Below are 47524 nucleotides of genomic sequence, written 5' to 3'. Positions count from 1 at the left end.
TTCAACTCTTATATCTTTTTCTTCTAATACTTTCTTAATTTCAAATGCATATTCGTTAAACTTATCAGAAATAGGTAATATACTTACTTGTACAGGTGCTAACCAAACAGGAAATTTACCTGCATAATGCTCTATTAAAATCCCAATAAATCTTTCAATACTTCCAAAGATAACTCTATGAAGCATTATTGGTCTATGCTTATTTCCATCACTTCCTACATATGTTAAATCAAACCTTTGTGGCATTTGGAAATCTAACTGTATTGTTCCACACTGCCATGTCCTACCGATAGCATCCTCTAAATGAATATCTATTTTCGGACCATAAAAAGCTCCATCACCTTCATTAATCTTATACTCAAGTCCCTTCTCTTCTAATGCTTCTTTAAGTGCATTTGTTGCCAATTCCCATTCTTCATCAGTTCCCATAGAATTTTCTGGTCTTGTTGAAAGTTCTACATGATACTTGAACCCAAATATACTATAAACATAGTCAACAAAATCAATTACACCTTTTATCTCATCTTTTACCTGTTCTGGTAACATGAAAATATGTGCATCATCTTGAGTAAATGATCTAACTCTCATAAGCCCGTGTAATACTCCAGATAATTCATGTCTGTGCACTAAACCTAATTCACACATTCTAATAGGGAAATCTCTATAACTATACATCTTTCTCTTATAAAGCAGCATTGCTCCTGGGCAGTTCATAGGTTTTATAGCATATTGGACAGAATCAATATTTGTAAAATACATATTTTCTTTATAGTGATCCCAGTGTCCAGACCTATGCCATAATTCCTCATTTAATATAATAGGTGTTTTTACCTCTCCATATCCTCTCTTAACATGCTCTTTTCTCCAAAAATCTTCTAAAATATTTCTGATAACCATTCCTTTAGGATGGAAGAACGGGAATCCTGGCCCTTCTTCTTGTATACTAAATAAATCTAATTCTTTACCTAACTTTCTATGGTCTCTTTTCTTAGCTTCTTCAAGTCTATGCAGATACTCATCTAAATCCTTTTTCTTTTCAAAAGAAGTTCCATATATTCTCTGAAGCATCTTATTGTTTTCATCCCCACGCCAATATGCTCCAGCTATACTTAACAATTTTATTGCTTTAACCTTTTTCGTATTTGGTAAGTGTGGTCCGGCACATAAATCAACAAATTCGCCTTGTTTGTAAAAAGATATTACTGCATCTTCAGGTAAATCCATTACCAATTCAACTTTATAATCTTCACCTCTATCTTTTAAGAATTTTATCGCTTCTTCTCTTGGCAGTTCGAACCTTTCTATATCAAGCTGTTCCTTAACAATCTTTTTCATTTCTGCTTCAATCTTTTCTAAATCTTCTGGTGTAAATTTATGCTCTGAATCAAAATCATAATAAAAACCATTTTCGATAGCAGGCCCTATTGCTAGTTTAGTATTTGGATATAATCTTTTAACAGCTTGTGCAAGAATATGGGCACTTGTATGTCTGAAAATGTCTGCTCCTTCATCATCACTAAACTTCAATATACTTATCGAAGCATCTTCTTCAATTATATGATTTAATTCCACTACCTTTCCATTTAATTTAGCTCCTACAGCCACTCTAGCTAATCCACTACTTATATCATTAGCTACATCAAATACAGTAACACCCTTTTCATACTCTCTTACAGAACCATCTGGTAGAGTAATTTTTATTTTCGCCATCTGCATCCCTCCTAAATTATTTTTGATACTAGATGATTGATATTAGATACTAGGTACTTGGTACTAGATGCTAGGTATTTAGTGTTATTTTATTATGCCTTAAAAAATAAAAACTCCCGGCCCCAACATATAGCTAGGGACGGGAGATATCCCCGCGGTTCCACCCTAATTGGTATAAACCCTCTTAATGACTTTAACGCAGTCAACGGAAATCCTTACCCTAAAATTAGGTTTCGGATACAACTCAGGGGCAGTTTTCAACTAGTCATATCTTAGGGAGACTCTCAGCCTACGGTACTCCCCTCTCTTTAAGACTGTTTCTAGTCTACTCTTCCCTTCACAGCTTTAGCATATGAATTTTTAATAAATTATAAATATATTTTATATTTTTGTCAAGAAAAATATGTACTTTATGTGATTATTTTATGATAATGCCGCATCAATAAAAATCTTTTATCTAATTATTTTTTGCTTAAAAAATGCAACCACTCTAATATTTCACTTAAGGCCAATAATATAAACGAAACAGCGATAAAAAAAGTAACTATTAATATTAATATTAAATAACTCCCAAATATTGATGTTTCCACAAGACCGTAGAGCAGAATAAAAACAGCTAAAAAGATACATATATAAGCTAATTTCTTTAATATGTTTTTAATTTCCATTAATATTGCCTCCTCGTATATTATAACTTATCTCCTAGCCTGAATAATCTAAATATCCATTTAAAAATAAACAACTTTTAAATGTGAACATCTGGCTATATACATATAGAATTTACAGGTATTTCTCAATAATAGTAATAATCATTATTTTCTTCTATAAAAATAAATTTTTAATTTTATTAATCACATTTTCCAATTCAATAAAAACTGTTCAAATATTCTAATAGATTTATTTCTAATAACAACATAATTAATCAGCAAAATACCCACTAAAACTAAAGGAGCAACAAATGATTTATTAAAAGTTAAAAAAATCGTCGATAAAATAATTCCCAAAATAACATAAAAAACTTTTAAACGTCTGAAACTTAAACTAAAATTGACAATAACTCCTTCTGATGTCTTTTCAATTTTTAATTTACATGAATCGGCATAACTTAAGATTGGATGTAATAATATGTTTTTCGATAATCTTAACTTGCTTACAGTCATTATCTCACATTTATTACCATCTTGCTTTAGCCTCAAACTTTCATGCTTATTAATTACCTCTTCTAACTTTGTGTAAAAGTCTTGTCCCTTTAAAAAAACTCTATGCATATTAACCACTCCCAAAATTTTCATTATTACTTTTTTATATCTCCTATTTATATTTCTTCTTCATTCGACTTAAATCTTATTTCAATACATGGATATTTGGAATTATATAGATTAAATGTTTTTACATTAAAAAATTTAGATGGTTCTTTTAAATTAATTCTAATGTAACTATTATCATATTCTTCATAAAATTCTACAGAGTTAAAGTAGCAATTCTCTTTAATATTTTCTAATTTCTGTTTATATAAATTACTATCTATTTTTGTATCTTCAAAACAAATAATTAGTTGATTTTTTTCTTCATTATAATTTATTTCTGTATTTGGTATATCTATAAAATCTGCATAAAACATAGCTTCAAAACCTTTTTGTGGTTTAAACATAATTTGTATTCCATTCAAAGTAGTTTCTATTTCAGCGATAATTTCATTTACTTTACTTCCGAGAAAAACTTTTTTATCAATTGGAAAATTTATATCTTTATGTCTTGCAATAAAATCATAATTACAATTAACATTTTCAGTACTTCTGATACAATGTATTTCAAATGGTGCTGTTCTTAAAGCACTTTCTGAATGTTCCCCATTTGCTAGCAACACTATGTAATTTTCATTTATTACTTCGTATGATTCAATAAAGCAATCTTCACTAGGTAAAATATCTCTATCTCCTGTTTTTAAATTAATCAATTCAAATCTATTTGATAAAGTAGGTTCTTGACTTTCAATTAAAACATAATCTGTATCATTTCTTTTGAATTTAGTTATATTGACTATTTCCGAGTCTGAAGCATCATATTCTTTTTTTATCTCTTCTATTGTTAATAAATTCTTACCGCTTTCTTGAACATTATTAACTTTTTTATCGTTATTCATTGTACACCCTGAAACTATAAATAAAGACATAATAATTACAAACAGTTTAATTTTCATAATTATTCTCTCCTATCTTTTTGCATAGTGTCAAAAGTTTAGAGCAAATTTAACACCCAAACATTGAAATTTAAATAATATAAAGGTACCGCCAATATAGCAAAATCACAAACTGCTTTTATAATACTCTTAGTTAATCTGTTGTAACTATATCTTCGATAAGGACCATATAGTAATATGGAGCCATTTCCTGGATTAGGTACATAAAGAGGTGATATAAAATTTGAGTTGGTAGAGTTTTTATATTCCATAATTTTATTTAATATATATTGTTTTATTGACTCATCAGTAAGTTCTCTTATATAGAAAGTTCCCATATCTGTATTTATTGTTATTTCCTCTGTTTTATCTTTATTGTTTTTTGAACTTATGTTTCTGTTATCATCAAATACAAACGCCTGTATACTTGAAAAACACATTGTTAATACAATAATCATGGTTATTATACGTTTAAATTTATTGTTCATTATTCTTCCGCCCATCTTGTTTATTAAATAAGTTAAGAACAAAGAACGTTGGTATTGCCATAAATAACCAATATAAATACTCGTTCTTTATTTCAAAAAAATCTATTAATAGGGTAGAACAAATAAAAAGTAGTAATGAAAGTGATTTGCCTATTTTGGTAAATGCAGTATTTTTTAGAATTCTTTCATATATGTAATAGAATGAAAATAATAAAAAAGTAGTCAACAAACTTTTTGGATTTAAAATATTCAGAATATTCATACAATCACCTCACCAAGAACCATTGTATAAGCTGAAACTATATAAACTAATTCTACTATTCAACTCTTGAATTTCACATATATTCACTATATACTTTATATTAAGCAGCCTATTAACTCTACCTAACATGCTTGCCGACATTTATTTGAGTTAGTAGGTTTTTTTATTTGGCGTTCTTGGGTATACCATATTCTCGCATCCTGTATCTAAATAAATATAATTATTATTACTAAACTTTTTATCCTCTCAATCTGCCATGATTTTCATCAGCTAATTCATATACAGTACCTCGTGTTGTTATGTTATTGTTAGTTACTTTCTAATTCTCTTAATGACATATTTTTTTCTTTTCTTAACTTTCGTATCTTTTCTCCTATAGTTAGTATTTCCATATTCCTCTCTCCGTTCACTTTTTGTTTATATTATTTGTTTTCTGTTTAACTTTATTATAAATTACTTTCTATTATTTGTAAATAATGTTTTTTTAGTACTTTTAAGTTGCCATTTACTATTTTAACCTTTGAAAATTAAACTTGAAATATTTTTCTAAATACGCTATAAATTAAGCCACTAAATTAATCCTTTTTAATTCAAGGACTTTCTTTTTTTATTAAGGCTGTATAGGGATTATTACTTTATTAGTTGTATAAAAAATAGGATTTGTAAATGTTACATTAATCTCTTGTTGTCCTTCTTTTATATTAGAAAGGATTAATTCTTTATAATCGTCATTAGTAATTTTTGAATTATTTTCTTCGCTAGGATCCACAAATATACACTTAACACCTTCCACTATATACTTATTTAATTCATTTTCATCTACATTGGCTAAAATATTATATAATTTCAATTCTTTTGTTCCAACTAGATTTTTATTAATAATCAACTTTACTTTTTGTGCTGCTTTTTCTATTAGCTTACAATCATTTTCTGGTGTCTTGTAATTAAAGCGTTCAATATAATCGACCCATTCAACACTATTAATTATTAAATTATTATCTCCAAGCTTTATATTAATTGGAAGTTCGTTATCTTTACTTATAGTTACTTTAGCTTGTAAATCTGTATCTTCAATTAGAATATAAGGAATAACTAATTTTATACATGGCTCCAGTTTTCTATCAAAATAAAGTACATTTTCCGAATTATTATTTATACAATAATATTTTTCTCCATTATCGTCTAATAGATAAATATCTTTTAATGGAAAAGAAATGGATTTCGCAGAATCATTGGCTTGTGCTAATAAATTAACTTCTAACTTATTTTCAACATAGTTAGTTACTACAGCAATATCAATACCAATGTCTTCTATAGAAATATAATTACGTTCCTTGGATGATACCTCTGGTAATTCAGTCATAACTATAGGCATTGTATATTTATCATAAACTATATTAAATTTCTTTACCACATCATTGAATGTATAAGTAATTCTACCGCTCCATTGATAATCGTCATAGTCCCATATCATATCCCATGATGTTAATTCTGCTACGTTTTTATATTCATCTATTGCAATTATCTGATGTTCTAAGACTTTTTTTCCTTCCATTTTCAAAGGTACATTACCTTCGATTATTAATGTTACAGTATTCCCTTCAGTATAAGCTGAATTAACTTTTATATATTTCTCACCAATAAGCATTTCTACTGAACCTAAAAGACCATATGCTTGTTTTTTAACATCTGTATATATCAGTTTATTTATACCTGGAACATACCTCAATACTCTCTGTGCAGCATAACTTATTGGATCGCTAAAAGCTAAACATAATATTAGCAATATAGGTAACGCTATAATAGCCACATATTTCAAGTTATGATATGTATTTATTTTACTTTTTCTTATTATATCATTCCTAATATCATCAGTAATTTTTATACTTTCTAAATTTTCCTCTATATAATCTCTTAAATTTTCAAGATTGTTCATAAGCCATCTCTCCTATCCCTCTATTTTTTAATTCTTTTCTTGCTTTTGATAATCTAGCATATGCATTTGATTCAGAAATACATAAGATTTCTGCTATTTCTTTAACAGTAAACTGTTGATAATAATACATTAAAATAATCTCTCTATATTTTGGTTTTAGTTTCATTATTGACTTGAATAAATCGTTATCTTCAAGTCTATCAAATAATTCTCTATCTGAAACTTTCTTATTCTTTAACTTTTTATCATTTAGTACAATTCTTTTTAACCATGAACTTCGTAAATAATTCTTACATACATTAATACATATTCTTGTAATCCAAGTTTTTTCTGATGAATTACCTTTAAAAGTATGAAATTTCTTATATACTCGTAAAAATGTATCTTGACATGCATCTTCAGCTAGTTGATAGTCTTTTAAATATAGATAACATAATCTTAAAATTTCTGTACCATATTCATTTATTAAACGGTTGAAATCTTGTTCATTCATTGTTTCCTTACTCACCCATAATCCCCCTTTCAACCATTAGACACATTATAATTTTAAAACCTTACATTTTTTTACCTAATAGATACAAAGAGACAGTTTTTTGGTTTCTTTTTACATACACTAGAACCGTTCCTTTGTGTCTTTGTATTTCATCCTCTTTAAAATATTTTAGTAAAATTTCTGTTTTTTTGTTTTAAACTTATCATCTTCCACTAGCCCCCTATACTTTTATAAAACATCATTGTCCTATCGAACATAAAAGCACGATTAAAACTAATAAAATTTGGTGATTAAATTTTTAACCAACTTTTACTTGACAGTAACCATGACACAAAATAGTATTGACAAAAAAAATTGGGTATGTTATTCTATATATAGAATATATTTGAAAATCAAGAAATAATTTATCATTTGTGAAAAGGTTACTAGAATTATTAAAATATATATAACAAATAACAAAAGAAAATCAAATAGATAACATTTATGTAGACTTATTTTGAAAAGGAGGGTTATACCTTGAAAAAGAAAAAACTTTGGGTATTTGTATGTATTGTATCTCTGATTGGATTAGCAACAGGTGTACTGGCTAGCTCTGAGTTGTTTGGAACGATAAAACAAGTACAAGAAAATGAATATGCTCTAAACAATATGTGTTTATTTGAAACTGTGAAAGATTTTGAAATAGTATACCCTAATGTAATAATTCCCAATAATTTACTAGGATATGAATTAGAATATCTACTTGTAACAGAAGATCCTTTTATTGATCAAAAATTTTACGAAGAAGTAATTAAAAACAAGAAATTAGAATGGCAACATGATTTATCTTTGATTGATTATCTAGAAGTTAGCTACAAAAATCAACATTCCGAAGTGATTAAACTCCATTATAAAGATGCATCAAAACAATTCATACCACAATTAGATAATTATATTTCAGATAAAATCCAAATAGGAGATGTAACCTATAATATATATCACGATGGCGCTAACCTTAAATTTATTACGTTTGAGAAAGAACTATGGGGCAAAAATTATAACGTACACGTGGAATTGCTCAAGACTGAATCAGATGGCTCTGTGGTTAATCAGTTCGAATGGGATAAAGATAAAAATGAGATAACTGAATTTTTACAATCCCTTTCGTTAAATAATTTGATTGAAGAGAAATAATTTGATTAATATCACAAAAAGTCTTTTACACACATTAAAAAGACCATTTATGGTCTTTTTAATGTGATATTCCTCATATTCAGTTTCAAGCGAAATCTTTTCAGGAAGCTCCTTTATCAGCATAAGGTATCCATCTTACATTACCTAGAGACATTTTGTTCAACCACTTCATGATTGTTACTTCCTCTTTCTTCTAAAATTTCATTTCCTATCTCATAGATTTGTTTTAACCTTAACATCTCTTGCTTTACTCGTTTTAGCCCTTCTTCAGTTATTATAAAATCCTTTTTTCGTTCTTCTGGATCTACTGGGCAAAGTTCAGTCCGCGCTTTTTTATGTAGATTATTTATTGCGACATAAAGTGTACCTGGTCCAAATACAACTCTATCTTTGCCATTGTCTACACCTTTTTCTTGTTGTCCACATTGTTTATGAAAATTAAATCGCCCAACGCACTAGTTTCAAGTAGTAATTATGTTTTTAATAATCTTTTTATGTTTCCTAAATAATTATCTAACATCTTATCCCTCCTAATTCGTTTTTAAACATAAAAATAGCGATTCAAGATTTCTCAAATCGCCCTACAATGGTTTAGTTTTTAATATTACGCTTTCAAAAATCACCTCTAACTATGATCATAAAATATAATATCTTTGGCTAATTAAATTATGATTTCTCTTATCATCTTTTATTAAATAACTATGATAATTTTCAAAATTTTATCTTTATCAACTTTATTATTTGAATTACAAATGATTATTCAATAGGTAGTTCAGTACCGGCTCTTATTCTTCCATCCGTATCTTGTCCGATTTTTATTTTCATTTTCCATAATCCTTCATTCTTATTAACAGGAATCTTTTCAATTATATTGTTCTCACTATCTGCACTCATTTTTTTCACCATCTCACCATCAGGATTATATATCCAAATGTCAATTTTACCTTGATTTAAATTTGTTTCAATATAAATATTTTCAAACCCCCTATTAACTTGAATTTCTTTTTCTATCTCACTATATTCTTCCTCATATTCTTCTGGTATAAAATTAAATTCTACACTATGACTTTCTTTTGAGTTTGAACATGCTGTCAAAGAAAGACTAAATATTACAAGTACACAAAGTAAAAAAAATACTCCTCTTCTATTACAATAAAACTTTATCATCTTTCATTATCCTCCCATCTATTATTTGAATAATTCTTTTAGAAAACTTAGCAACGTTTAAATCATGGGTAACTAGTATTATCGTCTTACCAAGTTTATTGAGCTTCAGAAATATATTCATTAATTCTTCTCCATTTTTTTGATCCAAAGCTCCAGTAGGTTCATCTGCTAATATAATATCAGCTCCGCTGATTAAAGCTCTTGCTAAAGCAACCCTTTGTTGCTGCCCTCTCGATAACTGATATGGCATTTTTTTTAATTGGCTTTCAATACCAAGTTGACTTGCAGCTTTAAAAATTAGTTCCTTTCTTTTCCTTCTATTAAGATTACGTGGCAACAACGGAAGCTCTATGTTTTCTAAAACAGTATATTTTTCCATTAAAGCGAAGTTCTGAAAAACAAATGTGATTTGTTTATTTCTTATTCTACTAAGATCTTTATCGTTTAATTTAGTCATATCTTTCCCATCCAAATAGTATTCACCCGATGTTGGACGATCCATACAACCTATAATATTTAGCAATGTAGATTTACCTGAACCAGATGGCCCCATTATAGATAAAAATTCAGACTTCTTTATAGTCAAATTAACTCCATCTAACGCTTTGATAATTTCAGAGCCTTCTCCATAGTATTTACATATATCTTTTAAAACTATCATTTCTATTCTCCTCCATCTATTAAATCAACGGGTTGGTATTCCGAAATCAACTTTATAGGAAGTATTGATATTATAATTAAAACTAATAATGCAAAAATAGTAATAATCCAAAGCGAATAGGACTTTAAAGTAACTAATAAAACATTTACTGTTGTGAACTTCATAGCTTGTACTTTTAAAAAATAATACATATAGACGACAATAGTAGAAATTCCAACCAATATCAAATTTTCAAAAATTACTGAACAAATGATATCTTTCTTTGAATAACCATAAGCAATCCTTATACCAAATTCCTTTTTTCGTAAAAAGACAGAAACACATAACGATGCAATAACGGAGACTAAAGAACAAAATGTAATAGTGAAAGCTAAAATATACCCAAATTTAGCAATGTTCTTTTGACTTTTCTCCCAAAGCTCCATAAATTCAGCTAAATTACTTATCCTCATTTTTACATTTTCATTTAATGCAAATTCTTCTATCTCTTCAAGAATTTTTAGATAATTTTTGTTTTCCCCTAAATTAATAAATATTTTACCTACAGTTGATAATTGAGTCATATTGTCAGTCTTATCACTTGCAGAAAACGGAGCAAAAAATTTTGTGCTAAGTTTTATTGGCGTATCTGTAATAGGATCAGAATCATTAAACCAAATATCATTATCACCTAAATATCCTTTAACAATATACTTAGCATTGTTATGTTCTATAGTTAATATGGTATTCACTTTTATTATATCGGAATATTTAGAACCTACAAATAATGGTAAATACTCTTCTCCATCTATTAAAATTGGTTTAAAATCATTCTCTTCTAAAGAAAAGTTAATATAATTTAGCATATTCGGTTCTATCATAACTACATCAGAAATACCGGGATAATCTTCTAATATTGTTCCTTTTAATATAGTAGCATTTCTTTCTCTGTATTCTTTGTTATTTTTTAATTCTTTAAAATATAAAGTTGTCTCATCATATGCTGATACACTTACATTTTCATATCTCATAGCAAATTCTTTAATATTATTAATCTTTTCTCCTTCTTCTCCTGGAGGTATTGAACTAAAATCCAAACGGTATATACGATTCATATTTGTTTTAAACATACTCTTAATCATCTTTTGCTGTATTTTAAATGCAAATGATGTAGTTACAACCCTTAAGATAAGAAATACTGAAATAGAAATCAATAATATCATCAATAACGATCTACCTTTTTCTTTCCATATAGATTTAAAAGCAAAATTCATAATTATTTCACTCCATCTGCAGGATGAATTTTAGTAACATAATATGACGGTATTATCATTGATAGAAACATTGTTATTGACAAAACCATTAAAATAGATAGTATAGCAATTACATAACTGGATAAAGATATGGTAAATATATTTCTTTTATATATTACTAATTGAAGTAAGCCGCTAATTACCGCTGCCAATAATAAAAGCTGTAATATCTCAAAAGACATATTTTTTATAATCATAAAGTCAGAACAACCAAAAGCTTTCCTTATACTAATTTCTCTTTTTCTTACAACTATCCAGTATTGTGAAACAATCACAGTATTAATCAATGCAAAAGCTAATAATGCTAAAAAAATTGAGTATTTTGATGACATTAAAATATCGAATGGATGAACTTCATTTTTTATCTCTCGATAAGATACATTTATTTTCTTAGAAACTTTTTTTAAATTTTCTTTGAATTTTTTATATTCTTTTACTAAATCATTATTGTTAGAAGCAAATTCAAGCAAAATTCCGTCTTGGTTTTCAAGGGTTTCTGGGAAAATATCAAAATAGTCTATGCCATTCATAATTATTCGTCCTTTAGAATAAGGTGCTTTTTCCGTGGATATGATATCAAAAATTTTTAATGTTCTACCTTTTACTTCTATCTTTTTGCTTTTATCTGTTATATTATCGGCAATAATAATTTCTCCTCTAGGAAGTTTTGTAATACTTCCAATAGAAGGAACAGGTATTTCTTCTGTTTGTTTCAATATAACTTCAGAGACAAATGTGCCATCAATATTAGGGAAAAAAATCCTTGCATTCTTAAAATAAATGTTGCCTTTAACATTTTTCAAAGATTTAATAATATCTTCATAATCTAAACTATTATTATTTAATAAAATTCCTACTTCTATTCTTCTGGAATAATCATATTGCTTCTGTATATTTAAAGCATCTCTAATCTCGGTATATGATTGTAAGCTGTTAAATAATGCAAAAAATACACAAATAAAATTAAGAATAATAAGCGTACTAACAATCTTATATCTTTTGTATACTCTAAACATAACCCATCTCCTTAACATATATTAATATAAAGTTTCCGCCCACAAAACGAACGGAAACTTTATATTAGCTATTTATCATCCCATCTTTCAATTCTAACAGCAACTCTATAACCATTATTTCCAGTTGTAAACTTTGTTTTTGCCTTTCCATAATCTTTACCAAAGGCAGACCAGTTAAAATCCGTCTCTAATGTTGCTATCGCTTTTGTACCTTTATATTCCAATATTCTTTCAGAAGTCTTGGCTAGTACAGGAACAGCCATAATCAACATTAAAGCCAAAGCTAATACCATTATCGTTCTTTTCTTTTTCATTCTAAATCCCCCTTATTTACTCATACTTAATTATCGATTCATCAATTTAATACCAAAATTGATTTTTAAGTATTTATTTTATCCCAAAAGGTATTCATTAAGATTTTCGTTGTCATTAAAAACCTTTACTTATTTCTATCCCCTTACATATACATTATTCCTCCTTTAAAACTATTGAAAAAATTTTTGATTTTTGATATATTCAAATAAATAGTTGCATTTCCAATAATATAGGATAATAATTTGCATTGCTTATTTATGTTTAAAAACAGAAGTAAAAGTTTAAAGTAAACTTGATATTCGAATATCGGAATTCACATATATCTATTATATCAAGTAGCCTATTAACTCTATCAAACATGCTTGCCAGCATTTATTTGAGTTAGTAGGCTTTTTTTATTTGGTACTCTTGGATATACCATACTCTCACCTCCTGTATCTAAATAAATATATTACTAAACTTTTTACCCTCTCAATCCTCCATCATCTTCATCAGCTAATTCATATACAGTACCTCGTATTATTACATTATTGCCAGTTATTTTTTGGTTTCCAAATACAGTTACTAAATTAAACATCAATATTCCTACTGTAATAAATGCAAGTACCTTTTTCATTCCACTACCCCCTTTCTAAATATAATTTATTTCTTTTATCGTATATGCTCTTCTAAATACTTCTAATGCCTTTTCTTTTTTCCCTAATAAGCTGTAAGTGTTACCGAGTTTTAGATATGCAGTTACGAGCATATCTTTCATTTCCATTTTTTCTAGTATTGATATTTGTTCTTTTATCTTTGTTATCGCTTCTTCATATAATTTTTTATCTATTAAGTATTTAGTGTAATAATCTAATCCTTTGACTATATAATCTTTAAGTTCTCTCTTTTTACTAAATTCCATAGCATTTTCTAACTGCTTAATAGCTTTTTCTTCTTGTCCAATTTTTAAATAATATTTATATAGCTCAAATAGTGTTGTTGGTAATTCATCTAAATCCATTTCTTCTTTTATCTGTTTTGCCTTTATTAAATGCTTATATGCTTTTTCGTATTCCCCTGACTCTAAATATATACATCCAAAGTTATTTTCTATAAATGCTTCTGTTTTTTTGTCTGCTTCTTTTTGGAGTAATCTATTTGCTCTTTTTAAAATATTCTCTGCTTCGACATATTCTTTATTGAGAATAAGTGTTGATGCATATTTAAGTAAGCTTTGAGCATATCTTTTTGCATCTTTTAGCTGCTTATCTATTCTTAAGGCTTCCTTTGCATATTTTTTAGCATTTTTCTTATCCTTTAATCGGTGATAACATGTTGAAATGTTATATAGTATGTTACTTTCTAATTCTAAATTTTTAATAGGCAACTGGTTGTAAAATGAACAGGCCTGTCTGTATTTGTTTAATGCTATTTCATATAAACCTTTTAGCGTATATATATTACCTTCTTTGATTATTATTTCTATTACTTTCTCTATATTGCTCATATTAGAGTAGTAATAAAGGCTTTTTTGTATGTTACTCAAAGCAGCATCATATAACTTTTTATTTATATATGCTTCAGCCATTAGCAAATTATTTTCTCCTAAAATCTCTGCTAAATTATACTTTTGTGCATACTTATCAATTTTTTTATATATTTTTTCTACATCGGATATATTGTTTAAATTTACATGTATTTTCATTTCTTCTAACCACAATTTGCAATATCTTTTCACTTGATCTTTTTCTGTTTCTAAAAGATACTCCAAATCTACATCTAATTTTTGAGCTAGATATTTTAATAATTTAATATTTGGACTTGCCTTACCGTTTTCAATATAACTTAATTGTGCTTTTGAAACAAAATCTCCTCCTAATTCTCTTAATGACATATTTTTTTCTTTTCTTAACTTTCGTATCTTTTCTCCTATAGTTAGTATTTCCATATTCCTCTCTCCGTTCGCTTTTTGTTTATATTACTTGTTTTCTGTTTAACTTTATTATAAATTACTTTCTATTATTTGTAAATAATGTTTTTTTAGCACTTTTAAGTTGCCATTTACTATTTTAACCTTTGAAAATCAAACTTGAAATATTTTTCTATTTAATAAAAACTGTTCAAATGTTCTTAATAACAACATAATTAATTAACGAAATACCAACTAAAACTAAAGGAGCTATAAATAAATTTAACTTAAATTAAAAATCTCATCTTATCTAAAATTAAAAATCTCATCTTATCTAAGTGTCAAAAAAATCTATGTTGAATATTATATATTAGACGAAAGAAAGGAGAGGATAATATATGCCTAATAAAATCATTCAAGTACCTGTAGTTATAGGTGAAGGTTATAAACAGTTCCTATTAGTTACAATTTTAACTATTCACCCACCTAGTCCGCCTGTATTTAGAATTAAGGATATAGAAAAGGAAGTTATAATCACAAATTGTAAAGTTATAAAAGACAAAGTAATAATAAACGGTATAGTAGATAAAAATATAAACTATAAGACTGTAGAACATGTACACGAAGATGAAGGTAGACCAGTTGTAAATGGACCTATATTCCATTATACTACTCAAATTCCTTTCTCAACTTTTATTGAAGTACCAGGTGCTATGGAAGGTGACAATTGTGAAATTGAAGCTGCAGTAGTAGAAGGTGAGAAAGACGAATTAATAGATCCAAACGTGCCTACAAACAATAATGACCCAGTAACTTATAACAAATTAAAAGAAAAATTGGTTATTAGAATAGACGTTAAAGTTACAAGGACTGAAAAAATAAATATTGATCCTTGCTGTAATTCAATGAAAAGCTAAGAAATTTAGTAAGCAGTTTATAATTTCCTATGGATTATAAAAAAGCTAAGGTCACCTTTAATGGTGCCCTTAGCTCTTTTCTTCATATTTAGTTATATGCGAATTTAAACTATAATTCTTTTTATTATCGTCCTTTATAATATTATATGGCATCTTAAGTTCGATTTGACGAGCTGAATTTTTGAGAATTTCTAAATCCATTTCTAGCATATCATGCACTGTAAGATTATCTTCTGGCTCAAACTGCCAATATTGAATATCTGAGTTTTGCTTTTTGTCCTTTCTAATATCTCCTTCTTCATTTCTACATAACTTTTTCTCTTTAACTATCTCATTCTTTGAATTATTTTCTTCTTGCCTTACTAATTGCGTATTATGGTCAGAATTTATTTTATCCGAAACAAATAAGTCAACTCTTATTTCCCCAGAAATCCTTATATCAATATAGGTATTTATAAGCCCTGAATTGGTAATATTTAAAAAACAAGTTGGTTGTGTAAGAAAAACAGCTACAGCTTCTATGTCTTTCATATTAACTATTTTATTAGTGTCAGTTAATTCATAATTAACAATTTCGCAAAAAGTTTTTCTCAAAGATTTAGCTGAATATTTTTGTTTTCCTGAAGAATTATTTGTAAAGCAAAGCAAAATGTCATAGTCCCCATAAACTATAATCTTTTCCTTAGACAAAATTTCAGCAAATAAGTTTGAAGGCTTAATTTTATATGTTATTATTTTTGAATCATGTAAACCAGCTATTTTATAATAATGAGTGAAAATTTTTGTAACTTTACCAATATTAATTGTTGTCATTATAATATCCCCCCCTGACTAAAATTAATTTTATTTTCGTTCATCGCTATTATTTCCCATACTTACATATTATGCATAAAACAGTAACTAAGTTACTCAAATAGAATAAAATCTTCATTTAAAGAACAAAATCTTCAATTTAAATAAATTAATGAAGATTTTATTGAAATCCATAAACGGAAATTATATTTGAATTTATCCACAATTTAAGGTAGTTTATAACGCCTCTGGCATGTAAACATGCCAGACAAAGTTTCAATAAAATCAACATTAATTTTTTTAATATGGGATTTTATTATAATTTCCTATGGATTATAAAAAAAGGGTCCCGCTTTGCGGGACCCGCTTTTTCTGCTATCTGCAACTGATTTACTCTATCCTATATGTTATATCACATACACCTGTATATCCTGTATATTTAATCAATATTATATCCCAATGTTTTAAAATATTTGTATTTTTCTATTCTTTCTACTCTTTCTCCATCTATATAGTATGATAATATAACTCAATTTTTGATACTTTCATTAATTATCCTCATTATGTCTATAATAGTTTGGTCAATTGTATTTCAATTCCTTATAGGTACTCTAGTAACAAAAGGAGTGGTTTATAAATGTTAAATTTCAGATTCTGTTTCAATTCCTTATAGGTACTCTAGTAACTCTTTTTCAGCTTACTTAAGTTAGATATCCTTTCTAGAGTTTCAATTCCTTATAGGTACTCTAGTAACATTACAGTTTGGCAGGGTAAAGGCAAAAGTTTATATTTGTTTCAATTCCTTATAGGTACTCTAGTAACCCATTGCACATATTGATAATACCACATTTTTGCATATCAGTCAATTAACTGATTTTTTGTGTTAATTCCTACTAATATACTAGAGTTTCACCCTTCTATGTATTGAATTTTACACGTTTTTTACAAAAAACAAAAAGTCGTCGATCTCTAGGGATTTTTGCACTACTGGAGGTCGACGACACAATAATGTTTAATTCTTCATTTAACCCTCACTCTCTGCTATACAATTTTCTTCTAAAACTTCTCCTTTATTTATTCTTATAATCTTATCAATCTTTAACTTTTTAGGCAGTCTATGAGATATTATTAAAACTGTTTTATTATCAAAAACTTTACTAACCATTTCCCAGAACTTATCTTCAGTATTTACATCTAAATTCGAAGTAGGTTCGTCCATAATTAATATTTTTGAATTTTTAAGTAATGCTCTAGCTATTAAAATTCTTTGTCTTTCTCCTCCTGAAAGCTTACTACCTCTCTCTCCTACAACTGTATCATAACCTTTTTCTAACCCAGTTATAAAATCATGGATTTGTGCTTTTTTACAACTTTCAATAATTTCTTCCATAGTAGCATTTGGCTTAGATAATAATAAATTCTCCTTGATAGTTGTATTAAATAAAAATGCATCTTGAGAAATAAAACTAATATTTGTCCTTAAAGATTTTAAATCTATGTCTCTTATATCAACATTATCTATCTCAATTTTCCCATCTGAAGCTTCATATATCCTCAATAAAAGTTTTATAAGACTTGTCTTGCCAGCTCCTGTTTTACCAACAATAAGATTTACTGTCCCAGGTTCAATATTCAGATTTACATTCTTAAGGATTTCTTTATTGTCTATACGTAAACTTACATTCTTGTAAGATACCTTTCCATCAATATCATCAAGCTTTATATCTCCACTAGTCTCTTTTTCTAAAGACAAATATTCAGAAATCCTTTCGAAACTTGCATTCGATTGAAAATACTGGGCTATCGAATTCATTAACCTTATAGAAGGTTCAACCAAAATATTCAAAAAGTTTATATAAGCAAACAAAGTTCCTATCGAAGGACTTCCTTTAGTTATGTACCAATATCCTCCTACACCAATAATAACTGCTTGATAAGGAAATAATACTCCCCTCCATATAACATTTGTCACATGAATACATAAAATCTTTTTTATAGTCAATTTAGCTAATTTTTTAACTTTTTCTGAAAATCTATTAATTACTCCTTCTTCCATAGTAAACGATTTTATCTCAATTATACCTGCAATATTCTCATTAATAGTTCTAGTTGTATCTTCTAACTGATATTGTACATTCCTACTAGCTACACTAACCTTTTTTCTTACTGATGAAAATATTAACATAAATATTGGTATAATAGGAATCATAACTAATGTAAGCTGCCAATTTATCATAAAAAGATAAGTCAACGCACAAGCTATAAGTATAAATGAATTTATAATTTCAACAAAAGCTCTAGAAGCAGTTGTTTGAATATTTTCTACATCATAAATAAGTCTAGAAATAATTTCTCCTCCATTTGTTTTTAAATAAAAATTATAAGGCAAATCGATTATATGCTTGAAAAGAACTTGTCTAATATCAGCAACAATACCTTGTCCCATTTTCGCTAAAACATATTCTATTAGTAAACTGATAAGTACATATAAAATTGATAATAAAACAAAAAATATACAAAGTTTTAATAATTTCGAAAAATCTTTAGGAATAAGAGCACTATCTATTAAATCTTTTAGCAACCAATTGTTTTTAATCGAAATAATAGTCAATATTAAAGTAAAGACTATTGAAATAACTTGCAAATATCTATAAGGTTTTGTATATTCCAATATCCTTTTTAAATTACCTTTCTGATTATATTTCACCGTTATATTCCTCCTCGCTATCAACATATTTTTATCTAATCCTTTCATAATTCCAACTGTAATAGATTTTCATCTTTTTCAAAGGGCTTGGCTGACTTCTCAGCCAAGCCCTTCTATTTTCTAAGATTCTATTGTTCCCTCTATTTTTTTAGAGTTTTTAATAGCCTTAAATGCCTCTATAATCATCCAAATCTCAAGTATCATTATTATAATTCCTATCACAAACAACAACCAATCTGAATTACCTGCATATTTTATAATATTGTATACCATGCCCCAACCTGTCATAAGTATCATGAAAATCATTGGAATTAGAGTATATACAATCGGTTTCTTTTTCTTAGCTAGATATACTGTTATAACCAATAGCGCCAATCCTGCCAATAATTGATTTGTAGCACCAAACAATGGCCATAATATCATCGCACCTGCTCCGCCAGGTTTTGCCAATGCCAATAACAAAGCTGTAATTACCGCAAATAGTGTAGCTCCTGTTTTGTTTGCGATTGGCTTGATGTTCCAACCTTCTGCTAACTCGCTAACAACATATCTCTGTATTCTCGTAGCTGTATCTAATGTAGTTGCAGCAAAACTTACAATAAATACAGCTAATATAGTTTTAGCAAATTCGCCACCAATACCTATGTGTGAAATAAAGCTAGCACCACCATCAACAAAAGCTCCCAACTTAGCTCCTAAACCACTTGCACTAGCCCAATCAGCATATCTCTGTGTCCATGCTGCTGCATCTCCTAATCCTGCTGTACAAGCTACAATAACTAACATTGCAAGTGCTCCTTCTAATAGCATACCGCCATATCCTATTGTCAAAGAATCTTCTTCTTCGTTTAACTGTTTTGAAGAAGTACCAGAAGATACTAAACTATGGAATCCTGAAATGGCACCACATGCTATAGTAATAAACAAGAATGGTAATATAGGAGGTGCACCTTTAACAGCAGTATTTATAGCTGGAGCCGATATTGTAGGATGTGCAAATACTAATCCTATTATTAGTAGTGCCATAGCTACTAATAACTCATGGGAGTTGATATAATCTCTTGGTTGTAGTAAAGTTTGTACTGGTAATATTGATGCAATAAACGCATAGATAAGTAGTATGAAAACCCAAACTAAAATTTCTTGTAATCCAAAAATCTCAGGAATATGAAAATCATTTATATAAACTGCTCCTACCCAGATTGTAAAGTACATTAAAATTATTGCAATAATTGATAGCCACTTTACATTCATATTTTTCTTATAAACTAAATAGCCCATAAGCAATGCAATCGGTATTTCCATCCAAACTGGAAATACAGAAGCTGGATACATTATAAATAACTTACCTATAATCATAGCAAAAATAGCTATTACAATTAGTAGTAAAAAGAATATTACTAACAAGAATAGAACTCTTGAAGTCGGACTAACAATATCCTTAGTTACATCCCCCAAAGATTTACCTTTCTTTCTTGATGATATAACTAGTGCTCCAAAATCATGTACTGCCCCCATAAAGATTGAACCTATAAATACCCACAATACTGCAGGTACCCAACCCCAAATTACACCAATCGCTGGACCTACTATCGGACCAGTACCCGCTATAGATGTAAAGTGATGCCCAAATAGAATGCTTTTTCTGGTTGGTACATAGTCTACACCATCATTAATAATATGTGCTGGTGTTCTATTTTTATTACTTAACTCAAATAATTTTCTGCCTAAAAACTTACCATAAGTCTTATAGGCAATAATGAAACCAAAATAAGTCAATACTACTAGTAATAATGAATTCACTTTTTCCCCTCCCCTTTTAATTTTTTAGCAATGATTTAAAACCACTTAGATTTTTACTTGCTCATATCTATTTCACCTCCTTTCAAACCTTTCAAAACTGTATACAATATTCATCATTTAATGTAAAATATTGCTTTATTTCAATTTTATTTTTATTTTGTATTTATTATACTCCTTTTAACTTTATAAATAAAGAAAAAAAACATGTCATTTTCCTACAAAAAATGACATGTTTTTAAAATAATATAATCAATATACCTTGTATAATTCCTATTAAAAATCCCAAAATACCTCCCAAAATTTCTATATGCTTAAGCTCTCGTTTAGCAATAGAAATGATTATGCTCTCTATCTTTTCTAATTCAAAAGAGTTAATTTTTTCCTCTATCATTTCTGAAAGCTTAACTTCATTTGTTGCCTTATGAACCATTTTTTCAATTAAATCTTTTAATATTCTTTCTCCTTCAGAATCAACCATTTCATTCACATAATTAAAAATCATATTTTTAAAAGTGCTCGGTATTATTGAAGGCAATTTCTCATCAATAACTCCATTAATTTTTCTCTTAATAATAAATATAATATTTGAAAGATTTTCCTGTTCAACCACTCTATCAATAATTTCATTAATTGAAACAAGTTCATCTTCTACCACTTGACCAATACTTTTAGCCATCTCTTGCCTTCTTTTCGGAATCAATCCCTGTATTTTTACATTTATAATAGGTATTGTAACAGGTTTTAGTGGTCTAAATATTAATTTAATAGCTATTATATTAGTTATCCAACCTATCATAGCTCCAATTGCTGCTAAAGTCAGTACCTTAATAATTACCATATTATCACCCCGTATGTTGAGTAATTAGTAGTTAATAGCAATATAATATCAACTAATATTTGATTATAACATAATTTTTGTTTTCTTAAAATAGTATTGACCTAAAATCCAGATATTTCGCATCAAAATTATAGTATAATTTTCCTCTCCCGTTTTATTGTAAGATGTTTAGATGCTAAAAATATATTTGATACTTTAGTTAATTCTAAATCTGGATTCTTAAAATGCAGTAAAAATTTAGATGTATCTTCTATTAATTTGCATTACATACAACTTAAAAATAACAAAATTTATTACAAGATATACAATAAAGAAAATATAATTATATTGCTTAAAGGTAAATACTTAAACGCTATAAAAAAATTACAAAAAGATATAATTCAGAATTAAGCCAGAATAAAATAGCCTTCTAACTCCTCTATTCAGAGTTAAAAGGCTATTTTATTTTGCTAATAATTATTCAATTTCTCTATATCTTCTAACAGTAATATCAATAAGAGAAATAAATAGGAAAAAAGAAATAACTAAAAACATTACACTAAAAACAAAATATACTATTAAAGAATTCAACTCAACTCTATAGAAAACAAATACTAACCCTGCATAAAGTAATAAATATACCATCCCAAGTAACATAGAAAATAGTACGTTCAAATTCTGTTTCATTGCTTTTTGTGGATTATCCCAGTCTAATAAAGGTCTAGTTATATCAATAAAAAGTCCAATTTCAAATACTGGAATACTTCCTAATAAGCCCAGGATTAATACTATTATTACGGTAGACAATTTTAATCTAATAAATATTGAAACTGCAACTAATATTACAACTATTGTCAATAACTGCAATAAAATTGATAAAAGTATCTTACCGATAAGTTGATATCCTACTCTTATTGGCACTATCCTCGATATCCAGAATTGTTTTCCTTCTCTAGAAAACGAAGTAGATGCTATTGAATTCGTTGCTGCAATAAAAATAACAAATCCAATCAGAATTAAATTGAACAAAGAAATATTTTCTTCTACACAAAACCCTTGAATAGCATCTATAAATCCATTATTGGCTATAGCAGGAAATATAATTATCACAGGTATAATGAATATCGGTACTATTGAATTTACAAAAAAAACTGGAGTCCTTAATAATATTTTTATTTCTCTATAAAATATAGCAATAATTGGATGCCTTGATTTAAAAATATCTTTTTCTAATTCTTTTTTTGATAACTTTCTTTTAGTAAGTACTTCTTCTCCTCCTATAACTCCTTTATAAAATATATTTTCTCCGAATATTATCATCATATAAAACACTAGTATCGATGATATTACAAACAATACAAAAGAAGTAAATCCTTGCAGCTTTTGAGAATTGGCAAGAGCTATTGCTGCCCAACGACTTGGTGGAAAAACATTTTTGAAACTTTTAATAAATGAATTATTCTCCTTTACCATTTCAGCAATATACTGTTCTTCACTGCCATATGGAACATCTTTCATTGTAAATTGAATACCTAATTGTATTATCAAAATTACTATAATTAACAATGTCATTCCTATTACTCTTAATAAATCTCTTTTTCCTTTAATATTAGTATATTTCATAAATATCATTACAATTATTGATGCTAATCCTAATGGAATAATTGGTAACAATAAAAGAATTCCTATGCTATATATCCAATATAATAAATCGGTTTGACTTCGTATGCCAAATATAATAATTATCGGCAGCATTATAGGAAGTATAATTAAATATTCATTAACTACTAATGTTATAAATTTCGCTGTAATAATATTGCTAGGTTTAATAGGTAGTGGAATTAATATATTTAAATCATCTGAAAAATAAAATTTTGACATTACATACACTATTCCAAATAAGAATATCACTATCTGCGATGTTAAAAAGCCTAGCAGCAATAACAAACCTTGTTGATTAATCATACTAAGACCTAAATACACTCCATTTATCAGACCAATATAAAGAAGATATACAGGTATTAATGAAAGAATGGCTACAACAAATAAAACTAATTTCCATATATCTTTTTTCTGCTTTAAATATTTATATTTCATAGAAGAAATCCCAAAGTTGATATTTAAATTTACCTTTATTAATGACATTAATTCTCTCATTTTTCTGTCAACTCCAAGAAAATATTTTCTAAAGATTCTTCGATTGCAAACTGTTCTCTTAATTCATCCATGGTTCCTTGTGCAATTATTTTGCCTTTATTTATTATTGCAATTCTATCACACAATTTCTCTGCAACTTCTAATACATGGGTTGAAAAAACACAGATTTACCTTCACTACACCTTTTTCGCATTATTTCCTTTAAATTAAAGGATGATTTAGGGTCAAGTCCTACCATAGGTTCATCTAAAATAAATAATTCAGGATCATTTAGTAATGCTCCTATTAGAACAATTTTTTGTTTCATACCATGAGAATAACTTTTAATAAGGTCATTAACAACATTCTCCAGTTCAAATATTTCTAAATATTTTTTTATTCTTTTACTTCTTATTTCTTTTGGAACTCCATACATATCTGCCATAAAGTTTAAGTATTCTATTCCTGTTAATCTGTCATAAACTTTAGGATTGTCAGGTACATAGCTAATTAATTTTTTTGCCTTTAAAGGCTCTTTTTGATTATCAATATCTTTAATATAAACTTTACCTTCATCTGGTTTTAATAATCCTACTATCATTTTTATTGTAGTAGTCTTACCAGCTCCATTAGGACCTAAAAATCCAAATATTTCCCCGGGCTTTACATGAAGATTTACTTTGTCTACAGCTTTAATTTCACCTTTATTATATGATTTAGATACATTATCTAATTTTAACAAATTGATTCACCTCTGTATTTATTTCCTTTTTTTACATAACATTATACTGTAAATTTTTAAACTTTTCAATAAATCAAAAAACAAAAAACTCCCAAGCAAGTTTCCTTGGAAGTATTATTTTTCCTTCTCGATTTTTATTTTATTATCTTTTTCTTTCAAACATAATCTACACCCTGGGCAAACCGATACCTTATTCTGAAAAACATTCTTTATTACTTTTATTATTTCTCTATCTTGAATACTTTTTTCTATATGAATTATTATCTTCTTTGGCGCAATAGTTATTAATGAACTAATAAGTAAATCATCATAATTCATTTCACTTTCTGAAATTTCTTCTGCAAGCTCCTGAAAAATATCATTATCAATTAAATTCATTTTTTTATCAAATAATTGATAAGTTCCATCACTCTTAAATATTATATTAACTAGGTCAACTTTAGACTCTTGTAGTTCAACGAAATATTGTAACACTCGAATAAACTCTCTATATTCCTTTTCAACAAAGAAATCCTCTACATTTTTCTCTAATGCTTCATCAACTAATTCTGTAAAAAATTTAAGTCTAAAATTTATCAAGCCATCTATTATTAACTTATCATTTTCATCTAAAAAATCCATTACAATTTTCAATATTTTTGCCTTTTTACTTATTTGAGGCATTATACCTTCTTGAAGCACATACTCATTTCTGTTAAGGTAATCGCCAACTCTAGATTTTATTATTTTTTTATCTTCTAAACTTAAATAGTAATATTTCTCATATATCAACCTATCTATTATCTTTTCTTGATAAATATTAATTACTATGTCTGTTATTGCCTCCGCAATATAATAGTTGAAAATATTTTTTATATTTTTATATTTGATATCTTTACCATTTTTAATAAAATATGTTATAAAATTTATATCACCTATTTTTTCTATTTTTTTATCTATATGAATTTTTTCCCTTTCAAAAAAATATAATTGCTTATTTAATATTTCAATTATTTTCTCTAAATTCTCTTTAAATCCTATAATTAGCAAATTCAAAAATGTCACTCCTTTCTGATGTACTAGTAGTATATGTTTTTAATATTGCTATATGCATTTTTCATAATTACATTAATTGTATACTAAAGGAATAATTGAACCTATATCTATTATTTTTTTGTTACTGAGTATAACTGGTTTCTTTCCGTATTTTTTTAAAAAAGCATTAATGTCTAAAAAATTTGGATGATGCTGATATTCTCCTGTAAAAGCTAACTGTATATCACTGATAAATCCTGTTGCACCACCTATAAATCCATAATCTAAACCAGGCAAATCGATATATCCACTATTTATAAACAATGTATCAATAAAGTATTTCTTACACTCTTTATAGATTGAAGGATCAGAAGTTATTATTGCATTATCTGATACTATACAAATTGAACACTTAGAATATCCCTGTTTTACATTTATAAATTCTATACCCATTTTTTCTAAATAATATTTAAGTTTTTCATCTGTATATTTGAAATTGTGTATAGCATAATGAGAAACTCTTGCTACATTATATGCAATGTTTTCAGGATAGTTTCTCTTAAGTTTTCTCTCACCTTTAATCAATTTAAGAGGCGTGTTTTTAAACATATCTTTGTAATAATCGTAAACATTTGGAGCTACAATAAAAGTTTGATAATCTATTGGATGTATTACAATATCAGGATGATATGATACAGCATCATATAGTTCTTCACATTTAATAGTTTTAATTACACGAATATTAAGTTTTGTCAACGCATTTATTATATCTTCATGCACTCTTCCATCTACAATAACTGCTTTCGCTTTTCTGACGGGTATAAATGGATTTTTTGTCATCATATACCTCCAGTTATTTTTATTTAATAGTTGTTAATCAAATAACTACTGACTATTATCTATTAACTATTAATTTTAACCATTTTATTTAGAATATCATTTTATCTAAAATATTTATAGATTTCTGAAAAACTATTTTTCTATTGACTAAAAAAATAGACTCCCAAAAACGGGAGTCTTCTTCTGGAGGCGGCACCCAGATTCGAACTGGGGAATAAAGGATTTGCAGTCCTCTGCCTTACCACTTGGCTATGCCGCCACATATGGAGCGGAAGACGGGACTCGAACCCGCGACCCTCGCCTTGGCAAGGCGATGCTCTACCACTGAGCCACTTCCGCTTATTTAATTTTTGGTGCCCAGAGGCGGAATCGAACCACCGACACGGGGATTTTCAGTCCCCTGCTCTACCGACTGAGCTATCTGGGCATCCTGAGAATACCAAGCTACAAACCATGCTAGTGGGTATTACCTTAGCGACATGAGTTAGTATACAACATTTCTTTTCTAAAGTCAATAGTTTTTTATAATTTTTATTATTAAATTAAATTTCACTTTTTTGTGCTTCCTTTAATAATCTCTCTAAATCTTGCTTGTCAAAATGGTACTTCGTATTGCAGAAATGACAAACTAACTCTGCTTTACCATCTTCTTCAATTATCTTTTCTAATTCCTCTTTTCCAACACTAACAAGAGCTTCTTCTAATCTTTCTCTTGAACAGTCGCAAACAAAGTCAATATCTTTTTTTTCTAAAATTTCCATTTCAAATTCACCAAAAATATGATCTAAAATATCTTCCGGTGTATAACCTCTATCTATTAATGCTGATATCGGTTCAATATTGTTTAATTTATGTTCTAACTTTGTAATAATTTCATCAGATGCATCAGGTAATACTTGTAAAATAAACCCTCCAGAAGATTTTACACTTAAATCTCTATCAACAAGTACACCTAATGCTACTGCAGAAGGCTGCTGCTCTGAATATGCAAAATAATGTGTTAAATCTTCTGCAATTTCACCAGTTACAAGGCTAGACTGACCTATATAAGGTTCTCTTAATCCTAAGTCTTTAATCACTATAATCTTTCCTTCTCTACCAACAGCCATACCCACATTAAGTTTGCCATCCTCTCTTAACGGCATATCCACATTAGGATTGCTGATATATCCTTTAACTTCTCCTTTACTATTTGCTACTGCTAAAATAGATTTTATAGGTCCATTTCCTTTTATATGAAGTGATACTTTATCTTTATCTCCTTTAAGCATAATACCCATTATTGAAGCGGCAGTCAAAACCCTACCTAAAGCTGCTGTAGCTGTAGGTGTGGTTTTATGTATTTGCCTTGCTTTTTCAACCATATTAGTAGTTGTTGCAATGAAAACTCTTATGCTCCTTTTTTTATCAATCGCTCTTACAATATAATCTTTCATAAAACTTCATCCCTTTCTAACACCATTTAAAATATATTATTAAATACCAATTCATTCTATATATTAATTTTAATAATTAGCAAATGTCAACCAAAAAATACATCTTCGTTATTTGAAATATCAAAAATCAAAAAAGCCCCTAATCAGGGGCTTACTTGCTACAATGTTAAGAAACTATTTATTATAGTTTAGTAACATTAGTAGCTTGAGGTCCTTTTTCTCCTTGCACTACCTCAAATTCAACTTTTTGTCCTTCTTCAAGAGTTTTGAACCCATCAGTATTGATAGCTGAGTAATGTACGAATACATCTCCCCCATTATCTCTTGTGATGAATCCATAACCCTTAGTTGAATTGAACCATTTAACTGTACCTTTTTCCATTAAAAACATTCCTCCAATACAAAATAAATTACAGATGTTATATGTATAATAACATCATATTAATTCTAACACAAAAATATCATATTGTCAAATAAAATAGGTTTTATTTTGATAAATTTCACCAAAAAATCATTTTCTTACAATAAAATGTATCCTCTCGCTCTTATCACTAGGCTTATTAAATGTAAAACTCTCATAATAATCGACATTTTTAAACCCAGCTTCTCTTAATGCATTTACTATTTCATCCACCGAATATGCTTTCTGTATATGACTTTCATCAAATCTAATGTACTTACTACCTTGCTTCACAAAAAAAGTAAGATATAACTCACATATATTATTATGTTCATCAAAATAATTTTCCCATACATAAAAAATATCATCTTTTTCTTCAACAAAGGTATTATTACCTATTATTTCATGAAGCTTATAATAAGAACTTATATCAAAAATAAAAACACCTTTCTCTTCAAGATGTAAATTAACTCTTTTAAAAACATTTACTAAATCTTCATATACAGTAATATAATTAATCCCATCACAAACACTAATAACCATATTAAATTTCTTATTGAAATCAAACAAACGCATATCTTGTTTTAAAATTGTTACATTTCCATACATATTAAGCTTGTCATATGCTACAGAAAGCATATCTTCTGATAAGTCAAAACAAGTAACATCATAACCATTATCACATAAATATCTAGTAAAGTTCCCTGTCCCACAAGCAAGTTCAAGAACCTTTTTAGGAACAATTTCTAGTCTTTTTAATATTTTCAATATATACTCAAACCATTCCTTGTAATCAACATCTTCCATCAACTTATCATATAAATATGCAAAATCTTTATAACTATGCATATATATCCCCCTTTCAACCATAGATATATTGTATTACAATTCTTTCTGCTTTTCTAGCTTACATTTCATTAATTTCTTTTTTACTGTAATCATCCCTCCTATTCTACCTGTTTCCTTTGCTGTTAAACCAGCCCAACCAACTTTCTTTATTTTCTCTAATAATCCCAATTCTTTAGCTATTTCATATTTTAATTTATCCTCTAAAGTTTCTACTTCTTTCTTCTTTTTCGTTTTACTCATCACAAACCCTCCTCAATATCTATTATGTAGATATCTTTGAATAATATTCTAAATGTATTCCAAATAATTTTTTGAAAATTAAAACTTTAATATTTCCTCTTGATTTATATTTATAAAAATGTTAAACTTGTCGTTGTCGGAAAAAGTACTACTTTCCCACTCCCCCTTTTATATAAATTTTTATTAAATAAGGACCTACTCCCCCCAAGTAGGTCCTTAAATCTTTTTTGTATTCATTTTTAGTAGCCCTTGAATTTCAAAATGTTAATTACAATATATACTATCAAAAACACAACTAAAGGTACACTTTCACTCAAAGTTAACACATCTTTATTTTTTTCTTTTATAGAAAGACTCGTATATTTATCTGATCCTGGCAGTTCTTTAAGAAGCATAACAGCTATAATTCCAGTAACTAACGAAATAGCTCCAAGAAAAATTGCCCCGTAAATTAAAATTTTAGTATATGATATGTTTAAGGATACATTGTTCTGTATATTACTACTTGTATCAAATCTATTTACAATAAAAGCTAGAAATAAAGCAAAAGCATTATTTGTAAAATGAGCCAACATAGATGCAAAAAGTGAATCCGTTTTATAAACTATATATCCGAATAATAAACCTAAAAAAATCGGCCCTAATAAATTCTGTATATTAAAATGAAAAAATCCAAATAAAACAGCAGAAAAAATAATAGCTTTCCACTTTCCTAAATTTTCATATCCTTTCATTATTAATCCTCTAAACATTACTTCTTCGCAAATACCAGCTGATAATGCTACAACAAAAAAACCTTTTAATAGTTCTATTTCATTATTTGGAATTGGTATAGGTATAGGTTTAACTTCTCCAAAAAAACTTAAAAAAATCATAACAATCGAATTCAAAAATGCACCAATCGGATATGACAAAATTACTATTATAGGTATTAACAATATCTGTTTTAAAGAAAGTTTATTAAGTCTAAGTATTTCCTTTAACGATTGTCTTTTAACCTTTAAATATATCAATACAGGCAGTAAAATAATAATATATTCTGTAATTATCAATCCTTTATAAATATCCCAACTCTGTACTAATGAACCTATTACAAGTAAAATTATACCTATTGACAAATAGAATAAATTAATTCCTAAAATAGTCAGTTTTGATTCAACATTCAATTCATTATCCATTAATTAACCCCCTTAATATTAATAATCACTTATAACACCAAAATATTTACATATTTTTAAATAAGTATCTAATCCTATTTTTAAAATCTCCTCATCAAAATTAAAATAACAACTGTGTAAAGGATGTATGTATCCTTTTTTTTCATTTCTTGAACCCAACATAAAGAAAAGCCCTGGTATTTCCCTTTGATAATATGAAAAATCCTCAGAAATCATCATAGGTTTAATTATTTCAATAGTATCTTTAAACATATCCTTAAAAATCTCGAACAGTTTATAGTCATTTACGACTGGTGGATACATATCCTTTATTTCCATATTAATATTGACATCAAACATTTTTTCTAATCCAAAATTGATTTCTACCATTCTCTGTTTGATTTTATTATATACTTCTGTACTAAATGCTCTTATTGTACCTTCTAATCTAACATTATCAGCAATAATATTTCTCGCTCTTCCACCTTCAATTTTACCTATCGTTAACACACATCCCTCAATAGGTTCAATATTCCTACTAATTATACTTTGATAACTATTTATCAATTGAGATGCAATATATATGCTGTCTATAGCCGTATGTGGCATTGCTCCATGCCCACCCTTAGATGTAATTTTAATATCAAACTCTCCAGTTTGTGCCATCATTGGCCCTGGTGTTATCCCTATTTTACCTTGCTCTAAATCAGGTAATATATGAAGTCCAAAAATGTATTCTACATTGTATTTCTTTAAAATACCTTCTTTTACAATTATCTCAGCTCCTCCTGGCCCCTCTTCAGCTGGTTGAAACAAAAGTACTATATCTCTATCAAGCTCAAAATCCGATAAATAACTTGCTAACCCTAATAAAATTGCCATATGACCATCATGACCACAGGCATGCATCATTCCATTTTCTTTTGAAGAATAACTCACACCTGTTTGTTCATTAACTCTAAGTCCATCCATATCTGCTCTAAATGCTATTGCTTTTTTTAAAGTTCTCCCTTTTTTATAAGCTACTACACCAGTTCCAGCAACTCTCTCAATGGTATATCCATATTTTTTAAGTTTTTCTATTATATATTTAGAAGTCTTATGCTCATTGAGCCCAACTTCTGGTATTTTGTGCAAATCCCTCCTTATTGTCTTCATTTCTTCACCAATTGTGCTTAATTTATTTGACATGTTATCCCTCCATATACTATATCTTTTTATAACCATTTTATATTTTTTATTCATTCAATTCAAATAGTTCTATTTATTAAGCACTTAATATATTATAAAATAATATTATAATAATAACACTCTTTCTTTTCGCATTTTACATTATTATTTTGTAAATCTATTTTTAGAGGTGATTATTTATGAAAAAATTTAACATTGCCATAGTAGGCGCAACAGGCATGGTTGGAAGAACTTTTATTAAAATATTAGAAGAAAGAAATTTCCCAGTAAAAAATCTTTACTTATTTGCTTCATCTAAATCTAAAGGTACTAAACTTAAATTTAAAGGTAAAGAATACACTGTTCAAGAACTAACAGAAGATTCTTTCAATGAGGATATAGATATAGCATTATTTTCTGCAGGTAGTGAAGTTAGTAAAAAATTCGCACCTATAGCTAAGGAAAAAGGTGTTATCGTAGTAGATAATAGTAGCGCTTGGAGAATGCACAAAGAAGTTCCTCTAATAGTCCCTGAAGTAAATCCAGATGACATAAGTTGGCATCAAGGAATTATTGCCAATCCAAATTGTTCAACTATACAATGTGTAGTACCACTAAAGCCACTACATGATGCTTTTAAAATAAAGAGAATTGTGTATTCTACTTATCAAGCAGTTTCAGGCTCTGGTTTAGGCGGAATTAAAGATTTAGATATGGGGCTTGAAGGCAAAGAACCTAAAAAATATCCTCATCCTATCGCATTTAACTGCTTACCACACATTGATGTATTTCTAGAAAATGGTTATACTAAGGAAGAAATGAAAATGATAGAAGAAACCAAGAAAATATTGAATGATTATAACTTAAAAATTACAGCTACTACTGTCAGAATACCAGTAAGATATGGACATAGTGTATCAGTTAACTTAGAATTCGAAAACTCATTTGATTTAGATGAAATTTATGAAATACTCAAAAGTGCAAAAGGAGTAATTATACAAGATGATGTAAGTAATAATATTTATCCTATGCCTATAAATGCTGAAGGAACAGATGAAGTATATGTAGGTAGAATAAGAAGGGACTTTAGTGTTGAAAATGGTATTAACTTATGGGTAGTTGCTGACAATATTAGAAAGGGAGCAGCTACAAACACAGTACAAATCGCAGAATTACTTATCAATCAACTTTAATGTTAGTAAATTAAAATTAATATTTAGGGGGGATTTTATGACTTTATTCACAGGCTCTGGTGTTGCTTTAGTTACACCTTATAAAAATGGTCAGATTGATTTTGACAAACTTGAAGAATTGATAGAATGGCACATTGATAATAATACAGATGCAATAATTATATGTGGTACTACAGGAGAAGCTTCAACTATGACTGATGAAGAACAAAAACAGACAATAAAATTTACAGTTGAAAAAGTTAATAAAAGAATACCTGTTATAGCTGGTACAGGCAGCAATAACACTAAACATGCAATTGAACTTAGCGTTTACGCTGAAAATGTCGGAGTAGATGGACTTTTAATTGTTACTCCATACTATAATAAAACTACACAAAAAGGTTTAATCGAGCATTATTTAGCTATTGCTAATGAAGTAAATATTCCTATTATAGTATATAATGTTCCGGGAAGAACCGGCTTAAACATTAAACCTAATACATTAGCTAAGCTTTCAGAACATCCAAATATTAAAGCTGTAAAAGAAGCTAGTGGCAACATAAGTCAAGTTGCAGAAATCGCTAGATTATGTCCTGAAGATTTCTATATTTATTCGGGAAATGATGATATGGTAGTACCTTTATTATCCCTTGGGGGAAAAGGAGTAATTTCTGTAGTAGCTAACATCTTACCTAAAGATACTCATGATATGGTTATGTATTACCTTAATGGAGATATCGATAATGCAAGAAAACTTCAACTAAAAATGAAAGGATTAATAGATGCATTATTTATAGAAACAAATCCAATACCAGTCAAAACTGCAATGAATCTTCTAGGAATGGATGTAGGTGAATTAAGATTGCCACTTACTACTATGTCTGAAGATAATCTGCAAAAACTAATCAAAGAAATGGAAAACTACGGTCTATCTCCAAGGGGGTAATTTTTATGAAAATAATTATTAATGGATGTAATGGTAAAATGGGTCAGGTTCTTACAAAACAAATTGAAAATGACCCTGATTTAGAAATAGTGGCTGGTATTGACAGAACTCCAAATAAATATAAAAACAAATATCCTGTTTATAAAGATATTTTTGAATTCAAAGGAGAAGCTGATGTAGTAATTGATTTTTCAAATCCTTACTATCTTCCTGGCTTGTTAGACTATTGCATGGAAAAAAATCTGCCAATTGTTATTGCAACAACCGGTTTTTCTAATAAAGATTATAAAGATATAGAAAAATCATCTAAAAAAATACCTATATTCTATTCTGCCAATATGTCTTTAGGGATAAATGTTCTAATTAAACTTGTTAGAGAAGCAGCTAGAATATTAGCAGAATCATTTGACATAGAAATTATAGAAAAACATCATAATAATAAAATAGATGCTCCAAGCGGAACAGCTTATATGATAGCTAACAAAATTAATGAAGAGTTAAATAATTCTAAAGAATATGTATTTGGAAGATATACAAAAAAAGAAAAGAGAAGTAAAAATGAAATCGGAATTCATGCAATAAGAGGAGGTACTATCGTAGGAGAACATTCTGTAATTTTTGCCGGTTTAGATGAAATAATAGAAATAAAACACACAGCAATGTCAAAAAATATTTTTGCTATAGGAGCTATTAAAGCAGCAAAATTTATAGTAAATAAAGACAAAGGCCTTTATTCTATGGATGACTTAGTAATAACTTAAAAATATATAGAAAAAATATATAGAAAGGATTGGAAACTAATGAGTAATGCAAATGAAAAAACATCAAAATTCAATTTAACAAATCCTTATGAAATAGCTAAGTTCATTAAAGAAGCAAAAAAAGTTACACCTGTAAAAGCTTTTTTAAAAGGTGATATGAATAAAATTGATTTTAGTAACTTAAAAAACTTTGGAGATGATAATTTTAGAATTGTATTCTGTGATTATGAAGAGATATTACCTATTTTAGAAAAATACAAAGAATATATTCAAGATTACCACATTGAATCAGATAGACGTAATTCTGCAATTCCTCTTTTAGATACTAAAAACCTTCAAGCAAGGATTGAACCAGGAGCTATAATCAGAGATAAAGTATACATAGGGAAAAACGCTGTAATTATGATGGGAGCAGTAATCAATATTGGTGCCGAAATCGGTGAAAATTCCATGATTGATATGAATGCTGTTGTAGGGGCAAGAGGTATAATAGGCAAAAATGTACATGTAGGTGCAGGAGCTGTAATAGCTGGTGTACTTGAACCGCCTAGTAAAACACCAGTAATTGTTGAAGATGATGTCTTAATAGGTGCTAATGCTGTAATTTTAGAAGGAGTTAAAATAGGAAAGGGAGCAGTAGTAGCAGCCGGTTCAGTTGTAACAAAAGATGTTCCTCCTAATACAGTAGTAGCAGGTATACCTGCAAGAGTTATTAAAGAAAAAGATGAAAAAACTATTGATAAAGTAAAAATACTTGAAGATTTGAGAGGATAAAAAAAAGGGCAGTCTAACGACTGCTCTTTAGTCATCAAAAGTAAATACATGAGGCACATTTCTATAATAATCACCATAATTTAAACCATATCCGACAACAAAAACATCAGGTATTGTAAAACCAATATAATCTGGTGTAATATCTACTTTTCTTCTTTCAGGTTTGTCTAATAAAACACATGACTTCACAGAATTAGGATTCTTTGACTGTAAATATTCTTTAATGACTTTCATTGTAAGTCCTGAATCCATTATATCATCAACTATTAATACATCGTATCCCTCTAAACTTATATTCAAATCACTAAGTATATCTACTTTACCTGAACTTTCTTTCCCATGACCATAACTAGATGTAGTCATAAATTCAATACGAGTAGGAACTTCAATACATCTAACTAGATCAGCAGTAAATATAAAACTTCCTTTTAACAAGGATATTACTAAAAGTTTCTTGTCTTTATAATCATCACTAATTTTCTTTCCTAGTTCTTTAATTTTAGCTTTAATCTCTTCTTCAGAAATTAGAACTTTCCATTTCTTTTCCAAGAAACTCAACCCCTTTTCTGTTTTAATAAGACTTATTCTAATTTATATGTTGAATTTTGTCAATATTTTAAACTAATATAATATAAAATTTTTATTTTATTCAAAAATTGTCGTTTAAATTTGCGAAAAATTTATTTTCAAGAAGGATTTTGATACTTTTTGTAGAATAAGATAGAATGTTGTAGGTGAGTTATTTTATAAGATTATTCACATTATTATTTTCTTGACCCAAGTGATAACTGATAAAGTCATTGAATATAATGAATAACAAATTAAATTGATTATGGAGGCTATGTCATGAAATATATAAGTGAATCTAAAGACATTGAAAAACAACTTGCAGAACTTTGTATTGACTTTATTAATATATTCGATAAAATGAAAACTAATGGAGTAATTACTGAAGAAGAATATATTAGACATACTAAATACAAAAAAGATTTCTTAAAAAAAATTTCTGTTAAGTAAAACTGAAGGATGTATTTTGTATTTTTTTGATATTTTTATTACGTCATTACATTTATTTAATTCTTTTAATGCATTATTTATATCAGTTAAATCATTTTTGCTGTAAATTAACGGAGATTTTCCCATTTTTCTCTCTATTTCTTCAATTTCATAATTTGATAAGTTAAATAGATTATATACTAATCTATCTAGTTTATAAACTAAATATTCAATTTCTATCTGTTTTATATATCTGTCATATTCGTTATACGTATTTTCGAATAGCTGTTTTTTTAATGAAATTATATTATCTATCAATAAAACATACTCTTCTTGTTTAGATAATGAAATTAATTTAAAAGGACTTTGCTGAACATGAAATATCTTTAATTGCGGAAATAACTTGCCTTCTTCCATTATTAACGACCTATAGAGAAAACTATATAATTTTGAATTTAACAAAGCTAATATAAACTTTATAAACACATCTTTTCTATATTGTTTCCTTACTATTAATGAATATAATGTATTTAAAATATAGTATTTTTGTTCATCGTATGCACATATAAATCTATCTGCTGTTTGCCTTATAAGTATTTTAGGATTAAACACAAATTCTTCTCTCATAAATGTAGCATATTCTCCCAATTCTTTATTAATTATTGATTTATCTGTTATTACATAAAGTCCAGACCAGTTATAATAATATGGCTTAATATCTCTTCCTGTTAAAACTTTTCTAGCACCTTTTTTATTTCCATCATAAGTTAATAGCTTATTTCTTATATTACCAGTAGCAATTCCTGCAACAATTTCACACAAATCATTTATCTTATAAGGGTTTGTGCTATAAATTCTTTGTCTTAATTCAAATGTTTCTTTAGATGATTCAATATCAAAAACATAATTAAGATTATTATAATAATACGCTTGGTCTATTATTTTATAATTATTTTTAAATATATCTTTTTTTATATTAAAACTATCTTTTAGATTTTTGCAAAGAATTTTGTTTCTTTTCAAATTATTCTGACTTTTTTTAGCGAAAATAATGGCCATATTCATATCTACTTTATCAAAAATATTACTTCCAAGATTGACAATTTCTTTAATTTCAGTTTTATCAAGTATTATTTTTCTTATGGGTGTAAAATTGTTATTAGACAATATATTACCTGGGGTTATGAAAGCTAAATATCCATCATCACAAAGCATTTTTATAGCCTTTTCTATAAAAAGCGAATATATGTCAAATCGTCCGACTGCTGTTAAAAAATTGTTTTTTAAATAATCTTTATTATAGTATTTATTTATTCTTCTATTTTCTAAATAAGGTGGATTACCTATAACACAACTAAATTTATAATTATCAATATAATTACTTTTGAGAAAATCTACATTATACAAATTAAATTTTAAGTCTATTTTCTCCCTTATTAACTTATAAACTTTAATTTGTAAACTAATTTTACATAAGTATATACCTTTTCCATCAATATCAATTCCATATAAAATATTTTCTACAACTCTTTTAACAATCTCTAAACTCGACAAATTAGTTTTTTCCTTATACCACTTATAAAATACATCAAAAATATATAAAAGGAACATTCCACTTCCACATGCTGGCTCAAGAATTTTTAAGTTATCTATATTATTTCTTTGCTTTATATATTGTGTAATAACTCTATCAACCATATAATTAACAAGCCATTCAGGAGTATAATAAATACTATACTTCTCTTTTTTCTCTTTTCTACTTATGATATACTCATAAGCTATCGGAATCACATAATCACTTTTAATAATTTCCTTTGTCATATCTCTTTTCAACATTTTATATATATCATGATTCTTTATATTTTTAATTTCTGACTCTTTTAAAAATAGTTTTGCAGCATTTAACTCTTCTAGAATGAGCAATATTAATGAGTTCAAAATCATATCTTCTAACAAATCTTCATTTATTTCTCCATTATAAAAATCCAGCATTTTTTCTAGTATTTTAATTAATTTTTTCATATTTTTATCCCTCACTACTATCTTTCAAAATCGAATTTAGTAAGTATTTCTTTTATTTCCCTTAATTCTAACAGTATTTTATTGAGAGTATATTGAATTTGGATCAATTTTTCATATCAGATTAAGTGTAGCTTTATTGTCCTCTCTGTTATAAATATCTCTAATGATAAAGCTTTTGATTCATCTATGTATTCACCAATATGCCACAAATTTCCCCTCCTGCATTTCTATTTTTCTTACTATATATATTCTACATAAAAACGAAGAATCCTTTTTGAATTTAAAAGAATTCTCCCTTACTTTGCCTACAATCTTAAAAGAGTAATATTTACTCTTTTATTATTTTTCTTGATATATTGACAAGAATTGATGAAAAGGGTAAGAGTAGTAATGTAGTTATTACGTTAAAAAGTGTATGAGCATTTGCAATTTGTCTGGATGGATTACCTGGTGAAATTAGACTGACAAAATTATAGAGATAATTTATAAAAAAATAGAAGATAATGACTCCGCTAATATTGAATATTATATGGACAAAAGCAGCTTGTTTGCCAGTACGATTAGTCGCTAAACTTCCTATTAAAGTATCTATACAGGTACCTATATTTTGTCCTAATATAATAGGAATAGAAGTTCTAACTGATATAATATGAGATGATGCCATAATCTGAAGGATAGCAATTCCAGTACTGCTACTGTGAATAATTGCTGTTATAAGAAATCCTGAAAATATACCTAAAATATCATTTGTACCAATATTTTCTACTAATAAAGAAAGTTTTTTTGTACTGTTTGTTGAAGCTATACTGTTTGAAATAATATCTATACCTAGAAATATTAAAGAAATACCTATTAATAGTTTAGGTATTATTTTAGTTGATTCTTTTTTTAAAAAAGGCATAATAATAATTCCAGCTAATAAAAGATACACTGCATAGTTTTTAATTTCTATTGCAACGATTTGTGCTGTTATAGTTGTACCAATATTTGCTCCCATAATTATAGGTACAGCATTATAAATGTTTATCAAATTACTGTGAACAAGACTAATAACTAACAAAGTTGTAGCACTACTGCTTTGAAGCAATCCAGTTACTACTACTCCTAGCAATACACCTATCATCTTGTTATTTGTCAATTTATATAGCTTAACCTTAAGCTTTTCTGAAACTATTTTTTCAAATGAAGTAGAAATTATTTTTATACCTAAAAGAAATAATAATATACCTCCAGAAATACTTAATAAAATTATTATATAATGTATTTCTTTTAATAATTTCATTTATTCCCTCCAATTAGATTACTAAAATATTATTACAGTTAATATATATGTAATATTAGATAGGTTAAAGTATAAATTATTAAAGATTTAAGGAGGGAATAGTTTGAAAATATTTTTACTGGATAAAAATAGAATAATAAAAATAGTTCTTGTTATATTTTTAGTTACAAGTTCATTAGTTTATACAAGTATTAATAAAGATGAAATTATTAGTGTATTTTCAGTAAAAAAAGAACTACCTATTTATTCTGTTGATACTAATGAAATGAAAATAGCAATAAGTTTTGATGCTGCATGGGGCGATCAGTATTCAAAGCAAATTCTAGATATTTTAGATAAATATAATGTAAAAACAACATTTTTCCTTGTAGGATTTTGGGTTGACAGATATCCTGATATGGTTAAGGAAATAGCTAGAAGAGGACATGAGATAGGCAATCATTCTACAAATCATCCTCATATGACTAAACTTAGTCAAACTCAGATTATTGAAGAATTGAAGAAAACAGAAGATAAAATAAAAAAAATTACAGGACAAAGAACCATCCTTTTTAGGCCACCATTTGGTGATTATAATGATAGACTCATTAAAACTTGCAGGGATAATGGGTATTATGTAATTCAATGGGATGTTGATTCTTTAGATTGGAAAGAATTAGGTGTTGAACCAGTAGTAGATCGTGTTTTGAGAAATGTAAAAAAAGGTTCTATAGTATTGTTTCATAATAATGCTAAGTATGTTACTAAGTATTTGCCAATTATAATAGAAAAACTTCAAGCTAAAGGATACAAAATAGTACCGATTTCAGAATTAATCTATAAAGAGAATTATTATATAGATAATACTGGAAGACAAATGAAAAGAAAAAATTAATTTATGGTGGCATTTATGCCACCATATTTAGTTTTTCTAAATTTTTTTATGAATATCATTTTCAAAATACATCTTTATGATCTTCCTAAGTCAGAGAAGCTTTTTTCAAAGTTTTCTTTAATTTTTTTTACTACATTTTTACCTGCTTTAGTAGTATCAATTCCCATTTCTTTTGCAATTTCTTCTTTAAAATTTTCAAAAGCTTTTCTTGCATTTTCAGAGATTTTATTGTTTTTCATATATATCACCTCAACATTATTTTATCCAGAAATTTTTTTATAATTCATAGGAAATTATATTTCATATTAAACTGTTGATAATTTTGAATATAATTTCCGTAATGAAAATGTCAAAATCTACCTAATTTATTCAAATAGAAGATTTTGTTCATTATTAATACAAATGAACGTAGAAGCTGTAATACATAAAAAGATTAATTAAAGTAAAACATAGAATATATATTTAATTTTTTAAAGGAGAGTAACTTATGGCAAATAATATAAATGCAAAAAATATAATAAGTAATTTAAAAGAAACTAAGGAAGATTACTATAATTTTATTCATGAAAATGTATTTTTTATAGGAGTTACAGGAATGAAAAGTAAAACAACTATTAGCCTAATTGAACATGTTTTAAAACATGCAGGGTTAAAAACAGGGATAATTAGTTCAAATTATATAAAGTTTTGCAATGAATTGATACATACTACTAATGATTTAAAAGTTGAAAAGATTCGATATATTTTGGACAAGATGATAAAAAATAGAGTTCAGATAGTTATTATGGAAGTTTCTTCTTATATATTAGATTTTAATAAAATACATGATTTTAAATTTGATATTGCAGTGCATACAAGTATTGAAAATGAGTATTTAGATTGTTATAGAAATAGTAAAGATTTTTTGAAAATGCAAAAAAAACTATTTCATGAACTTGATAAAGGTAAAATAGCTATAATTAATATAGATGACAGTAATGCTTTGAAATTAATAGAGGGCAATAGTAAAGCTTTGGTTGTTACATATGGTTTGAATAATAAAGCAAGTTTAACTGCCTCAAGTATTTCGATAAAGGAGCATATTAATCTTGTCGTTTGTCTGCAAAGAAGCCTTACTACAATTCAAGGAATAGACATAGATACATTAGAATTTCCTATTACTTTAAAACTTTTAGGAGAACATAATATTTATAATGCTTTAGCATCAATAGCAGTAGCTTTATGTTTGAATATAAATGTTGAGATTATAAAAAAATCGCTTGTTTTGTTTAATGGCATAAAATAAAATTAGAACTAAATCTTCGATTTAAATAAATTATAAGTATGATTTTCCTATATCCATAAACGGAAAATATATACCTTATTAAATTATCCATGCTTTAATAAGGTATATATTTTTTTATAGATTATAAATAATAAAATCAGGCTGTAGACAAAATAAAATATTTATGAGAATAACGTTCATGCAAAAGAATTTAGAAAAAACTAAAAGCTCAAATATTACATCTATAAAGAGCAGGCTGATAGCTAACAACCACGAGCTTGTCAAAAGTTTGACATGCTATTTGAAAGAATAATATATATTTTTTGGGAATTTTGAAGGATTTTTTTATTATTTGTCAAATATAATATAAGGAATTTTGAATTCATAATTTTAACCTTATTTTCAATTACTTAAGAAAAAATATCGTACCAGTAGAAACAAAAGTATTCATATTATTAATTTATAGTGAATATTATAGTTGTAGATTAGTCCAAAAAACGTAAGATATAAAGGGGAGTGGGAAGCAAATGGTTGATAAGGTTATTCAAACTAATTTTGTAACAATAGTTGGAAAAATAGTTACTGAACTTGAATTCAGTCATCAAATGTACGGAGAAGGTTTTTATACATTCTATATTAAAGTTCCTAGACTAAGTGAAAATTCAGATGTATTGCCAGTTACTATTTCTGAAAGACTTTTTGTTGGAATAGAATTGAAACCAGGTGTAGAACTTGTAATTGAAGGTCAATTAAGATCTTATAATAGGTATTCAGACGGAAACAATAGACTTCTATTGACAGTTTTTGCAAGAGATGTTTACTTACCTAATGATGATGAAAAGCTTTCAGAACTTAAACGTAAACCAAATGAAATCTTCTTAGATGGCTATATTTGCAAACAACCTGTATATAGAACTACACCATTTGGTAGAGAAATCACTGATTTGCTTATTGCAGTAAATAGACCTTATAACAAATCGGATTACATACCTTGTATTGCTTGGGGGAGAAATGCAAGGTTTTCTGAAAAATTAAGAGTTGGTGATCATATCAGATTATGGGGAAGAATTCAAAGTAGAGAATACCAAAAGAAACTTCCAGATGGTGAAGTATTAAATAAAGTTGCATATGAAGTTTCTATATCAAAGATGGAATATCTAAAAGATGATAATAATAGAGAAAGTAAATTAAAAGCTGAATCTGTTTAGAATGGTTTAAAAGCATGAAAAAAAAGGAGTAAATTTTACTCCTTTTCTTCATTTTCTTCATAAATATAAAGCAACTTACCATTCAATTTATCTTTATCTACAATATCCTCAAATTTTTTAGGCACAGTGATAATATCTGGATTACCATCACTAATAAATCTTTTTTCAGGAAATTTATCAAAATATTCTAGCCAATTATAAAGGCCTACATTATCAACTTTAATTTCACTTGCCCTAACTCTTGGTAATGAATAAGGATTAAATCTCTTATCTATTGGTGAATATGAAGGTTTCCATCCTACATTTAATATAGCTATATTATTATAGCTAGTTCCATTATACTCACCTTTTCTTAAATAAACTTCATTTTCTTTATTTTTAGGCCTACTTCCGTATGGAAGAGCTAAAGTATTCACTTCATAATCTTTTAAAATGCTATTTAAAAACTTAACATTTTCAGCAATCACCCTTTGTATACTGCTAGAATTTAAATTAGTAAAGTTATTATGCCCAATTGTATGATTGCCTATATCTAACCCCTTTTCAATCAGATATTTAAGCTTATACTCTACAAATTCTTTTTGCCTAAAAGGATTTTCCCCAAATGTAAAAAATGTTGCCTTTAAAGGAAAATCAGGATGCTTTTCATGAAACTCTTCCAAAATACCTACTGCACAATTAGGATCAATTATTTTTTCACCATCTTTTAAAATTATATTAAAATTGTTTTTATTACCATCATCAAAAGTAATGACTACAGGTGTATAACCAGCCTCAATATCTATATTATTGTTTACAAAATCTTTAAGACTTATAGGTCTATATCCTTTTTCATATAATACCTTTAAATCCCTTTTAAAATTCTCAACCGTTCTAACCCATTCACTTTCCTTTTTACCAATATTATGATACATAAGTATCATTATTTGTCCTGCTTCATTTGGCTTTTTCGACAAATCTATTTTTTCAAAAGGATTCTCTGGCTTATTATCTTCTTTATTATCTTCTTTATTATCTTCTTTATTATCTTTTTTATTATCTTTTTTATCCATAATATCATCTGTTTCTTCTACCTTATTAGCACCTTCATCAACAACTGATATTTCACTATTAGCTATCTCTTCTGTTTTATTACATCCAATCAAAAGCAAAAGTACAATCACTACCATTCCTGTTATATTTATTAATTTTTTCAATATATCTCCTCCTACATATCTTTCCAATTTACAAATATGTCTAAAACATTTTAAAACTTTAAACAGAAAAAATTTGAAGTATTATGTTTTCTCACATGGTTAAAATATAAATATAGATTTTATTTAATTATAACATATCCTATTAACTGAAACTATAATCTAATTAGTTCTCAATTAAATTTCTTTTTGACTAATTACAAAATTTTTTAAAGATTAAATCAAAATCCTCTATTTAAATAAACTAATGAAGATTTTGATGAAATCCATTACGGAAATTATATTTTAATTATCGGCAAATTAATAATGTATATAATTTCCTATGGGTTATAAAAAGGAGGTATTTTTATTGTCTATAAGAAAAAGTACTTTTACTAATATTAAAGGGAAACAAACAGAATACTCTGCTATAACAATAACAAATGACGAAAGGCATTTCTATAGAGAAGCTGAATCGCAAAAAGCTCAACTTGAAAGTAAACATCAGCATGGTACTAGGAAAGATGTAAAGACTCCTATAAAAAGAAAACTAACTTAAAATACGGCCTATTAAAGGCCGTTAATTATGTCCTAATAACTTTTGTTCCTCTTGGACAACTTGAAATACATAAACCACATACCGAGCCTCTACCTATATCTTTGTATTGTTCACTCATATAAGTACTACATGCAAATGCATCAACTAAAGCCTCTCTATCGACACCTTGATGCCAATTATTTCCTTTCAAAGCCAGAGCAGGACATTTCGTTACACAAATATTACAATCTCCACATTTTGAGTTTTTAATCGGCTCATCATATGGAAAAACCATATTTGTTAATACAGTTCCCAATCTTATTCTTGGTCCAAATTCTTCTGTTACTAAACAAGCATTTTTACCTATCCATCCTAAACCTGCTAAAGTTGCAACAGTTTTATGTTGAAAAATGCCCGTATATGCATCTGTTTCTGTTTTAACAGTCTGAGAAGCTGGTATTGCCATAGCAAGATATCCTTCATTTTGAATCATATTTGTTATAGCTAAAGTAATTTGGTCTATTAAAAAATTTACTGTTCTATAATGATGAAAATAAGTATGAGTAGGTTTATCTACTACATCATTCATTATCTGATCCGATAATCTAACAATAATAGAAATACCTGATTTTAAATGAGAAAAATTATCGGGTAAAAAATTTTCTAATTTAGCAAATCCAACTTTAGAAGCACCCATACTAATCGCTTTTTCTATTATCTTTTCTCTAAAAGTTAAATTCATATAATTCTCCTCTCTTTTTCAACGCTAAATTTATTATAACAACCAACAACTATTAGTCAATAGTTATTAGTCTATTAACTATCAACCATTAAATTATTTTTTTCCTAAAGTATTAATTATATGAATAAATTGAATAAAATATACCAATTTTTAATATTTTCATGGATATAAAAATAAAAAAAAGGTTATATTAATAATACAACATCAAATAAGATGTTGGTAATAAATCTATTTGGGAGGGAAAAAAATTGGCTAGAGGAAACAGAGTTGTTGTTCCAGAAGCTAAACAAGCCCTTGAGCAAATGAAAGTAGAAATAGCTAATGAATTAGGTTTATCTAATTATAATAGTATAGATAAAGGAAATTTAACTTCTAGACAAAATGGTTATGTTGGTGGATATATGGTTAAAAGGCTAATTGAGCAAGCTGAAAGACAAATGTCTGGAAAATAAATCATAAAAAGGAGAAGTGGTATCTTTGCCACTTCTCCTTTTTATATGTTATAATTTTAATATAATTTATTTAAAGATGTGTGAAATCAATAAACAAAATTAATAATCACATATCTAGAAAAAAGAGGTGGCATTATGTTTGTCGAAAATACTAAAGAATTAGCACAACACAAGCTTTTGCTTCTATACATATTAGATATTGTAGAATTTCCAATGACAAATTCTGAAATTACTCAATTTGTTCTTGAAAACAATTATATGGTCAATTATTTTATGGTGCAACAATTTTTAAGCGAGCTAGTATCTTCAAAATTTATTGAAATAACTACAAAAGATGGCAGTGAATACTACCATATCACAGAGCAAGGTAAAAATACTCTTAATTACTTCATAGATAGAATACCAGAAAAAATAAAACTTGAAATTGATAATAATTATAAAAATAAAAAAGAGGAAATGATTAAAAAAACTCAGATTATTGGTAACTACTATAAAAAGAATGATTCAGAGTATATTGTTAATCTAAAAGTCATAGAAAAAGACATTACTCTATTTAATATGTCTCTGAATGTAGTTTCAAATAAACAAGCAAAACTCATTTGTAATAACTGGAAAGAAAATCCTCAAGAAATCTATAAAAAAATATTAGATTTATTAATAGAAACAAAATCTTCGATTTAAATAAATAGGCAGGATTAAGTTCCTGTCTATTTTCTTTCTATCATATTAAAATCAATCCATTAGGCTCTAACCCTACTGATATATTTCTTATTATTTTACCTTTTTTATAGTCGAATACAGTAACACAATTTTTTAAAGCATCTGAAATAAATAATAAATTATCACCATTGTAAAGCATACAATTAGGCATTCCTCCTAAATAATATTTTTCAAGTACATTTTTCTTCTCAATATTAATTTTATAGAGAAAACCATCAAGGGCATTAGTAGTATATAATATATCTGTATTCTCTATAACAACCATATCTAAAATTACGCCTTCTACTTCTAATTCTGTAAGTAATACATTATCTTTTATATCTAATATTTGTATTATGCTTTGATACATTCCATTTGACTGTGGACATAATATATATATTTTATTCTTATTTATCATAATATGGAAAGGATTAAACCTAAGTCTAATTTTATCTATTTTATTACTATCTAAGTAGATTACACTTAAACTATAACCACTACTATTAGCTACATAAATTCGATTTTTACTATTATTTATTTTAATATCATGAGGTTTCTCACCTACAGGTATATTTTCTAATAATATAAAGTCCTTTTCATCTATTACCGATATTGAATTTGAATCTGTATTTGTAACAAATATACATCCATTTAACAATTCCAAATGTTTTGGACAGCTTCCCACATAAACAGTATCTATAACTGTTTTTTTGTTTATATCTACCTTAAAAATACTATTATCATATGAATTAGCAGTATATATTATTGAATCATTGCTACCTCTAATAATATGATGAGGTCCTATATATGGTCTGTTTATACTTGAAATATTAACTCGTTCCTTACTTCTACAAATATTATTGAGAAATATGTTTTCTATTTCATATTTATTTTCTAAATCTACCAAGGTCAATGTATCATTCTCAGCATTAGCTACAATAAGTTTCTTCTTCATAAAAATAATCACCTCTGTCTTGCTCGCCCTTATATCAGTTTATGCACATTTAATAATAAGGGTGAAT

The 47524-nt window shown here is 27.3% G+C and carries 47 protein-coding genes, 3 tRNA genes, 1 pseudogene and 1 other annotated feature; of the genes and pseudogenes, 13 read left to right on the top strand and 38 right to left on the bottom strand.

The features are described 5' to 3' along the window. The 7 genes from thrS to AB4Y15_RS08645 form a co-directional block, all read right to left on the bottom strand. The coding region (thrS, locus tag AB4Y15_RS08675; protein WP_427339773.1) for a threonine--tRNA ligase at positions 1 to 1710 on the bottom strand (1710 nt) is incomplete at its 3' end. A gap of 132 nt (positions 1711 to 1842) precedes the next feature. Beyond that, positions 1843 to 2060 (bottom strand) — a binding site (T-box leader). A gap of 111 nt (positions 2061 to 2171) precedes the next feature. After that, complete coding sequence (locus tag AB4Y15_RS08670) at positions 2172 to 2378, bottom strand: hypothetical protein (RefSeq protein WP_427339771.1); 207 nt, start codon at positions 2376 to 2378, stop codon at positions 2172 to 2174. Between the two features lie 183 nt (positions 2379 to 2561). After that, positions 2562 to 2978, bottom strand: coding sequence for a hypothetical protein (locus AB4Y15_RS08665; RefSeq protein ID WP_427339769.1), 417 nt, complete (start codon positions 2976 to 2978; stop codon positions 2562 to 2564). Between the two features lie 47 nt (positions 2979 to 3025). Next, positions 3026 to 3910, bottom strand: coding sequence for a hypothetical protein (locus tag AB4Y15_RS08660; RefSeq protein ID WP_427339768.1), 885 nt, complete (start codon positions 3908 to 3910; stop codon positions 3026 to 3028). A 38-nt stretch (positions 3911 to 3948) separates the two neighbouring features. Further along, on the bottom strand, positions 3949 to 4377 hold the full coding sequence (locus AB4Y15_RS08655) for a hypothetical protein (protein WP_427339766.1): 429 nt from the start codon (positions 4375 to 4377) through the stop codon (positions 3949 to 3951). An 872-nt stretch (positions 4378 to 5249) separates the two neighbouring features. Beyond that, positions 5250 to 6575 (bottom strand): hypothetical protein, encoded by a 1326-nt coding sequence (locus AB4Y15_RS08650; RefSeq protein ID WP_427339765.1) that lies wholly within the window; start codon positions 6573 to 6575, stop codon positions 5250 to 5252. Next, positions 6562 to 7083: an RNA polymerase sigma factor gene (locus AB4Y15_RS08645; protein ID WP_427339763.1), complete on the bottom strand. Its 522-nt coding sequence runs from the start codon at positions 7081 to 7083 to the stop codon at positions 6562 to 6564. Before AB4Y15_RS08645 ends, AB4Y15_RS08650 begins: the two co-directional genes overlap by 14 nt. Positions 7084 to 7584: 501 nt before the next feature. Here AB4Y15_RS08645 and AB4Y15_RS08640 point away from each other — a divergent pair. Then, entirely contained in the window at positions 7585 to 8241 is a 657-nt protein-coding gene (locus tag AB4Y15_RS08640) for a hypothetical protein (protein ID WP_427339761.1), read from the top strand. A gap of 756 nt (positions 8242 to 8997) precedes the next feature. On the opposite strand, the gene AB4Y15_RS08635 is transcribed toward AB4Y15_RS08640, so the two are convergent. The 7 genes from AB4Y15_RS08635 to AB4Y15_RS08605 all read right to left on the bottom strand — a co-directional run bounded on the left by AB4Y15_RS08635 (position 8998) and on the right by AB4Y15_RS08605 (position 14619). Continuing rightward, the gene (locus tag AB4Y15_RS08635; RefSeq protein ID WP_073197935.1) at positions 8998 to 9408 is read right to left on the bottom strand and encodes a hypothetical protein; all 411 of its coding nucleotides are present in this window, start codon (positions 9406 to 9408) and stop codon (positions 8998 to 9000) included. After that, the gene (locus tag AB4Y15_RS08630) at positions 9389 to 10069 is read right to left on the bottom strand and encodes an ABC transporter ATP-binding protein (protein ID WP_427339760.1); all 681 of its coding nucleotides are present in this window, start codon (positions 10067 to 10069) and stop codon (positions 9389 to 9391) included. Before AB4Y15_RS08630 ends, AB4Y15_RS08635 begins: the two co-directional genes overlap by 20 nt. Before the next feature lie 2 nt (positions 10070 to 10071). Next, on the bottom strand, positions 10072 to 11322 hold the full coding sequence (locus AB4Y15_RS08625; RefSeq protein ID WP_427339759.1) for an ABC transporter permease: 1251 nt from the start codon (positions 11320 to 11322) through the stop codon (positions 10072 to 10074). Between the two features lie 2 nt (positions 11323 to 11324). Continuing rightward, positions 11325 to 12377: an FtsX-like permease family protein gene (locus AB4Y15_RS08620; RefSeq protein ID WP_427339758.1), complete on the bottom strand. Its 1053-nt coding sequence runs from the start codon at positions 12375 to 12377 to the stop codon at positions 11325 to 11327. A gap of 68 nt (positions 12378 to 12445) precedes the next feature. After that, positions 12446 to 12691: a hypothetical protein gene (locus tag AB4Y15_RS08615; protein ID WP_427339756.1), complete on the bottom strand. Its 246-nt coding sequence runs from the start codon at positions 12689 to 12691 to the stop codon at positions 12446 to 12448. A 464-nt stretch (positions 12692 to 13155) separates the two neighbouring features. After that, entirely contained in the window at positions 13156 to 13308 is a 153-nt protein-coding gene (locus AB4Y15_RS08610; protein WP_427339755.1) for a hypothetical protein, read from the bottom strand. A 15-nt stretch (positions 13309 to 13323) separates the two neighbouring features. Continuing rightward, positions 13324 to 14619 (bottom strand): helix-turn-helix domain-containing protein, encoded by a 1296-nt coding sequence (locus AB4Y15_RS08605; protein WP_427339754.1) that lies wholly within the window; start codon positions 14617 to 14619, stop codon positions 13324 to 13326. Between the two features lie 359 nt (positions 14620 to 14978). On the opposite strand from AB4Y15_RS08605, the gene AB4Y15_RS08600 reads away from it, so the two are divergent. Beyond that, positions 14979 to 15497, top strand: a complete 519-nt coding sequence (locus AB4Y15_RS08600) for a DUF3794 domain-containing protein (RefSeq protein WP_427339753.1) — start codon at positions 14979 to 14981, stop codon at positions 15495 to 15497. Between the two features lie 69 nt (positions 15498 to 15566). On the opposite strand, the gene AB4Y15_RS08595 is transcribed toward AB4Y15_RS08600, so the two are convergent. The 17 genes and pseudogenes from AB4Y15_RS08595 to AB4Y15_RS08515 all read right to left on the bottom strand — a co-directional run bounded on the left by AB4Y15_RS08595 (position 15567) and on the right by AB4Y15_RS08515 (position 31621). Beyond that, positions 15567 to 16310 carry a hypothetical protein gene (locus tag AB4Y15_RS08595; protein ID WP_427339752.1) on the bottom strand — a complete coding sequence of 248 codons (744 nt, stop codon included), beginning with the start codon at positions 16308 to 16310 and terminating at the stop codon, positions 15567 to 15569. Between the two features lie 1003 nt (positions 16311 to 17313). Beyond that, on the bottom strand, positions 17314 to 18996 hold the full coding sequence (locus AB4Y15_RS08590) for an ABC transporter ATP-binding protein (protein WP_427339750.1): 1683 nt from the start codon (positions 18994 to 18996) through the stop codon (positions 17314 to 17316). A gap of 120 nt (positions 18997 to 19116) precedes the next feature. After that, entirely contained in the window at positions 19117 to 20799 is a 1683-nt protein-coding gene (locus AB4Y15_RS08585; RefSeq protein WP_427339748.1) for a carbon starvation CstA family protein, read from the bottom strand. Positions 20800 to 21034: 235 nt separating this feature from the next. Further along, positions 21035 to 21637, bottom strand: coding sequence for a DUF445 domain-containing protein (locus tag AB4Y15_RS08580; RefSeq protein WP_427339746.1), 603 nt, complete (start codon positions 21635 to 21637; stop codon positions 21035 to 21037). 456 nt (positions 21638 to 22093) lie between these two features. Next, positions 22094 to 23773, bottom strand: a complete 1680-nt coding sequence (locus AB4Y15_RS08575; RefSeq protein WP_427339744.1) for a putative ABC transporter permease subunit — start codon at positions 23771 to 23773, stop codon at positions 22094 to 22096. Beyond that, a pseudogene (locus AB4Y15_RS08570) lies at positions 23770 to 24494 on the bottom strand (ABC transporter ATP-binding protein). Before AB4Y15_RS08570 ends, AB4Y15_RS08575 begins: the two are co-directional and overlap by 4 nt. A 114-nt stretch (positions 24495 to 24608) precedes the next feature. Further along, entirely contained in the window at positions 24609 to 25529 is a 921-nt protein-coding gene (ytxC, locus tag AB4Y15_RS08565; protein ID WP_427339743.1) for a sporulation protein YtxC, read from the bottom strand. Between the two features lie 72 nt (positions 25530 to 25601). Further along, complete coding sequence (locus tag AB4Y15_RS08560; RefSeq protein WP_427339741.1) at positions 25602 to 26348, bottom strand: DUF6873 family GME fold protein; 747 nt, start codon at positions 26346 to 26348, stop codon at positions 25602 to 25604. A 184-nt stretch (positions 26349 to 26532) separates the two neighbouring features. Beyond that, positions 26533 to 26607: transfer RNA gene (locus AB4Y15_RS08555), tRNA-Cys, on the bottom strand. Positions 26608 to 26612: 5 nt separating this feature from the next. Continuing rightward, a tRNA-Gly gene (locus AB4Y15_RS08550) sits at positions 26613 to 26687 on the bottom strand. A 12-nt stretch (positions 26688 to 26699) separates the two neighbouring features. Then, positions 26700 to 26775 (bottom strand) — tRNA-Phe (locus AB4Y15_RS08545). Positions 26776 to 26890: 115 nt separating this feature from the next. After that, a complete protein-coding gene (hslO, locus tag AB4Y15_RS08540) occupies positions 26891 to 27784 on the bottom strand; it encodes an Hsp33 family molecular chaperone HslO (RefSeq protein ID WP_427339740.1) in 894 nt (297 codons plus the stop codon). Positions 27785 to 27965: 181 nt separating this feature from the next. Then, a complete protein-coding gene (locus AB4Y15_RS08535) occupies positions 27966 to 28166 on the bottom strand; it encodes a cold-shock protein (RefSeq protein WP_035164535.1) in 201 nt (66 codons plus the stop codon). Positions 28167 to 28295: 129 nt separating this feature from the next. Continuing rightward, complete coding sequence (locus tag AB4Y15_RS08530; RefSeq protein WP_427339738.1) at positions 28296 to 29033, bottom strand: class I SAM-dependent DNA methyltransferase; 738 nt, start codon at positions 29031 to 29033, stop codon at positions 28296 to 28298. Between the two features lie 33 nt (positions 29034 to 29066). Then, entirely contained in the window at positions 29067 to 29273 is a 207-nt protein-coding gene (locus AB4Y15_RS08525; protein ID WP_427339737.1) for an alpha/beta-type small acid-soluble spore protein, read from the bottom strand. Between the two features lie 239 nt (positions 29274 to 29512). After that, complete coding sequence (locus AB4Y15_RS08520) at positions 29513 to 30451, bottom strand: CPBP family glutamic-type intramembrane protease (RefSeq protein ID WP_427339736.1); 939 nt, start codon at positions 30449 to 30451, stop codon at positions 29513 to 29515. Between the two features lie 18 nt (positions 30452 to 30469). Further along, positions 30470 to 31621 (bottom strand): M20 metallopeptidase family protein, encoded by a 1152-nt coding sequence (locus AB4Y15_RS08515; RefSeq protein WP_427339734.1) that lies wholly within the window; start codon positions 31619 to 31621, stop codon positions 30470 to 30472. A 179-nt stretch (positions 31622 to 31800) separates the two neighbouring features. On the opposite strand from AB4Y15_RS08515, the gene AB4Y15_RS08510 reads away from it, so the two are divergent. From AB4Y15_RS08510 to dapD, 4 genes are read left to right on the top strand one after another with little or no spacing between them, the layout of a single operon-like run. Further along, on the top strand, positions 31801 to 32793 hold the full coding sequence (locus AB4Y15_RS08510) for an aspartate-semialdehyde dehydrogenase (protein WP_427339732.1): 993 nt from the start codon (positions 31801 to 31803) through the stop codon (positions 32791 to 32793). A gap of 37 nt (positions 32794 to 32830) precedes the next feature. Continuing rightward, positions 32831 to 33718, top strand: a complete 888-nt coding sequence (dapA, locus tag AB4Y15_RS08505) for a 4-hydroxy-tetrahydrodipicolinate synthase (RefSeq protein ID WP_427339730.1) — start codon at positions 32831 to 32833, stop codon at positions 33716 to 33718. Between the two features lie 5 nt (positions 33719 to 33723). Further along, positions 33724 to 34479: a 4-hydroxy-tetrahydrodipicolinate reductase gene (gene dapB / locus AB4Y15_RS08500; RefSeq protein WP_427339728.1), complete on the top strand. Its 756-nt coding sequence runs from the start codon at positions 33724 to 33726 to the stop codon at positions 34477 to 34479. Positions 34480 to 34518: 39 nt separating this feature from the next. Further along, complete coding sequence (gene dapD, locus AB4Y15_RS08495) at positions 34519 to 35253, top strand: 2,3,4,5-tetrahydropyridine-2,6-dicarboxylate N-acetyltransferase (RefSeq protein ID WP_427339726.1); 735 nt, start codon at positions 34519 to 34521, stop codon at positions 35251 to 35253. 27 nt (positions 35254 to 35280) lie between these two features. On the opposite strand, the gene hpt is transcribed toward dapD, so the two are convergent. Beyond that, positions 35281 to 35802, bottom strand: a complete 522-nt coding sequence (gene hpt, locus AB4Y15_RS08490; RefSeq protein WP_427339724.1) for a hypoxanthine phosphoribosyltransferase — start codon at positions 35800 to 35802, stop codon at positions 35281 to 35283. Between the two features lie 297 nt (positions 35803 to 36099). Here hpt and AB4Y15_RS08485 point away from each other — a divergent pair, with 297 nt between their 5' ends. Beyond that, on the top strand, positions 36100 to 36270 hold the full coding sequence (locus AB4Y15_RS08485; protein ID WP_427339722.1) for a hypothetical protein: 171 nt from the start codon (positions 36100 to 36102) through the stop codon (positions 36268 to 36270). Here AB4Y15_RS08485 and AB4Y15_RS08480 read toward each other — a convergent pair. Both AB4Y15_RS08480 and AB4Y15_RS08475 read right to left on the bottom strand, forming a co-directional pair. After that, positions 36247 to 38271 (bottom strand): N-6 DNA methylase family protein, encoded by a 2025-nt coding sequence (locus AB4Y15_RS08480; RefSeq protein WP_427339720.1) that lies wholly within the window; start codon positions 38269 to 38271, stop codon positions 36247 to 36249. The genes AB4Y15_RS08485 and AB4Y15_RS08480 overlap by 24 nt on opposite strands. A gap of 328 nt (positions 38272 to 38599) precedes the next feature. Beyond that, a complete protein-coding gene (locus tag AB4Y15_RS08475; RefSeq protein WP_427339718.1) occupies positions 38600 to 39553 on the bottom strand; it encodes a Na/Pi cotransporter family protein in 954 nt (317 codons plus the stop codon). Between the two features lie 103 nt (positions 39554 to 39656). Here AB4Y15_RS08475 and pdaB point away from each other — a divergent pair, with 103 nt between their 5' ends. Further along, positions 39657 to 40427 carry a polysaccharide deacetylase family sporulation protein PdaB gene (gene pdaB / locus AB4Y15_RS08470; protein WP_427339717.1) on the top strand — a complete coding sequence of 257 codons (771 nt, stop codon included), beginning with the start codon at positions 39657 to 39659 and terminating at the stop codon, positions 40425 to 40427. 74 nt (positions 40428 to 40501) lie between these two features. On the opposite strand, the gene AB4Y15_RS08465 is transcribed toward pdaB, so the two are convergent. Continuing rightward, a complete protein-coding gene (locus AB4Y15_RS08465) occupies positions 40502 to 40666 on the bottom strand; it encodes a small, acid-soluble spore protein, alpha/beta type (protein WP_427339716.1) in 165 nt (54 codons plus the stop codon). Between the two features lie 248 nt (positions 40667 to 40914). Between AB4Y15_RS08465 and AB4Y15_RS08460 the strand changes: the two genes are divergently transcribed. Both AB4Y15_RS08460 and AB4Y15_RS08455 read left to right on the top strand, forming a co-directional pair. Then, positions 40915 to 41712, top strand: coding sequence for a Mur ligase family protein (locus AB4Y15_RS08460; protein WP_427339714.1), 798 nt, complete (start codon positions 40915 to 40917; stop codon positions 41710 to 41712). Positions 41713 to 42218: 506 nt separating this feature from the next. Then, positions 42219 to 42899, top strand: coding sequence for a single-stranded DNA-binding protein (locus AB4Y15_RS08455; protein ID WP_427339712.1), 681 nt, complete (start codon positions 42219 to 42221; stop codon positions 42897 to 42899). Positions 42900 to 42934: 35 nt separating this feature from the next. Here AB4Y15_RS08455 and AB4Y15_RS08450 read toward each other — a convergent pair whose 3' ends face one another. Then, on the bottom strand, positions 42935 to 44095 hold the full coding sequence (locus AB4Y15_RS08450) for a polysaccharide deacetylase family protein (protein ID WP_427339710.1): 1161 nt from the start codon (positions 44093 to 44095) through the stop codon (positions 42935 to 42937). A 346-nt stretch (positions 44096 to 44441) separates the two neighbouring features. On the opposite strand from AB4Y15_RS08450, the gene AB4Y15_RS08445 reads away from it, so the two are divergent. Beyond that, positions 44442 to 44630, top strand: coding sequence for a hypothetical protein (locus tag AB4Y15_RS08445; protein ID WP_427339709.1), 189 nt, complete (start codon positions 44442 to 44444; stop codon positions 44628 to 44630). A 25-nt stretch (positions 44631 to 44655) separates the two neighbouring features. On the opposite strand, the gene AB4Y15_RS08440 is transcribed toward AB4Y15_RS08445, so the two are convergent. Continuing rightward, positions 44656 to 45351, bottom strand: coding sequence for a 4Fe-4S double cluster binding domain-containing protein (locus AB4Y15_RS08440; RefSeq protein WP_427339707.1), 696 nt, complete (start codon positions 45349 to 45351; stop codon positions 44656 to 44658). 248 nt (positions 45352 to 45599) lie between these two features. Here AB4Y15_RS08440 and AB4Y15_RS08435 point away from each other — a divergent pair, with 248 nt between their 5' ends. Together AB4Y15_RS08435 and AB4Y15_RS08430 are read left to right on the top strand one after the other, a co-directional pair. Next, positions 45600 to 45803 carry an alpha/beta-type small acid-soluble spore protein gene (locus AB4Y15_RS08435; protein ID WP_427339705.1) on the top strand — a complete coding sequence of 68 codons (204 nt, stop codon included), beginning with the start codon at positions 45600 to 45602 and terminating at the stop codon, positions 45801 to 45803. Between the two features lie 135 nt (positions 45804 to 45938). After that, positions 45939 to 46484, top strand: a complete 546-nt coding sequence (locus AB4Y15_RS08430; protein WP_427339703.1) for a DUF4364 family protein — start codon at positions 45939 to 45941, stop codon at positions 46482 to 46484. 40 nt (positions 46485 to 46524) lie between these two features. Here AB4Y15_RS08430 and AB4Y15_RS08425 read toward each other — a convergent pair whose 3' ends face one another. Continuing rightward, a complete protein-coding gene (locus tag AB4Y15_RS08425; protein ID WP_427339701.1) occupies positions 46525 to 47457 on the bottom strand; it encodes a YncE family protein in 933 nt (310 codons plus the stop codon). Positions 47458 to 47524: the final 67 nt, after the last annotated feature.

It is taken from the genome of Caloranaerobacter longqiensis, from assembly GCF_050286925.1.
Lineage (GTDB): Bacteria > Bacillota > Clostridia > Tissierellales > Thermohalobacteraceae > Caloranaerobacter.
This window is presented reverse-complemented; position numbering and strand designations above follow the sequence as displayed.

Coding starts and splice junctions, on each gene's coding strand:
- AB4Y15_RS08670 (WP_427339771.1), bottom strand. CDS start 2,378: ATGGAAATTAAAAACATATTAAAGAAATTAGCTTATATATGTATCTTT.
- AB4Y15_RS08665 (WP_427339769.1), bottom strand. CDS start 2,978: ATGCATAGAGTTTTTTTAAAGGGACAAGACTTTTACACAAAGTTAGAA.
- AB4Y15_RS08660 (WP_427339768.1), bottom strand. CDS start 3,910: ATGAAAATTAAACTGTTTGTAATTATTATGTCTTTATTTATAGTTTCA.
- AB4Y15_RS08655 (WP_427339766.1), bottom strand. CDS start 4,377: ATGAACAATAAATTTAAACGTATAATAACCATGATTATTGTATTAACA.
- AB4Y15_RS08650 (WP_427339765.1), bottom strand. CDS start 6,575: ATGAACAATCTTGAAAATTTAAGAGATTATATAGAGGAAAATTTAGAA.
- AB4Y15_RS08635 (WP_073197935.1), bottom strand. CDS start 9,408: ATGATAAAGTTTTATTGTAATAGAAGAGGAGTATTTTTTTTACTTTGT.
- AB4Y15_RS08630 (WP_427339760.1), bottom strand. CDS start 10,069: ATGATAGTTTTAAAAGATATATGTAAATACTATGGAGAAGGCTCTGAA.
- AB4Y15_RS08625 (WP_427339759.1), bottom strand. CDS start 11,322: ATGAATTTTGCTTTTAAATCTATATGGAAAGAAAAAGGTAGATCGTTA.
- AB4Y15_RS08620 (WP_427339758.1), bottom strand. CDS start 12,377: ATGTTTAGAGTATACAAAAGATATAAGATTGTTAGTACGCTTATTATT.
- AB4Y15_RS08615 (WP_427339756.1), bottom strand. CDS start 12,691: ATGAAAAAGAAAAGAACGATAATGGTATTAGCTTTGGCTTTAATGTTG.
- AB4Y15_RS08610 (WP_427339755.1), bottom strand. CDS start 13,308: ATGAAAAAGGTACTTGCATTTATTACAGTAGGAATATTGATGTTTAAT.
- AB4Y15_RS08605 (WP_427339754.1), bottom strand. CDS start 14,619: ATGGAAATACTAACTATAGGAGAAAAGATACGAAAGTTAAGAAAAGAA.
- AB4Y15_RS08600 (WP_427339753.1), top strand. CDS start 14,979: ATGCCTAATAAAATCATTCAAGTACCTGTAGTTATAGGTGAAGGTTAT.
- AB4Y15_RS08595 (WP_427339752.1), bottom strand. CDS start 16,310: ATGACAACAATTAATATTGGTAAAGTTACAAAAATTTTCACTCATTAT.
- AB4Y15_RS08580 (WP_427339746.1), bottom strand. CDS start 21,637: ATGGTAATTATTAAGGTACTGACTTTAGCAGCAATTGGAGCTATGATA.
- AB4Y15_RS08575 (WP_427339744.1), bottom strand. CDS start 23,773: ATGAGAGAATTAATGTCATTAATAAAGGTAAATTTAAATATCAACTTT.
- AB4Y15_RS08560 (WP_427339741.1), bottom strand. CDS start 26,348: ATGACAAAAAATCCATTTATACCCGTCAGAAAAGCGAAAGCAGTTATT.
- hslO (WP_427339740.1), bottom strand. CDS start 27,784: ATGAAAGATTATATTGTAAGAGCGATTGATAAAAAAAGGAGCATAAGA.
- AB4Y15_RS08535 (WP_035164535.1), bottom strand. CDS start 28,166: ATGGAAAAAGGTACAGTTAAATGGTTCAATTCAACTAAGGGTTATGGA.
- AB4Y15_RS08530 (WP_427339738.1), bottom strand. CDS start 29,033: ATGCATAGTTATAAAGATTTTGCATATTTATATGATAAGTTGATGGAA.
- AB4Y15_RS08525 (WP_427339737.1), bottom strand. CDS start 29,273: ATGAGTAAAACGAAAAAGAAGAAAGAAGTAGAAACTTTAGAGGATAAA.
- AB4Y15_RS08520 (WP_427339736.1), bottom strand. CDS start 30,451: ATGGATAATGAATTGAATGTTGAATCAAAACTGACTATTTTAGGAATT.
- AB4Y15_RS08515 (WP_427339734.1), bottom strand. CDS start 31,621: ATGTCAAATAAATTAAGCACAATTGGTGAAGAAATGAAGACAATAAGG.
- AB4Y15_RS08510 (WP_427339732.1), top strand. CDS start 31,801: ATGAAAAAATTTAACATTGCCATAGTAGGCGCAACAGGCATGGTTGGA.
- dapA (WP_427339730.1), top strand. CDS start 32,831: ATGACTTTATTCACAGGCTCTGGTGTTGCTTTAGTTACACCTTATAAA.
- dapB (WP_427339728.1), top strand. CDS start 33,724: ATGAAAATAATTATTAATGGATGTAATGGTAAAATGGGTCAGGTTCTT.
- dapD (WP_427339726.1), top strand. CDS start 34,519: ATGAGTAATGCAAATGAAAAAACATCAAAATTCAATTTAACAAATCCT.
- AB4Y15_RS08485 (WP_427339722.1), top strand. CDS start 36,100: ATGAAATATATAAGTGAATCTAAAGACATTGAAAAACAACTTGCAGAA.
- AB4Y15_RS08480 (WP_427339720.1), bottom strand. CDS start 38,271: ATGAAAAAATTAATTAAAATACTAGAAAAAATGCTGGATTTTTATAAT.
- AB4Y15_RS08475 (WP_427339718.1), bottom strand. CDS start 39,553: ATGAAATTATTAAAAGAAATACATTATATAATAATTTTATTAAGTATT.
- AB4Y15_RS08465 (WP_427339716.1), bottom strand. CDS start 40,666: ATGAAAAACAATAAAATCTCTGAAAATGCAAGAAAAGCTTTTGAAAAT.
- AB4Y15_RS08460 (WP_427339714.1), top strand. CDS start 40,915: ATGGCAAATAATATAAATGCAAAAAATATAATAAGTAATTTAAAAGAA.
- AB4Y15_RS08455 (WP_427339712.1), top strand. CDS start 42,219: ATGGTTGATAAGGTTATTCAAACTAATTTTGTAACAATAGTTGGAAAA.
- AB4Y15_RS08440 (WP_427339707.1), bottom strand. CDS start 45,351: ATGAATTTAACTTTTAGAGAAAAGATAATAGAAAAAGCGATTAGTATG.
- AB4Y15_RS08430 (WP_427339703.1), top strand. CDS start 45,939: ATGTTTGTCGAAAATACTAAAGAATTAGCACAACACAAGCTTTTGCTT.
- AB4Y15_RS08425 (WP_427339701.1), bottom strand. CDS start 47,457: ATGAAGAAGAAACTTATTGTAGCTAATGCTGAGAATGATACATTGACC.